We start from the raw sequence: 57671 nt of genomic DNA, 5'->3' as shown, positions 1-57671 counted from the left end.
AAGATGCTCGAGACTTGAGATTCACTGGGGTGGCCGACCGCTAAGATGCGGCCGCTAGCCGCGATAGCAAACGCACTCGTGATCGTCCAATCGCCACGAGCTAACTCGTCGAGATAGCGAAAAGTATGCTCCTCATCTCTTGCGCGCGCCACAAACGCGTTCCCGCCGGTCAGCGAGGCGAATTTATTCTCCGGACCGACGCAGCAAACAGCAATCACGCCTACGGTCCCAACAATCGTTCCGTTGCGAATAGCCAAAGCCGAGCCACGCAGTTTGGAGAGCTGCACCACTTTCCCATGTCGCCACAGCGTGGGGTGTGCGCCGTCGATGCAGTCCGTACCGGTTTGTTCGTTCGATTGACCGTTCACGGGCGGCCGGTCATCTCCAACGACATCGCCATCAGCATCGACACCGAAGGCGACGCCAGGTCCAAGTTTCTTTTTCTTTGTGCCATCCCACAGCACTGCTGTTGGCGCTCCAGTCTGAGCACACCAGCCATAGGGCGCGACATATCCGGCCGAATATCGGCCACGCATGGACGTCACGTCGCCGAATCCCAGTGGAGCGACCTTACCATCTTCGACGATGCCGGCCTCGTCCATGTCGTAAGTCGGGTCCCGGTCATGGTATTCGTAGCTAAACTGAGTAGCCTCGCGATAGTCGCCGACGACTGAATATCGCGACGGCGTCTCGACCGCGTCAACTCTCCGATTGAGCGGCCCGCCATATCGAATTGGTAGTTCCATGATTTGTTCGCGCCATGCAGCTGCGCTCCAAGAGAACACCCACTCGGCCTCGCGCGTCGTGCCGGCCCCCTCCGCTAACGTGATGAAGGGCGTTCCGTCGTCTGCCAGCCGCAGACCGGTAATGGAGAAGTCGATTTCAAGAACTCGTGGAAAAGTCAACGGCGGGATGCGTCGGATTGTAGATCGCCTGCCGTTTGCTTTGACGATGACCACGCCATAATTCAGCCCAATAGTTTCGTGAACTGTTGAGGTCGTGTGGCTCGCTAAGTTTACAATACTGCCGGTCGCGATGACCCCGTCTTCGGCACCGCACTGCGTTGCCGGACCGTGTTCGACGAAGGCGACATCGCCGTTATCTGCCATCGCGATGTCGGGCGGAGCCATCGGAGACTGCTTCAATATCCAGGCCGGAAGTGCGCAGCCGGGATCAGCGTTGACGACTGTTACGGCGTACACGCCGCCATGGTGCGTCTTATGCGGCCGAACTGACTGCGTGGGACTCTTCGAGGCTATCGGCGCCGGGGAAGTCGCCGTCGCGGTTTGGGATTGAGCGCAAGCCGCCAATGCCAAGACGAGACCGACGACACATGATGAGCTCAGCTGGCCCTGGCTCTTCACGTGCCGCGACGTGAACGATCGCTTAGGATCGCGGTCCACTCATTCATAATTAGTCCGCAGTTCAGCGCCACGACGGTCCCTTCCCGGGCTCGGCGGGCGGACGCGGATATGCACTCAGGGTTATCACGGCGGCTTTCGGGAAGAACCCGATTATGGACGAAGAAATGCCGCTTGGAGCTCCCATGAATCGACGGCGATTCGTCGTCAAAATATCCGCCACCGCGTTCGTCATGTACCTTGGCCTTCGAGCCGCAGCACGCGCCGCGCGCTCCAGCGCGAAGATTAGCGAATCCAGACCGGAGCGGTTGGTACTGCATGTGAATGGCGCCGAGCGTACGCTCGAGATAGATCCTCGCGTAACCCTGCTCGACGCTCTTCGCGACCACCTAGGACTGACGGGAACCAAAAAAGGCTGCGATCAGGGAACCTGCGGAGCGTGCACCGTGCACGTGAACGGCCGGCGGATCAACTCTTGCCTCACGCTCGCCATGATGCACGCCGGCGACGAGATCACGACCATCGAAGGCATTGCAGACCACGGCCGCTTGCATCCGATTCAAGCGGCGTTTATCAAGCACGATGGATTTCAGTGCGGCTACTGCACCTCAGGACAGATCATGTCCGCGATTGCGCTCCTCAACGAAGGGCATTCGCTCGATCGGGAGACGATTCAAGCCCAGATGAGCGGCAATCTGTGCCGATGCGGATGCTATCCGCATATCGTTGACGCGATTGCGGATGGGAGTGTCACGGAATGAGGCCGTTTCGCTTCTCTCGTATCGAAAGTGTTTCTGCTGCATTGGATGCTGCGGGCGTGGGCGGCTCGGCGAAGTATATCGCGGGTGGCACGAATATTCTAGACCTGATGAAAGATGACGTCGAAGGACCTGCATTGCTCATCGACATCAACGCACTTCCGCTACGCACAATTGAACTTCGCAGCGATCGGTTATACATCGGCGCGCTGGCTCGCATGAGCGACGTCGCCTCTCATGCCGCCGTCCGCAGTTCCTTCCCAATGATCGCAAGTTCGCTCGATCAAAGCGCCTCGCCCCAACTGCGCAATATGGCGTCGATCGGCGGCAATATCCTACAACGCACGCGATGTCCCTACTTCCGCGACGTGGCCACGCCATGCAATAAGCGCACCCCGGCAAGCGGCTGCGGCGCTATCGGCGGAATCAACCGGATGCAGGCGATTCTCGGCACGAGCGATCAGTGCATCGCGACGCATGCTTCTGACCTCGCGGTCACGTTGGTTGCGCTCGATGCGATCGTTCATGTGACCGGAAGTAAGGGAGATCGCGATGTCAGCATTCATGACTTCTATCAGCTGCCACAAGCGAACCCCAACATCGAAACGACGCTTCATCAAGACGAACTGATAACGGCGGTCTCCGTTCCACTGCTTCCGTTTGCGCACAATTCCACATATTTGAAAGTGCGCGACCGCATGGAATACGAATTTGCGCTCGCCTCGGCAGCTGTCGCCATCGAGATAAGCAATAATTCGATTGGTGATGTGCGCATCGCCCTGGGTGGCGTTGGCACGATACCGTGGCGTTCGCGCCAAGCAGAACGCACTTTGATAGGTGCGCCCGCGACTCGAGACTCATTCGAGCGTGCAGCCGAGGCCGCGCTCTTAGGCGCTCGCGGACATGGCGAAAACAACTTCAAGGTGCAACTTGCAAAGCGCACGCTGGTTCGCGCAATCGAGATTACTCTGGAGACGGCATGAGCCAGCCCATCATCGGCAAGCCATACGATCGTGTTGATGGTCCAATCAAAGTCACCGGGCGCGCTCTGTATACCGCTGACAATTCGCTCGACCGCATGGCGCACGCCGTCGTCGTCGCGAGCACGATTGCAAACGGACGGATAACGTCGATCGACGAATCGCGCGCGCGTGCTGCCGACGGTGTCATCGAAGTGTTAACGCATCGCAACGCGCCGCGCGTCAGCACGCACAAGTCAAGCGATACCGAGTCGATTTTGTTCGTGCTTCAAGACGACGTCGTCCAGTTCGACCGGCAGCCAATCGCCGTTGTGATCGCTGAGACGTTCGAGCAGGCGGTGTATGGCGCCGACCAAGTGGTCGTTACCTACGAGAAGATTCCGCCTGCGATGGACATGGAGAGCGCTTCACGCGTCACGCCCGACCAGATATTCGGCAAACCTGCCAAGCATCGGCGTGGAAACGCGGAAGGCGCGATTTCCGCCGCACCCGTTCGCCTGCATCAAACCTACACCACGCCGACCGAACATCACAACCCCATGGAAACACACGGCACAATCGCGGCATGGGATGGTGGTCGCCTGACGATCTATGACTCCACACAGTGGGTTTTCGGCGTGCAGTCGCGCATCGCGAAGATCTTCGGCATCGACGCCGGCCTAATCCACGTCGTTGCGCCCTTCGTCGGCGGCGCATTCGGAGGCAAGGGGCAGGTGTGGTCCCACGTGCCGCTTGCGGTCATGTCCGCAAAAATGGTGGGCCGGCCCGTTAAGCTATTGGCGACCAGGCAACAGATGTTCGGCTGGGTCGGCCACCGGCCCCAGACCGAACAGACTGTTTCGCTCGGTGCGGAGATCGACGGCCGGCTGATTGCCGTCATTCACGACGTTCGCAACGAGACGAGCATGGCCGATGAATTCGTCGAGCCGTCTGCAGTCTTCGCTCGTGATCTGTATGCGGTCGCTAACTTTTCAATGTCGCAAGAGCTCCGCCGGTTGAACATAAGCAAGCCCACGTATCAGCGAGGGCCCGGCGAGTCCACCGGATCTTTTGCCATCGAGTCGGCAATGGACGAGCTGTCGTATGCGCTCAAGATGGATCCTCTGGCGTTGCGAATCCGCAACTACTCGGAAAACTCCCCGGATTCCGGCAAACCGTACACGAGCAAGAAGTTGCGCGAATGTTATGAACTCGGTTCGCAGCGCTTCGGTTGGGCGCAACGGTCTCCCGCCATCGGCTCGATGCGCAACGGCCGTCTGCTTGTAGGGCTTGGCATGGCCTCTGGTTCGCGCGCGACTCATCGAAGCGGCGCGAGCGCGCGGATTCGGATGAATCACGATGGAAGCGTGGTCATCGCCTGTGGAACTATTGAGCAGGGCACCGGGTCATCTACGGTTTATGCACAACTCGCGTCCGAGATCTTAGAGATCCCCCTGCAGCGTGTTCGATTCGACTTCGGCGACACCTCACTTCCACATGCGCCGATTGCCGCTGGTTCGCAGACTGCGAGCAGTGTGGGATCGGTTGTTGCCACGGCTGCTAACCAACTACGCGAAAAGCTCGCTGCACTCAATGGAGCGGTGCCGAGTGACGGCATCGAATTGATGGTTGAAGAGAAGCCCAGCGAACAGGAAGAGCGTTTCGAGCAGCAAGCCTTTGGCGCACATTTTGCCGAGGTGCATGTGGATCCCGATCTCGGCACCGTGCGAGTCGCGCGCTTTGTCGGCGCATATGATGGCGGTCGCATATTAAACGAAAAGACGGCTCGCAGCCAGTTCTTGGGCGGCGTCGTCTGGGGCATCAGTATGGCGCTCTTTGAGAAAACGCGGTATGACGTCCGCAGCGGACGGATCATGAACGCGAACCTGAGTGACTATCTTATCCCGACGAACGCCGACATACCCGACGTGGACATCATCATTGTCGAAGACGATGACACCAACGTCAATCCGGCGCACGTACGTGGAATCGGCGAGATCGGCATATGTGGTTCGGCGGCGGCGGTGGCCAATGCGGTCTATCATGCGACCGGCATTCGTGTACGGGACCTCCCGATTTCGCCGGACAAACTTCTAATCTAGCAAACTCCCGCCCCAGGCGTTCTAAGCGCTGTGCTCCGCTGCTAGCCACCTGTTCATAGGTCGGCCGTATTTTCGCGCCATGTCGGCAACCTCCCGGGCGTATCGTCCTCCCACTTTCCCAAGTAACCGGAGGATCACCATGGACGCACCGGATGCACTTGTGAGCGCGGCCACGGGCATGCGCGCACAGGCGGCCCGTCTCGATCAGATCGCCGCCGATCTCGCCAACGCGGGAACACCAGGTTACCGCGCTTCATTGCCGGCCGCAGCCCGTTTTGCGGATCGGCTTGGCGCTGCCGCCAACGCTTCGTCTTTGCAGGGAGCGTTGCGCCTCACCGGCGTCCCCACCGACGCCGCTTTGAGCGGGCCGGGTTTCTTTGCGGTTGCAACATCCGACGGCGTTCGCTACACTCGCGATGGCCGGTTCTCTTCCGATTCAAGCGGCTCACTCGTGGATGCTCGCGGCAACCGACTTTTGGGCGCCCTTGGACCCGTGCGCTTTCCGCACCGCGCCACGATCGACAGCGAAGGACGCATAGTCTCGGGCGGCCACATCATCGATCGGCTTAGAATAGTAGATGTAGACAAATCCGTCGATCGAGGCGGCGGCTACTGCGCGGCTTTACCTGGAGCGTTGCTCAGCCGGGCGGCGGCGCAGGTTCGCGCCGGCTATCTCGAAGACTCGGGCGTCAATCCCATCGCCGAAATGACCGCGCTCGTCTCCACGCAGCGCGCGTTTGAAGCGAATCAAAAAGCTTCGCAACGCGCCGACGAGACGCTGCGGCGTGCGGTTACCGACGTTCCGGCGGTGCATCAGTGAACCGCGCGCTCGTCGCCGGAGCTGCCGGCATGGACGCACAGCAAGCCATCATCGACGCCATTTCCGCCAATCTCGCAAATGCCGACACGCCCGGTTACCGCGCCGACCGGCCGGAATTCGCCGCGCTCATCACGCCCGATGGTCGCACGCTCGGCACCGCCGATGGTGCGCAGCGAAAGCTCTTCTCGCAAGGCAAACTCGATTCCACGAACAACGACGACGACATCGCGATCGACGGCGAAGGGCTCTTCGAAGTGCACACCGCGGCTGGCCGTGCCGCGTTCACGCGCGCCGGGAATTTCACACCGGACGCCAGTGGACAACTCCGACTTCCCGGCGGCGCCGCGCTCGCGGACGTTCGCTTGCCGCACGGCACCACGCAGATGACGATCGGCGCCGATGGCATCGTTCGCTGCCGCGTCGTCGGCAAACCCGGCGCGGTGATCGCGGGCCACATCCGCCTTTGCGCGTTCGCCGACAACCCGCAACTGCGGCTTGCCGCAGACGGTCTGTTCTATCCCACGCAGGCGTCCGGCAAATGTTATCGCGGATCGCCTGGCACCGGCGGCTTCGGCGCCGTCAAACAACGCTGCTTGGAACGAGCGAACGTCAACGTAATCGGCGCCATGATGGCCATTCTCTCGGCGCAGCGCGCGTATGAGGCCAGCGCCAAGACCGTGCAGGCCGCCGATGAGCTACTGCGCCTCGCCAACAACCTCGAGCGAGGCTGACGCAGATGCCCGATGGACTCGCGCAGGCGTGCGCACAATTCGAAGCTCTGATGCTCAAACAAATGCTGACCGATGCGGGTGTCGGTCGCAGCCTGCAGAGTCGCGAGGCGCAATCCGAAGCTGACGACGGCGAGGACATCAGTGGCCAGCCTAGCGGCGGCACGGGAGACGACTTGATGGAATCCATGTTCGTGGACGCGCTGGCGCAAGCCATCGCCGGCTCAGACCGCACAGGACTCGCACACGAACTCGAAGCTTCGCTTCGGGGAGTTGCGAAATGACGCCGGCTGCAGCGGCTTTGCCCGACGCCGCGCTCGAAACCCACGCACACAACTACGCGCATTCGCGAAGCCAGCGCGACCGTTCGCTCGCGTGCGAGGCGGCGCTCACTCTCGTGCGGCGGATCGCGTCCGGCGTTTTGCGCCGTTTGCCCGCACACTTCGTGAGCGACGATCTTGTCGGTGACGGCTGCGTCGGTCTTTTGCGCGCGCTCGACACCTTCGATCCATCGTTCAAGGTTTCGTTCGAAGCGTGGTCTAGCCGCATCATCCGCGGCGCCATGTTCAACGGGCTTCGCCGCATGGACGTGGTCCCCGAACGCACGCGCCGCGATGCGCGCACGTTGGATGCAGCGCGCTGGCGGCTTGCGCAAACGTTAGGCGAAGCGCCCGACGACCGCGCGGCAGCGACCGGCGCGGGTCTTGACGATGCGAAATTGTACGCCGTCCAGTTGGCCCTTTCGCGGGCGACACCGGTGTCGCTTGATTCTCCGCTGCCGGGCACTCCGAGCGGAGCCACATTCGGTGACCGGGTGATCGCCGACCAACCCGATCCGGCCGACATGGCTCAACTTCACGAAGTGCAGCGGGTGGTCGACGCGGCCGTCGCCGCTCTACCGGCCCGCGAGCGTCTCATCATCGCGGCGTGCTACGCCGGATTCGCGACCTTTAGAGAGATCGGCGGACGGCTCGGCATCAGTAAACAGCGAGTTTCGCAGATCCACAGCCGCACGCTGACCAATTTGCGGAGCACCCTTGCTAGTCAGGCCGACGCATGACGGCGCCGCGATCCGCCGGCTCGCTTGCCACCGTCCGCGGCGCACAAGCGTCCCCGGTCGAAGCGGCCGATGCGATCGCCGCCGTTGCATCTTGGCATACACCGATTTCAAAACGCGATGCCATCACGCTCAGCGTTCGCGCCGCCGCGCTCGTGCGCGCGGGTCTAGCTGTGCGAGCCTACGTGATGGCCGGATGGGAGAACATGCGCACACTCGTTTTGCTTTCAAACGGGCGAACGCTCGTGTTCGAAAACGGCCTCTACGGTTTGTACTAGGGCAAGCTGTACTAGGGCAAGCATCGCTTGCCCCCGTTTTCTTCGCGTCGTAGCGGCCGACTTTTATGGTCGGCCCCGCTCACTCATTTTCGTCGTGTAGGAGGGCAAGCATCGCTTGCCCCACTTTCGTCGTGTAGGAGGGTGAGCATCGCTCACCCTTTATTGGGCAAGCGATTGCATGCCCTACTGCAACTGGTCTTCGGCGAGGCGCTTTAGGACCTCGTCCTTCGTCATGCGCGCAACCGCGAAGGACTTGTGCCGCGATGTCGCGCCGCGAACGAGCGTGACCGCGCTCTGAGGAACGCGCAGCGCGGCCGCAACAGCACGGCGCGCCGCTTCAGTGGCTCGCCCTTCGACCGCGGGTTCGCGCACGCGAACGGTCACCGTCTCGCCTGAGATCACGATGCCGGGCGCTTTCGAACCGGGTTTCACGGCAACGACGAGGAGAGCGCTTACCACTTGGCCTGGGAATTCAAACTGGATACCGCCTGGGCAAGCGATGCTTGCCCTCCTACAGAACTGGGGCAAGCGATGCTTGCCCTCGTACAGAACTGGGGCAAGCGATTCTTGCCCTAGTACGGCTGCACTCCTACTTTTGAAGATGGGAGGGGGCGGAGTTCTGCTGGCCGTTGAGATCTTCGACGAGCGTGAGATGTCTCGTGAGAAACGATCGCAGGTCGTGTTTAACGGTGGTCATCTGGTCCTGCATGCGCGCGAGTTCGGCTTTGGCGTCGTCGATCTTGCGGCGCATGTCCTGCAGCTCGTGACTCACTTCCAGCTTGGCTTGTTCTTTGATGAGATCGGTCTCTTTGTGCGCCGCCGCCTTCATCTCATCGGCGTTGCGCTGCGCGAAGACGAGCGTGTTCTGCAGGGTCTCCTTGATGGCATCGAAATGTGCGACGCGCTCGCGCATATCGCCTAACTCGGATTCGAGTTTGCTGCGCTCGGCGATCATCTCCTCGAACGATTCCGCGACCTCATCGAGGTATTGATCTACCTCTTCGCGCGCATAGCCCTGCAGCGATTTCTTGAATTCTTTGTGCTCGATGTCGAGCGGCGTGATCTTCACGCGATCGCTCCCGATCAGTACGCGTCGTACGCGCTGCCCATCGCGTGCTCCGCGTCTTTTGCGTTGATGTGGACGTTGCTCGGCACGAAGAGGTAGATGCTTTCCGAAAGCCGCTGCATCTTGCCGTCCATCGTGTAGACGACGCCGCTCAAGAAATCCACGACGCGCTGCTGCAGCGTGCGATCGGCGCCGACAAGATTCACGACGACGTGATGACGCGCGCGCAACGAGTCGGCGATGTCGGTGACATCGTCGTACCGCTTCGGCTGGTAGACCGAAACGACCGTGCGCCGAGACGACTTGGCGTCTCGCAGCGAGATGATCGCCGGCCTTCCCTCGTCGTCGAGCAACTCGTCCTCGAAATCCTCATCCTCGGCCTGGCCGAAGAACTGCTTGAAGTTGGTCCACACGCCTGCTGAAAGCATCCTTGCCTATCCTTCCCCGCCGTCCGGCGCGGAAACTTGTTTGGCTGGCCGCTCGCCGAAGAGCGCGGTTCCAAGTCTCACCATCGTGGAGCCCGCCGCGACCGCCGCTTCGAGATCGCCGGACATGCCGAGCGACAACACCGGCCCGCCTGTGATACCCTGGCGCAACTCTCCGAACGTCATGCGTGCCTGTGCGAACGCGTCGCGAACGAGGGCGGCATCGGCTGGTCCCACCGCCATCACGCCGCGCAGCCGCAGATTTGGGAGCGCTCGCATCGCGTCGGCGAATGCCGCCGCTTCGCCCGGCGCGACTCCTGCGCGATCGTCCGAAGCGATGTTGATCTGCACGAGCACGTCGAGCTTCTTGCCGATCTCTCGCGCGGATTGGTCGAGGGCTTTGGCGATGGATAAGTCGTCAACGGATTGGACGACGTCGAACAAATCGGCGACTCGTTTACATTTGTTGCGTTGCAGCCTGCCGATGAAGTGGCGCCGGGCAGAAGCCGCGGCGAGCGGTTCGAGGGCCGCAAATTTGGCCGCCGCTTCCTGAAGGTAGTTTTCGCCGACATCGGTCAGGCCCGCTGCGATCGCCGCCGTAACCGCCTCCGGTCCGAACCCCTTGGTCACCGCCAGCACCGCGACGGTCTCGGGACTTCGCCCTGCCGACGCACACGCGCGGGCTATCCGTTCGCGCACGGCCCGAAGGTTGTCCGCGACGCGGCGCTCGAACGCCGGGGTTTCACAATCGCTCAAGCGTTCGATACGTTCCAACCTGCGGGCCACTTATCCTCCGGAAAGGCCTGCGATGCGCTCGGCGCGGTACTCGGCGAAGCGGCCCGCGAGAATCGACTGGCGTGCCTCGGCCGCGAACCGAACGAGAAAAGAGACATTGTGAATGCTCGTGAGCCGTGCGCCCAGCAACTCGCCGGAACGGAACAAATGCGCTATATATGCCCGCGTGAACCCGCTGCACGCAGTGCACGCGCATTCAGGGTCGAGCGGCGTGAAATCGTCGGCGAATTTGGCGTTGCGTAAGTTGAGCCGTCCGCGCGATGTGAGGGCGAGGGCGTGCCGCGCACAACGGGTCGGGTAGACGCAGTCGAACATGTCGACGCCGGCTGCGATGCCGTCCAATAGATCTTCGGGCGTCCCCACTCCCATCAGATAGCGCGGCTTATGAGCCGGCAACTCCTCGCACGTCGCACGAGTCATCGCAACGCTCTCTTCCTTACTCTCGCCCACCCACAAACCGCCGATGGCATAGCCGGGAAAATCGAGCTCGACCAGCTCGCGCGCGTTGGCGCGCCGGAGATCGTCAAACGTCGAGCCTTGCACGATCGCAAACGTAAGCTGATCTTCGCGCTTCTTCACGGCACGCGCGCGCTGAGCCCACACCAGCGTGCGCCGCGCGGCATCCGCAGCTCGATCGCGATCCACGCCGGCGGGCGCCACGTCATCGAGGAGCATCGCGACGTCCGATCCCAGCCTTTCTTGCAGTGCGACCACGGATTCGGGCGTGAACGTGTGACGCGAACCGTCGAGATGCGAAGCGAAGTGATAGCCGTCGTCGTCCACGCGCGACAACTTGCTCAACGAGAAAACTTGAAAGCCGCCGCTGTCGGTGAGAATGGCTCCGCTCCACGCCATGAATCCATGCAGGCCGCCCGCGCGCTCGATGATCTCGGCCCCGGGCCGCAAATAACAATGGTAGGCGTTCGCCAAGATGATGCGCGCGCCGCACGCGTGCAGTTCGTCCGGCGAGAGACCTTTGACCGCCGCCTGCGTTCCGACCGGCATGAAGACCGGCGTCGGCACATCGCCGTGCGTGGTGTGCAGCAGGCCGGCGCGAGCGACGTCGTCGGTCCGCTGCAGCGTGAAGTGGGATTGCGTCATGCCGGCGTGCCGGCGCGCAAGCGATCCACGAGCACTGCAAAATCGTCGGGCCATGGGGCGGTGAACGACATCGCCTTTCCGGTGATCGGATGGACAAAGCGCAACCGCGCGGCGTGCAGCGCTTGGCGCGGCATGCCAAGCGCCGGCCGGCCGCCTCCGTATGCGCGATCGCCGACGATCGGATGCCCGATCGCCGCGCAATGAACGCGGATCTGATGCGTGCGGCCCGTCTCGAGCTTGAGTTGCGCGAGTGTCAGCACGTCCGGCGGCACAGCGATCCGGCGATGTTCGGCGGGCCGCAACGTGAAAGTCTCCGCCGCGCGATACTGCGTGACGGCGCGCCTGCCGCCGTCGCGCACCGCGAACTTCGTCCGATCGCCTGGATCGCGGCCGAGCGGCGCGTCGATGACGCCGCGTTCTTGCGCGAACCGGCCCCACACAACCGCGTCGTATTCGCGTTCGATCTTTCGCTCGGCCATGTCGCGTGAAAGTCCGCGCATTCCCTGTTCGCTCACCGCGACCACGAGCAGCCCGCTCGTGTCCTTGTCCAGCCGATGGACGATGCCCGGCCGCAACGTACCGTTGATCGCCGGCAGCGGACCCAGCGCGGCGAGCAACGCGTTCACAAGCGTGCCGCGCGGGCTGCCCGGAGCAGGATGCGTCGCCATGCCGGCGGGTTTGTCGACAACGCACAGATCGGCATCGCGATAGACGATGTGAATGGGGATCGCCTCGGGCTTTGCGTCTGGTTCGGACGGCGCGGGAACGTCGACGACCACGCGGTCGCCCTCGGCCAATGCATATGAAGCTTTTTCCGCGGTGCCGTTAACGCGCACGCGATGGGCGCGGATTAGCGACGCACACACCGTGCGCGATCGATCCACCCGGCGTGAGACAGCGACGTCGAGACGCACGCCGGCGTCTTCCGCCGTCGCGTCAAACGTCACCGCCCGCGTCATTGCGCCGGCAGTGCTTTCTTGTCGTGGATGAGCATGCGGATGAGCAGCAGGACGACGCCGATGGAGATGGCCGAATCGGCGACGTTGAACACCGGCCACCAGCGGAAGTCGATGAAGTCCACGACATACGAGAGCCGCATCCGGTCGGCGATGTTCCCGATGGCTCCGCCGAGGATCAAGCCGAACGCGATGTGCGTGGTCATGCCGGCGCTGCCGGTGCTGCGGTACCACAGGAAAAACCCGATGAGCACCGCCGATGCGAACGCAGCCAGCAGCAGCGGATGAGAGCCGAACAACCCGAACGCGCCGTGGGTATTCTGCACGTACGTCAGATAGACGACGTGTGGAATGACGATGCGGCTCTCCTCGGGTAAGAATGTGGTGGCGATGACATGTTTGGTGTATTGATCGGCGGCCACGATGATCGCGGCGATGATCACAAAAACAATCGACAGCGGCTTATTCCTTCACTTCTTGACGTCGTACGCCGCGACCAGGCTTTCGATGCTCTGGCCGGTGAGGTACGAGATGTAGACGGGGACGAGCGGCAGCACGCACGGCGAGATGAACGACACGATGCCTGCCACGAAGACCGCGCCGACCGAGATCACGTCGCCGGATGCTTCAGGCCCGGTGCCGATGTTGGCAAGTGCGGGAAATTTCTCGTAGATCATCGCCGTGATTCGCAAGAACCCGTTGGTGACGAGCACGAGGCCCATTCCGATGACGAGCACGCCCGCTATCACTTCGATGACGGGCAAAAACCGCTTGATGCGATTGAGGAACGGCAAGACGTATTGCAGGCCGATGGCGGTGGCGAGCAGCGGCACGCCAAGTCCCATCGAGTACACGAAGAGCAACCACACGGCTTGGCCCACCGTCTGCGTGGCGCTCGCCATGGCCAAGACCGCCGCGAGTATGGGACCGATGCACGGCGACCAGCCCGCAGCAAATCCTATGCCGACGAGCACGTCGCCGACGTACGACACGCCACCCTTGCGGATCTGCAACCGCTTGTCCATTGCGAGAAACGGCAAGCGGAACAGGCCCACCATATTGAGGCCGAGAAAGATGACCACGACGCCGAGCACGCGCGTTATCAGCGTGCGGTATTCTTCAAATATGCTGCCGAGCGCGCTCGCAGACGCACCCGCCGCGATGAAAACGAGCGTGAAGCCGAGGATGAAGAACAGGGAATGAATCACGACGTCGCGCCTGCCGGCGAAAGGCGCCGCCGGCGCGCGAACGGTTTCGGAACTGGAACTCATCTTTAAGTAACGCCTGTCGCATTATGGGCAAGCGATGCTTGCCCTCCTACAAGAAGGAGAATCTGTTTGATCGCCGCGCTGGCAACGGTCCCACACTGGTTTACGTATCCCAATATCGATCCGGTCGCATTCCACCTCGGCATCTTTTCCGTACGCTGGTACGGGTTGACTTACCTTATCGGCGCCTTGCTCGTGTACCTCCAGTTGCAGAGCAGACGAAGCCGCGCGAGAACCGGCATGAGCGTGGATCAGGCGCAGGAATTCGTCGTCTACGCCATGATCGGCGTCGTGTTGGGCGGACGACTGTTCTTCTTGCTGGCGGATGTGCTCACGCCGATTACGGCGGGTGGGCACACCGTTTCATACTATCTTCAGAACCCGCTCGAAATTATCGCCATCTGGCATGGCGGCATGGCGTTCCACGGTGGATTGATCGGCGCACTGATCGGCATCTGGCTCTTCTTGCGCCGCAACAAGCTTCCGTTTTATCCGGTCGCCGATGAGACCGCACTTTGGATACCCGTCGCGATCGCGCTGACGCGCTGCGCGAATTTCATCAACGGTGAGCTGCCGGGCCGCGTCACCAATTCGCCGGTCGGATTTGTGTTTCCAGGCTTTGCCGGATACCGATATCCGTCGCAGTTGTTTGAAGCAGTCGGTATGCTCGTGATCGTGCTCCCTCTGCTCTGGTGGCTGCATGGCGGCGTGCGCCGGCGCGAAGGTCAAGTGTTTTGGACATTCATCGCGGGTTACGGTCTCGTGCGCACCATCGTGGAGTTCTATCGCGAGCCGGGCATCGTGTTGCTTGGTTTGACCGGCGCGCAATATTTGACCATCGCGATGTTCGTCCTCGGCGTCGTCATGTTTTGGCGAATCTCGAACGCGACCGCGCGGCAACCCGTACCGCGGTAGGAGGGTGAGCATCCCGTACTAGGGTGAGCATCCCGTACTAGGGTGAGCATCCCGTACTAGGGTGAGCATCGCTCACCCACGTTTACTTAATTCGCTTAGCGTTTAGCCTGCCTGGGTTTCAGAACAGACCGTAATCTTTTTAGTCCATCCATGAAGTTCTTGCGCTAGTTCGATTGCGTCGTTGGTTTTGCCGTAGATACCAATCTTGCGATCCCGGAATTCCCATCCATCGCAAAACGGGCAGACGAATACGCTCCGTCCCCAAAAGTCGGTCAGGTTCTCGATATCCGGCAACTTGTCTCGGACGCCGTTTGCAAGCAACAGCCGCTTCCCCACAAACCGTTTGCCCGATTCCAGCGTCACCGAGAAGCCGATTTTGGTGTGCTGCGCTTTCTCGACCTTGTCTTTGATGAGTTCGACGCTTGGATAGCTTTTTAGTTCTTTTCGAGCTTTCACGAGTAGCTTCGAAGGCGACGTGCCATCTCGCGAAATGAATCCATGCATTTTCTCGGCGACGTCATTGCGCGGGTGGCCGTCATCGCCTATCAGAACGCGACGGCGAGCCCGCCCCAGGATAAGCGCTGCATTAAGCCCGGCGGCTCCTCCGCCTACCACAATCACATCGCGTTGATTCGTTGCCTTCACTTCAAGACGATCTCTAGAAGAGCAGTGCTGGCTGAAGGCACTGCTCTTCGTTCGAATACGACTCAGCTCGAGGCTCTGTCAAGCCTTAGACGGGGACGCCGTATACGTTGTTTTTCCCGCCGTACTTCGCGAGGATCTCAAACGCACCGGTCTCGCTGAGGTCGTGGGACGGAACACGCAACGCTAGTAGCGCGCCCCCGTTCTTCACGGTTTCCTGATAGCTCGAAACAGCATCTGCGGGCACGCCCTGGTCCGCAAGATATCCGGTCATCCCACCTGCGATCGCGCCAGCGGCCGTTGTTCCAGCAGCAGCTGCCGCCGCAGTAGCAAGCGCTCCAGCCCCGATCACGATGCCCACGCCGGGAACCAGGATTGAAATCAATCCGGCGGCCACACCAACCGCAAGTCCGACGCCCGCGCCTTTGGCCGCACCCGAAGCCGCATCCGAACCTGTCGTCACGGTGACGCCTTGCTTCGCCGCGGCATCGATGGAACCGCCCTCCGGACGCTGAGTCCCATTCTCGCTCAAACTGTACTTCTCGTTGGCGACAAGGTCGATGTCGTCTTTCAGCGCGCCGTGATCCAAAAGCGCGCCGACGGCTCGCTTCGCATCGTTCCAGTCCGCGAAGGACGAAAAGATTGTGTTCATTCTGGTGCCTTTCCAATCATGGTGATCAACGTCACCCAAAACTGATCGAGTGGTAGTCCTGTTACCCCGCCATCGAGTCCCTGAACCACGACAATGCCTCAGCCCATGCGAGCGAGTGCACGCCGAGCGATCCGCCCACGATAAATGCCGCACGTGTATATTTCGTCCGCGAGTGCCCTGGCTCGTCCGCACGCCGTTTCTTGGTAGCCATTCGCAATGCACCTCACGTAACTAGGAAACTCGGGAACGGTGAAACTCCCCGCCAAATCGGAGGTGGCGACGACTTCATAGAGAATCGTGTCGGACCGTGAGAGAGCAACTTTGCGAATGTTCGGGCTGTAAGTCCGGCACGCACAAGCAGACGCGAGACGCTGTGCCAGCGGAATGTTTGGCCCGTCGGAGCGATGCGCCGATGCTTTGGGAGAACGGTGTCTGCCCGCAGTGCTTGACATACGTCGGTTTAGACATGCGCGCCGAGTAGGCTACAGCCGCCAAGGAGACCATTTTGAGCGAGTTCGACGACTTCATCAAAGTCCTGTTGGCGAACGAAGAGTCCACAGGTGCGCAGAGATCCGACGATGTCAGCGATGAGTTAAGCCACAAAGATAAGGCCGTCAGCGCCTGCCGTGAGGCCATCGTCGAAGCATTTAAAAATGTGCGTTTTGGCCACTACTTCAAGATCCACGACCATCCGGCAAGCGAAACACCTGGCGACAACTTCGACCTTTCCATGGCGGGAAAGGACGTGATGCTTTTCTTTTCCGGCAAAGTGTTCGAGTCGGACGACTCGCCCAATGGCCTTGCCGCGGCGGTCACCCTCAAGGCCGCCCGTCGACTTTCGCTCACGATGACGAGCTCCGAACACGATGTCCAGTGCGATTTCAAACAAGACGGCGAATGTGTACCCGAAGAATTATTTGAAACTGTCACTGCCGCCGTCCGCGAGCTGTTCGAGCCCTTAGCCTAAAGACCGGTGTAGGGTGAGCGACCCGTACTAGGGTGAGCAATTCGTACTAGGGTGAGCAACCCGTACTAGGGTGAGCAACGCTCACCCAAATGGGCCCGCGATGCGTGCCCTATTACATTTCTATATTCAAGGACCGACGAGTCGGTGCCGTGCACGCCGTACGCGCGCCGCACGCCCACGCGCTACGATGCTGTCAGTGAGACTTTCATTGAAAGGGTCATCATCATGCCAGCTCGATCAACACGCGTCATGCTCCGCAACAAAACCTCATTCACACTGACTTTGACCGGCTCGTCGCTTGACCACGGCGACTGGACGCCGCCGTCATGGAATCCGCCGGCGTCGATCGCGCCGGGCGCGTCGGTAGGCTGGCAGTCGGAAAGCGATGGCGTTGCGACCGGCACCGAAGGCACCGTGACGTACGCGGTCGGCAATACCGGGCAAACGCTTTCGATTCATTGGGACAATCCATACGTTGGTTTGAACAGCTATCAGCAATCCATCGGACCCGGGTTTGGTCTATCGTTTTCGGGCGGGAAAGGCAACAACGCGGAAGCCGATTACATCTTGCAAGCCGACATGCCGGTCGTCGTTCCCGGTTTTCTTCCGAGCCTGTACGGTTTTCCGTTCGAGAATTCGTGGCCAGGTCAGGCAGATACGTACATCGAGCTTCCCCCATTCACGTGGTGGGGAAACGGTATCAAGATCGGCGACGCCTCGAACGGGATGTGCGGCGGAATGTCGTTCGCCGCGCGCGACTATTACGTTGCAAACTTATGGCCTGCACAAACCAAACCGTCCGGCGTTGGCGACCCCGTATACGACTACATCGTCCGCAGGCTGTTCGACAGTTTTAACTCACCGTTGTTCGGCTCGTGCGATCCGGGCGTGTGCGGCGGGTGGAATGTGCTCGCCGACGCCGCCGACTTCCAAACGCAGATGGACCCGGTGTATCCCGATTCCGACAACTACATCACCGACGGAACGATCGGCGATGGACGCGCGTGGATAATGGCTCACGAAGCGTGGCCGCAGATCCAAGCCGATATCGACAGCGGCGTGCCGTGCCCGCTCGGTCTTGTCTTGATCAAGTCGCTTCTGCCCACCGATCTCGGCAAGAATCATCAGGTGTTGATCTACGGCTATCAACTCAGCCAACAGTATCTGACGTTGTACGTCTGCGACCCGAATTCGCCCGGCGAGGATGACAGACGCATTTCGCTCGACATCTCCAATACCGGCGAGCCGATCGCGGTGACGCACAACTTCAGCACGTCGCGCCCGATCTATTCATTCTTCGCGCTTCGATATGACACGCACAGTCCTGTGGGAGGCTTCTCCGAGTCGGTCATCGACACGCAACGCCGTCTCGGCCAAGGATCGATCGGCGCAATAGCCCGGACGCCTGCCCACCTCGATGTGTTTTGGACTTCTCCTAGCGGTGCGATCTTGTCGACATGGCGGGATGATGCGGCGGGTATGGATTGGGGCGATCATCAGCCATTTGCGATTACTCCGCCCGGCTTTGCGCTCCCCGGCACGCCGGTGACGGCGGTCGCGCGGACAAGAGGACATCAGGATGTTTTTTGGGTGAACGCCGATGGGTCGGTGTGGACGATGTGGTGGGATGAGGCACCGGGGATGGGCTGGGGCGATCACCAGCCCTTTTGGATCGCGCCCCCAGGCGCGGCCAAGCCGCGTTCTGCGATCGCTGCGGTCGCGCGGACAACCGATCATCTCGATGTATTTTGGATCGGCCCCGACAACTGCATCGGATCGACGTTTTACGATTCGGCTCCGGGCATGAACTGGGGCGATCACGCCGCATTCCAAATCGCGCCACCCGGATCCGCGCAGGATGGATCGGGTCTCATAGCCGTCGCGCGCAATCCGAAACATCTCGATGTCTTTTGGGTGGGAAGGGACGGCGCGATCGGATCAACGTGGTACGATTCTGCTCCCGGCTCAAGTTGGGGCGATCATGCGCCATTTGCGATCACGCCCCCCGGCGCTGCGCGCGCGGGGTCTGCCGTCGCCGCGGTGGCGCGCACGCCGGATCATCTCGATGTCTTTTGGATAGGACCCGATAACGCGATCGCATCCACGTGGTTCGATATGGCGCCCGGCATGGGTTGGGGCGATCATGCGCCATTTGCGATTTCACCGCCCGGTTTCGCGGGCAGAGCATCGAGCCTATGCGCCGTGTCGCGCGTCTCGAATCATACCGACGTGTTTTGGATCGGGCCCGACGGCGCCGTCGTTTCGACGTGGTACGATTCGGCTCCAGGCATGAATTGGGGCGATCACGCGCCGTTCGCGATCTCGCCGCCTAATGGCGCGCAGGCCGGCTCGTCGATCGCCGCAGTGGGTCGCGCTCCGAATCATCTCGACGTGTTTTGGATCGGGCCCGATGGCGCCGTCGGATCGACGTTTTACGATTCGGCTCCGGGATTGAACTGGGGCGATCACGCGCCGTTCGCAATTTCGGCGCCCGACGTTGCGCAGCGTCCGAGCGAACAAGCACCGTCGTCCGCATCGTTTAGTGTCGCCCGTACCGTCAATCATCTCGATGTCTTTTGGACAACGCCGACCGGCGCGATCGGATCGATGTGGTGGGACTCAGCGCCGAAGGCCGGTTGGGGCGACCATCCACCCTTCCTTGCGACGGGACCGCTTTCTGCGCCGGCGGGAGCGCCGGTGACGAGCGTCGCGCGCATGCCGGATCAACTTGACGTGTTCTGGATCAATGCCGACGGTTCAGTCTGGTCGACCTGGTGGAACGGTATGCCGGGCTCGGGCTGGGGCGATCACACGCCATTCCCGATCGCGCCGCCTCGTTCGGCGCAACCGGGAACGCGAGTCGCCGCGGTTGGCAGAACAGCGAACCATCTGGATGTGTTTTGGCTCGGACAAGACGGCGCGATCGGATCGACGTGGTGGGATGCGGCACCGGGCGCGAGTTGGGGCGACCATAAACCATTTGCGATCACGCCGCCCAAAGCAGCACAGCCGGGTTCCGGCCTTGCGGTCGTAGCACGCTCGCCTATGCATATGGATGTTTTTTGGATTGGCCCCGACGGCGCTGTCGGTTCGACGTGGTGGGATATGGCTCCGGGCTCAAGCTGGGGCGATCACGCGGCGTTCCCGATCACGAAGCCGGGCGCTGCGCGGGCACTGTCGCCGGTCACCGCGCTCGGCCGGACGCCGTCTCATCTCGACGTTTTCTGGATCGGTCCGGACGGCTCGATCGGCTCGACGTGGTGGGATGCCGCACCGAAATCGAGCTGGCCGGATCACGGTGCGTTTGTCGTCACGGCACCGAATGCGGCAGCCGCGGGCTCCGACTTGACCGCGGTCGCGCGCAGCGAGCAACACATGGATGTGTTCTGGATCGGCCCCGACGGCGCAATCGGATCCACGTGGTACGATATGGCTCCGGGCTCAAGCTGGGGCGATCACGCGGCGTTCCCCATAACACCGCCAAATGCAGCGCACCCGCGCTCCTCGATCGCGGCCGTCGGACGGACGAGGGATCACCTCGACGTGTTTTGGGTGGGCCCTGACTTGGCGGTCGCATCGACGTGGTTTGATGAGTTACCGGGATTGGGCTGGGGAGATCACGCGCCGTTTGCCATCACGCCGCCGGGCGCAACGAAGATTATCTGAGGATGTGTGCGCTCCCCGAGTTCACTTAATTTCACGCCGGATGCACTAGGAGATAAATTATGAGTGCCACCATTAAAGCAAGGACAAATCCGATAAAGCGATAGTAGGCTGTCATAAATCCAGAGCGCAACAGTCCGGGAAACGGATAACGACTATTCCAGTCATTCGTCCACGCCTGAAACTTTTCGGGATAGAAAAGTAAGACAACGGCGGCGCCTACCATGGCCAGAAACAATATGGCCGCCGCAACGGGTAAGCGATGCTTGCCCTAGTACAGTTCGACGGGGCAAGCGATGCTTGCCCTAGTACGGTTCGACGGGGCAAGCGATGCTTGCCCTAGTACGAGATGACCCCTAGGTCATCCAGTGGTCAGGCGCGGCTGACCGTGACCGCGAAATCGCCGCGCGACAACGTCCAGGATGTGGCGAGCGTCTGCTGTTTGATGTAGTCTTTCCATTCCGTGGCCGCTGAATGCGCTTCGCCTTCTGCGACGACGCTCAACGCGATGCGATCGCTGACGTCCAGACCGGCGGCTTTACGCGCGTCTTGAACGGCGCGCACGATTTCGCGAGCCCAGCCCTCGAGTTCGAGGGCTTCGTCGAGACGGGTGTCCAGCGCGACTAACATGCCATCGCTTTCCGCGAATGCGAAGCCTTGCGCGGACTTGCTGTCCACGAGCACATCGTCGGGTTCGAGCGTAAATGTCTTGCCATCGGTGGAGACCTCAAAGGTCTTGCCGCCCGCCGCTGCCACCGCGACGGCACGCGGATCGGCCGCTGCGATGGCTTTTCGCAGGACTCCAAGATCCTTGCCGAAGCGCGGGCCGAGGCGCGGCAGATTTGGCCGAAGCGCGTACTCGATGAACGACGCGTCGATGCCGACCACTTGCACGTCCTTGACGTTGAGTTCGTCCAGAACCAGCGAGCGGAAGCGGTGCAGCGCCGCATCGCTGTACTGCGAGCTGGCTCTGATATAAGCGCTGCTCAGCGGTTGGCGCATCTTGATCTTCGACGAGGCCCGCGCCTGACGGCCAAGTTCGACTGCTCGCCGGACGATGTCCATTTGCGCGACGATCTCATCGTCGATCGCTCCGGATTTCGGCCACGACGCGAGGTGCACGCTTGCCGGCGCCGCGGGATCCATGGGCGCGACGAGATGCGCGTAGAGCGACTCCGCGAGAAACGGCATGAATGGCGCCAAAAGCGTGGTGACGCCGCTGAGACATTCATACAGTGTGCGGAACGCCGCTTTCGCATCCGGGCTTTCGGTCGAGCCCCAGAAGCGGTCGCGCGAAAGGCGGACGTACCAATTCGAGAGCCCGTCCACAAATGCGTCGATCTCTCGTCCGGCCGCTTGCGCGTTGTATTGCTCCAGCAGCGACGTCACGTTCTTGATCGTGGAGCTCAGGCTTGAAAGCACCCAGCGATCCATGTCCGACCGTTGCGCGAGCGGCACATCTTCGGGAACGCCCACGGTTTCGGCGTTGGCATACATCGTGAAAAACTTGGCGGTGTTCCACAACGTGTTGATGAAGCCGCGCGCGCCGTCGGCGACCAATGCGGGCGAGACGCGTTTGACCGCGCCCGGCGCGCTGCCGGTGAAGAAATACCAGCGCAGCGCGTCGGCGCCGAGCGTGTCGAAGATGGAGTAAGGGTCGAGGATGTTCCCCTTGCTCTTGCTCATCTTCTCGCCGTTCTCATCGACGACATGGCCGAGGCATATCACGTTCTTGAAAGCCGGCGAGTCGAACAGCATCGTCGCGATCGCGTGCAACGAATAGAACCACCCGCGCGTTTGATCGACCGCCTCGCAGATGTAGTCGGCGGGAAAACTCTCTTCGAATTCCTTGCGGTGCTCGAACGGATAATGCCACTGCGCGTAGGGCATCGAACCCGAATCGAACCACGCGTCGATCACTTCCGGCACGCGGGTGTAATCGCGGCCGTCGATGGTGAACGTCACGGCGTCGATCGTGGGGCGATGCAAGTCCATGGCGCTGAGATCGCGACCCGCCAGTTTTGAGAGCTCGGAGATCGAACCGACGCAGACGTAGTTCTCGCCGTCGGTCCATATCGGCAAAGGAGTGCCCCAGAAACGCTCGCGCGAGAGCGCCCAGTCGACGTTGTTCTCCAGCCAATTGCCGAAGCGGCCGTACTTGACGTTCTCCGGCACCCAATTGATTTGATCGTTGAGATCGAGCAATTGCTGCTTGAACACGGTCGTGCGGATGAACCACGCGGTCTTTGCGATGTAGAGCAGCGGGTCGCCCGTGCGCCAGCCGAACGGGTACGTGTGGCGATAGGTCTCCTGCCGGAACATCAGGCCCCGCGCTTTGAGGTCGGCAGAGATCGGCTTATCGGCGTCTTTGAAGAACAAGCCGGCGGCGATGGTGACGTCGGCCACCACGTGCCCGGTGAGATCCACGCTATAGTAGATAGGAAGATCTCGCGCCTTGCCGATGACGAGGTCTTCGGGACCGTACGCGGGCGCGATATGCACAACGCCCGTGCCGTCTTCTGTGGTCACGAAGTCCTCGGCCACCACGTAGTAGCGGTCGCGCTCGTCGCGGCAATATTCGTACAACGGCAGGTAGCGCGTGCCCGCGAATTCGGCGCCGAGCGTACGCCGCTCCACGGTCACTTCCTCGTCGCGGAAAACCTTGGCCAGCAACGGCTCCGCCACGATGAGCCGTTCCCCGTCGCGCGCGACGGTGCAGTAGGTGACGGCGGGATGGACGGCCAGCGCCATGTTGGCGGGCAACGTCCATGGTGTGGTGGTCCAGGCGAGAAACGAGGTCTTCGGATCGTCTTTCAAACGGAAGCGCACGAACACCGACGGGTCGTCGACTTCCCGATAGCCTTGCGCCACTTCGTGATCGGATAGCGTGGCGCCGATGCGCGGATCGTAAGGCACGGACTTGTAATCCTGTTGGATCAGGCTCTTATCCCATAGCTGCTTGAGCAACGACCAGACGCTTTCGATGTAGTCGTTGGTGAGCGTGAAGTACGCATCGTCGAGATCAACCCAGTAGCCCATGCGTTCGGTCATGCGATTCCAGTCGCCGACGTACTGATGCACGCTGTCGCGGCACAACTGGGTGAATTTCTCGATGCCGACCTCGGTCACGATGCGGCTCTTGTCCAAGATGCCGAGCTTGCGTTCTACCTCATGCTCGACCGGAAGGCCGTGCGTATCCCAGCCGGCTTTCCGCAGAACGCGTTTGCCCCGCATGGTCCAAAAGCGCGGGAACAAATCCTTAAATGAGCGCGCGAGGACGTGATGCACGCCGGGCTTGCCATTGGCGGTGGGCGGGCCTTCGAAGAAAGAATAGCGTTCGCCGTCCTTCGTCTGCTCGAGCGAGCGCGCGAAAATATTCTCGCGCTTCCAAAACTCGAGAATCGCCAGTTCCCGCTTTGGCGAATCGGGCTGGTCGGGCATAGCCGGAAAAACCCGGCCCGCGCCGGGCGCCTTAGTCACGATGCCTAGATCCTTTCCTTCGCGCGCAGCGCTGCGAAGATCGTGTCGTGCGTGATGACGCCCGTCAGCGCGCCGTTGTCGAACACCGGCAGCTCGCGAACCGCGTGCAGCTCCAACTGCGCGAGCCCCTCGCACGCGGCGACGTCGGCAGCCAAGCCCGGCACACGGTGCGACGGCGTCATGACAGCGCTCACCGGCGTGTGCTCCCAGAGGTTATGCGGCACGCCGCCCGTGTCGCGCACTGCAAGCAGTCCGACGAACTTGCCGTCATTCACCACGGCGTAGCCGGCGGACGGATCGCCCACGGCTAGTTGCGACACGAATGACGCGACGGAAGTGTCGGCCGGCACCGAGATGAGCTTGTGCGCGAAGCAATCGGTGATCGGCATGCGCTCGAGCGCGAGGTTGATGCGCGCCTGACGCGCGCTCGCCAGCGCCGCCTGCAAGAGGAATCCGCCGATGATGACCGGCCACAGAAAGAACGACCAATCGGGATCGAGGCGGTATTCGGTGATCGCATAGAACAGACCAGCCAGCATCAGCAGGCCTGCGATGCACGCGCTTACCATCGCGGCGATGCCGGTGCCGCGCGCCTGACTCCCGGTCGCCTTCCATAGCAAGGCGCGCAAGATGCGTCCGCCGTCGCTCGGAAAAGCCGGCAGCATATTGAAGATGGCCAGCATGCAATTGGAGAGCGCCAGCAGCGCCGCAAAGGCCGTGCCCCAAACGAATCCTGCCGCGGTGCACAGCAGCCAGACGATTCCGAAGAATACCGCCAAGCCCACGCTCGCGAGCGGGCCGGCCCCGGCCATTCGGACCTCGTCCATCGGCGTGCCCGGCTCGCGTAGAATCGTGGCGACACCGCCGAAGAGGAAGAGCGTGATGTTGCCGATCGGAATGCCTTGGCGCCGCGCCACGAACGCGTGCGAAAACTCGTGCACGATGACACTCGCGAAGAGCACGAGACTCACGGCCAAACCTAGTGCGATGCGCTGCGTCAGGGGCAAGTCGAAACCCAGCAGCGACGAGCGTTCGGCGGCCACATACGCGAAGAGGGCGAACACCAGCAGCCAACTGGGATGTACGCCGACATCGATGCCGGCGATGCTGCCGAGACGCCAGGTCCAACGCAGTCGCATGACCCGTCTTTTCCATTTCACCACGGGGGTTTCCGCTACGCGCGACTTATGTTGGAGGGCGACTGTACTAGGGCAAGCATCGCTTGCCCATTTTTGTAGGAGGGCAAGCATCGCTTGCCCATTTCTTAGGGCGAGCGATACTCGCCCTATTACAGGTTAGGAAGAAACTGCGGTGACGCGCTCCACGAGCTCTTCGAGCCAATCGAATGCCAACAGCGCGCGCGTCGCGAGCGGCGGCACGGCCGCCAAAAGCTGCGCGGAAAGACGGGCGCGATGTTGCCAGAAATCGTCGACCAGTTCATCCACCTTCGAACCCGGCAGAAGCGCCGGTTGCGGATAATCGAGATTCTGCGTCAACGCCACGACTTTCGGATCGTACGGCAGGGCGATGAACGGCACGCCCAGTGTGGCGGCCACGATCAGCGCGTGCAGGCGCATGGAAACGACGGCGGCGCAACGACCGAGGATCGCCGCCATCTCCGGCAGATCGTATCCGCCCGACATCAGGACCGGCGCGCTCTTGCAGCGTCGGATGACCTGCGTGGCGGCGTCGGCATCGTCGGGCACCTGCAGCGGCAGGAGCACGACTTGCGCGCCGTGCCGCATCGACAAGCGGTCGACGAGGGCCGCGATCTGCGGAACGATCCGGTCGAAAAACGACGCGTGCCGTACGACCACCGCCACCAGCTCGCCGCGTAGATCGCGCAGTCCTTCGCGAGCCAGCATCGCCTCGCTCGCGATCGACGGAACCGGCTTGGCCAGAAATACCGGATCGGCGGTTAGCCGAACGGTCACCCTCGGCAGGATCGAACGAAGGAGCGTCGCGCTGGATTCGTCGCGGACGCACGCCAATTTGACATCGAAGCAGGTCCGGCGAACGATTTGTTTGCCGATGAAGTCGAGCGGACCGATACCCTGCGCGAATATCGCGGCCGCGCGGTTCGCGGTCTGCGCTTCGCGGATGACGCCCACGTAGTACATCAGGCTGCGCAAACTCGTCGCCGTTTGAAGCAGACCGCCGCCGCCGCTCACGACCACATCCGATGAGCGTATCGCGCCCGATACTACCCGCCAATCAGCGCGAGGCAACGCCGGCACGCCGTATTCAATCGTTGTCGCTTGCGGAACCGCAGATAGTACCGTGAGCGTATCGTCGGGCCGCCGTCGGCGCCACTCGTCGACCATGACGCGAAGTATTGCTTCATCGCCGAAATTGCCGAAGCCCCAATAGCCCGAGAGGAGCAGTCGGGCCGGACGGCTTTTCATCTCGCCGCTGGCGCGGCGGTGGAGCTTCGCATGGCGATGCGGCGATAGATTATCTGCAAGATCGCGCCGATGACGAAACCGAGGACCACGCCGTTGAGCGTTCGGAGCAGACCGACGTGCAGCGGCGTGTGGATGTGCGAAAACGTGTCGAGCACATCGGCCAAGCCGATGCCGGCGCACAGAACGATGAGCCAGCCGATCAGGCGGCGCGCTTGGCCCGTGAGCGCCGGGAGCAAGACGATCAGCGGATAGCCGATCGCGAATTCCTTGAAGCGCGGCCGCGCGCCGAGTAATTGCGCGAGAAGTCCTCGCAGTTGCGTCTCGAAACCAGAGACACCGATGTCGGGTTGGTTGCCGGATCGCATCACGAGCAGCACCGCGGCGACTGCGAGCACGAACAGCGCGGCCAGTTGCCACGCTTTGACCGGCGCGATCACGGCCTCTCCCGCTTTGATGCGCGCGCCGAACATCGTGGTGAAGGCGTAGAGCAAGAGTAGTGCGAGCGGCGGCACCACGAGCAGTGTCTTGACGCCTGCGAACTGGTTGATCTCGAGCATGAACGTCGCTTGCGCGAGCAGCGCGGTGACGTATGCCGCGCCGATGCACGCGACGGCCACACTGGTCACGAGTGCGATGCCGCCGTCGGCGAGAGTGCGCGCGAGTGGGCGAGCGATGCTCGCCCTAGTACTCAAATCGTCGGGGCGAGCGATGCTCGCCCTGGTACTCAAATCGTCGGGGCGAGCGATGCTCGCCCTAGTACTCAAATCCGCCCTAGTACTCAAATCCGCCTGAGTACTAAGATCGTCGTCGTCGGGGCGAGCGAACCAGCGGGCGAGCGTGGTCCCGGCGAGCACCGCAAAGGTCAACGCGGCACCCAGCGCACCTGCTTTGCGCACGAACTCGTCGTGATGGACGGCGAACGCTCCCCAGTACGCCACGGCCGTCAACGCGTACAATGCCCAAGGCAACCAATTTCGAGTCCAGCCGAACAGATCGAGAAACAATACGAACGCGGCGGCAGCGCCGAGAAGCACCAAAAACCATAGCACCGGAAGTTTGCCGCCTTTGAAATCGACGAAGCCCTCGGCGCGCCCTTCGTGGAATCCGTTCGCTTCGAGACGATCGCGCAATTCGCGAAGCATCACGAGATTCGTCTGCTCGGCCGAAAGCGTCGTCTGCCCACTGTCCGGACCGGGCGTCTGAATGACATGCGGAAACGTGCGAAGATAGATCACGCGGATGTTGCGCTCGCGGACACCGAGGACGTAGGTCGCGACGACGTCATCGAGCTGCATCTTCTGCAGCAGCGGTTGCGCGATGGCTTGCACGCGGACGGTCTGGCTCGGCACGTCGGTGCCGAGCGATTGCGTGCCTTTTTGGATTTGATCGTCGGAGTAGGCCTCGACGTCGCCGAAGTTGACATGCGTGCGCCTGAGCGCGTCTGCCGTCGCGTCGAGTTGGAACGGATAGCCGAGCACTTCGTTGCGCTGGCCGAAGTAGATGACCGTGCCGATCTCACCGCCCTGCAAGATCTGATCGAAGATGCTGTCGATCTGGGGTGGTCCGAGGCGCTCGTTGTTCTGCACCCTCGGATCCACGAGCAGGCCCAGATGGCGAACGCGATCCGCGAAATCTTGCGGAATGCCGAGCCCGACTGAATTGAAGAAGTCGATTTGCGTCTTCACGGCGATCAACGCGGGCATGCGCGTCCGCAAAATGTGCACGGTCGACGGTTCGAACTGGGTCTTGAACGCGGTGAGATAGCGGGTGAGGGTCGCCGGATCGTACACCAATATGTAGACGCTTGCCGGATCGATCGTCCGCTCGCGCACCATGTTCGCGAGAAGCGGATCCACCAACGTCGAGTCGCGCGCGGCGTTGACGATCTGCTCGCCGGACTGCACGAAAGCCCGGCCGCCGTCGTTGATCCGCTGACCCAATTCTTCGTACACCGCAACGGACGTGAGACCGGCGCGGCGCATCTCGCGCAAGAGCTCGTCCAGGTCGTAGCCGTAGGCGTGCGCGAAGTCGCTAAGATCCTGTTGATCCATCGTGACTTCGACGGTCTTGTTCTGCGCTTCGTAGCGCCAGCGATCGTATGCGACCAGCAGCGAGGCGATGAGACCTAGGGCGATGAGCGCTACGGCAACGCGCCGCAGCATGGACATGCGCATAGGCCCGAGGCTTTGCGCTCGGGCCTACCGTTGCCTGTAACCGCGCTTATGTCAGGTCGAACTGTTCTTCTTGAGCATCTCGGCGAATTCGCGCAATTTTTCCGCCGCGATATCGAGCGCGCTTGCCGCGGCGTCAACCGAGATGCGCGCGACGTGCTCGCCCTTTTCCGCAGCCATCTTCGCGATGTCATCGACGTGCTCGTTGATGCGTCCCTTGCGAAAGGCGTCGGCAACGCGGTCGCCGGGCCACTGCCACGTCGAACCGTTTGCCGAGCCTGAGGCGAGCGCATGCGCGCAGAACTCCGGCGTGCCGAGCGTGGCGAGATGAACGCGCACGATCTCAGGATCGATGCTCTGTTTGCCGGCTGCGGCTGCGGCGGCCGAACACGCGGCCACTATGTCTTGATGGAGCTTGTCGGCCGCTGCCATGCGTGCCGACGGCGCGAGCGGCAGTGCCGCTCGGACCTTATCGACATAGTCGTTGATGGCGATCGTGGCGTCGGGCGTGAATTGCATTGTCATAGGTACATTCCCACATGGGCGGATGGTGCCGGAGCTGGCCGGCTGTTGGTGCTACTGGGAGCTTCTCCAGCTTGTTTCAGCGGCTCGAGCACGATGACCGCTGTTTGTCCCGGGACGAGCGTGCCGAGGATGACCGACCGGCCAGCATCGGTGGTCACCGCGGTGGTTCCCTGAGCCTGGCTCACTCGCATCGCGTTTTTCATGTCCAGCGTGAGGCCGGTCATGCCGTCGGGCGAAGTGACGCGCACGGTTTCCGTGTCGCCGGCGAAGCTGGTTGCGAGCGCCACTCTGGCGCGCCGCAGCCAGAACTGCCCGAATGCGTCGACGCCGCCGACCCAAAATCGATTCTTGACGTACGCGTAGAGCGCCAATTCCGTGGGGAGTTTGTCTGCCACAACGTCGGGATGTATGAGCACCAAGCAGACGCCGTGGAAAACCGACTCGTCGTCGAGCACCTGCTCGAAAGCCGGCACGAGCGGGAGCATCGGAAGGTGCGCATCGGTGATAAGGATCGGGAACTCGGTTATCGTCGATTCCTTGGTGTACGACCGGTCGTCCATCTCGCGAAACGGAAATCCGCTGAGGACGTCGTTGGCCGTGAATGACGAGTCATACCGGTAGCCCGTCTGCATCAGCCCCTCGAATTGGCGCGGATTGATATAGAGGTAGCCGGAGCGGAACGCATCGACGTGAATCCCGGGCACCGCGGCTTCGAGCATGACCTTGCTCACGATCATTTCGCCAAGCATCGTTGCCCCGATCGTCTTGCCCACCACGACGTCCTTGCCGCCGGCCACGACCTTGGGGTGATAGTTCGCCGGCGTCTCGAGGCCGGTGCCGTAGGCGAACGTCCGCCAGTCGCGGGCGTGCGCGACGGTATGGCTCGCGATCTCACCGCCCAGCTTGGCAACCTCCACGGTGTTCTTCTTGCCGGTAGCGTCGAAGAACGCGGAGTCCGCTTGATCGTTCACGTTTTTGGTCTCGATGAAAAACGTACCGTAGAACCCGTGCGCATGCTCGGCGCGCGCATATGCCAACATGTTGATGATCGACAGCGAGTAGTCGACGTCGTGCGTGAAGATGAGCGAGCCGGTCTTGCCGTCGGGCGCCGGATCTAAGGCGATGGCGCCGCGCACGTAAGTCATGTACCAATCGCGGATCACGAATTGCGGAGAGTCCGCGCTCGGTTCGAAATGGTTGTCATACCAGCGCTCGCTATCCGGGTCGTGATTGTTTTGCGGCACCACCACGAGATCGAACAACGATGCGCCCCATGCATACACGCGGCCGCGTCCGATATCGTGCACGGTGATGGCCCCGGTCCCGTCGTCGAACTTCGCGATGACGCGAGCCCCGGATCCCGGCACGGGAGTGAGACTTTGCGTGACGTCCGCCGAATTCTCTTTCGGATTGCCTATGACGATCGTCTGAGATTGCCACGCGCGAAGATGCGCGAAGCCCGGATCGCCCGACGCCACGTCGAATTTCATTTGGTAGCGTTTTTGCGACGCGACGGTGGGTTTGATTCCGGCGAGCTGCTGCGCGCCGGTGGACTCCGGGTCGTTGATGACCAGCGTGCCGCCGGCCTCCACATACGCGTGCATGCGCGCCTGGATCGCGGGTGACATCTCGTCCCCGCTCAACGCTCCGGAAAGTATGACCATGGGTTGGCGGAGTGCGACGGTCGGGTCGTGCGTGACGAACAGCGGCAGACCCATCGTCGCGGCGATGTGACGATCGCCGAACGCCGATTCTGTTGGATCCATCGCAAGCGATGCGATGGCCCGCGGATCCGGCGCCGCGGAGGCTGCGATGGCGGCTGGAGTCAGGGTGGTTAAGAAGAAGGTTACGGCGAGTGACGTATACCTATTGATTTCGCGCCTCAGATCCGTACCGCGAAGTTGAGCTGCAACGTGTTCGCGGAGTATGGAATGACGAGGTTGCTCCTGCTTCCGGAATAACGAACGGTCGTCTCGTCGACGGAGAATGTCATCCGAGACTTGCTAAGCGAGAGATATGGTTCGAACTGAAATGTAGACGTGGGCCCGGCCAAGCCGTAAAATGTGCGCGTGTTCTCGCCGCCGGACGTGACTTGTACGCCGCCGCTGAATTGATCGTTGAACTGTTGTGAAATCGTGAGCCCGTAGGATAGATCGTGCTGGCCCAAGTAATCGAAGTATCCGTGGGAGTGACTGACGATGTTGAACGGCGGGTTCGGGTTTGTGGTCCAGTAGGACCAGGTCTGCGCGAAACCCGCATTGCGAAGGTTCACGTCTGCGACCACCGACGCGACGGAGTTGAGCTGCATGGTCCTGTTCACGTCAAGCGTCCACTCGTAGTATGAATTGCCGTCGTTGTAGGACGCGTGCGCCAGGCCGAAGCCGGCCATCGTATTGCCGAAGCGGTGATCGGCGTTGAATGCAAGCGTCGTCAACCTTATGATCGCGGACTGGCCGTTGACCACCGGCACTCCGCCGTTCGCCTGAATGCTTCCGTCCACGCCGCCCCTTACGAAGCTGGCGCTGTAGTCGTTGTATCCGCGCGTGCCGGAGAAGCTGAGCGCGACATCGGTGGTGGCCGCCTGACCGGTGAACTTCGAAGAGTATGCGCGAAGATCGTAGCTCGCCGCCGCGTTCGGTGAATAGCCTGCAACTATTCCAAGGCGGCCGGCGGTAGTCGACGTTCCGTTGCCGCCGATCTCATAGCGCGCCGTGTAGAGGCCGAAATATGTGGAGGGGTTCGGGTAAAAACGTTGGATGAACTGGCGATCGGTCTGCAGGCCGTCGCTGCCGGTGGTGGTGACGCTCGTGAAATCGGCGAGCGGTGACACGCGCACGTTTATCTCCCGCAAGAGATCGCGGACATCGCCGTCATCCGGCGCCAACGTGACGGCGTGCTTGGCGATGGCGCGCGCGGTGGTGAGATCGCCTTGCCAATACGCGACATTGGCGAGACCGACGAGCGCGTCGACATTGGCCGGCTGAGCGATCAGCACTTTGTCGTAGTCGGAGCGAGCGGCGCCCAAGCGATTGGTGTACGACTCGACGGCCGCCAACCCAACCAGCGCATCGCTGTTCTTGGGATCTTTTGCAAGCACGAGCCGGTAGAGCTTCTCAGCGTCGGGATACTTGGACTCGAATGTGTACGTGTCGCCGAGGCCGATCTGCGCGTCGGAATCGTCGGGATCCATCTTCAGCTCCGCGGCGAACTGCGATTCGGCGCCTGCGTAGTCGTGGTTGTACGCGTACGCTCTCCCGAGAATCACTCGCGCTTCGCCGTCGGTTGGATCCTTCGCGAGCACCGCATCCAGTAGCTCGATGGCCGGTCCTTGCTTGCCGATAAACGAATACGCTTGCGCGAGCGCCACCGTGACATCGCGATTGGACGGGTCGGTCTGATGATCGGGCGCGAGCAGAGCGACCGCGAGCGTCGACTTTCCCGAATCCATGAGGAACTTCGCCGCGGTGACGTCGGCCGCCAAGTCGCGCATGCCGCTGGGAGCGGGCGACGGCAATGGGGCAGCAATCGCATTGGAATGTAGAGATGCGCAGGCTAGCCACATCGAGACGAAGGCGAAGGCGGATCCCCTGGTCAAAGCGACCCTCATCGATTAGGGGCAAGAGGCAACAGCGAAATCGTCGAAAACCGCCCCGTGATTGCCTTGCACCGGTCCAATTCCCGCGTACCACGACGTTCGAAGGCGAGGCGTAATGCGCCTCTCTACGGATGACCGTCAACGTCACATGTACGGCTTGCAACGGGGCGCCGCCGTGCGGCGCGTGCGTTGCGGCCGCGCAGTCGATTGCCGCGGCGGGCTTCACCGTGCACCATTCTTCGCGGTACGCGGCGTTGCGGGCCGCTGCCTCAGGCACATACGGATTCGACGCGTGCATCGTGCCGATAGGACAGAGCGAGCGTGCCGTTGCGGACGCTGCGGCCATCGTTCTCGCAACGAAGCGAGTGGCGCTCGTACTCGACGATGGCGCTGCAAGACCGGACGGTATCCCGGCCCACTTCGCGATCATTGAGCGGAGCGAGTATGAGCGCGGCTCGCTGCCTATTGATTGGCTCACCGACCGTGGGCCAGCTCGCGCGACGGATGACACCGCGACGCGATCAATCGAAGGACCGCTGTCGGTTGCAAGCGACGATCAGCTCCGCGCGACGCGGCGCGTGAAGACGCTTGCGAATGTACAGCGCGAGCGTCTCGCCGCGATCGGCGGCACGCCGGCGGCATTGGATATGATGGCCATGCTGAGCGACGAGGTTGGATGGGCGCGCGCGAGCGGACTCGGATTTGGACTCGTGCTGATGCACTTAGGCGGGCTCACGGAACGCTCCGCAGATGGCACTTCCGATTCGGCGACGCGCGCGGCGATCGCCGCCCTGCGAAGCGGTGCGCGACGAGGCGATGCGATCGCATATAAGAACGATGACTTCGTCGTGCTGCTTCCCGAGGCCGACGTGGAAGGGGCGATGATCGCAGCGCGTCGCGCCGCAAGGATCTTGGCCGCGGGTGTGCCTGGTCTCCCCGCTCGCCCGCGCAAGGCAAAAGGTCTTGCCGCTTGGAGCGCCGGCGTGGCCGCATGTCCGGCCGACGGCTACTCCCGAGAGGCGCTCATCGCGCGCGCGACTGCCGAGCTGCGCCCGCTCGATCGATGGATGAGAGACGCATGAGCGAGGCAGCCGAAGACATCGATGGGGCGTACGACCGCGGCGAGTTGACGTTTTCCAGGTTCAACGATTCGTGCGCCGCGTGCGTGCATTCTCGCCCGTCCGGCGCTTCGTACCTCTGCGCGTTCAAGCAAATGCGAGTGTTCGCCGACTCTACGTGTTCGGCATTCACGCCGCGCGACGTAGAACATCCGTTTGTGACCGTCGACATACGGCGAGCGTTGTATCGCGCGAATCTTCGCGTCGAACTCGCGGTCGATCAGCATATGGAGATGCGCGCGCGCATCGCCGCGGCGAACGCCGGCCGCATCGGCTAAACGTTCTCTAAGAAACCTCACCTCCGGTTCATCGCTTGTTCATGCGCCGCCGTGGCTTCGAGCGCATACTAATATCCATGCAGTGGCCGCGCATTAGCGCGGCATTCCGAATTGAGAGGATATCTCCATATCATGCGCACTAAATTCGCAGGCGCTATCACAGCCGCTCTTCTTTTAGCAGGCTGCGGCTCGGGCGGCGGCGGCGCTTCCGGCACGCTGCCCGGCGCAGGCGGCGGCGTCCTTACCCAATCACGATCCACCACGCAAGCCGAAGCGCAATCTGCCATGGATCCGGTCCAAGAGGACAGTCTATCCTCCACGTTGTTCGACGGATCCGCGGGAACGACGCTCGACCAGGCTAAGCGTAACGCCGGACCTTCGTCGGCCGGCTGCAAGAACGGCATCGAGCGAACCGTCACGCACGTCAGCCAGACAGAGACCATCTACGAGACGAAGTTCTTCTATGATCAAGCGTGCGCGCAGTTGGCCAAGGATGTCGTCGCCGATGTCATTCAGGCCGACCCTTCGAACGAGACCATCAATCGCACGTCCAAATGGTTCAACCACGCCGACCTGCAGCTCGGACAGCGCAAGACCGAATTCGCCGTGACCGGCGCGCCCGGCAACTTCTCAGCGGTCATCACGAGCGACTTCTTCGTCGGCTCGTCGACGTCACCGGAATCGCAGCGCGGCAATCAGATCACCGTCTCGCCGCAGAGCCAAACTGTGTTCAACGTGGCCGGCAATGGCGGCCGGGTATACAACGACGGCTCGCCGTCGATCAACGAATCGTTCGGTGGTCAGGGTGAGTCGCAAAACGTGACCGCGACCGTAGACGGCCTTGGTGATGTGACGTTTGCCGGTTCTCGCTTGGAGACGATTTCGAAAGGTCCGCTCGGCAGCATCACGCTTTCGAGTTCGCCTCCGTTCACCGTCACCGGCGGCACCGTGCTCGGCAATCGCACAGCCACCGGATCGATCGAATTCGACGGCAATGGTGACTTGGTTGCGATGAGCTTGAATATCTCGCTCATCAATGGCGGGAGTGCCGTTCTCTCGAGCACCGGTACGCCGCCTACGGTCAGCGTCAACGGCACGATCACAAATGCCGGCGGCACAGTTCTTGCAACCTTCACGGTTGATGAATACGGCGATGGCATCATCACCTACGCCGACGGCCAGCAGGGCGTGATCCTCGACTGGCACGTGATCAGCTAGCTGGGAATAGGGTTCCCGTACTAGGGCAAGCATCGCTTGCCCTAATTTTTTTTATTGATATTGATATTGAACTTTGTAGGAGGGCAAGCATCGCTTGCCCATTCTTTACGATCTCTGTACTAGGGCAAGCATCGCTTGCCCATTTTTCTCGCGAGCTCATGGTGGGCGAAGAGGGGCTCGAACCCCCGACAGCCGCCTTGTAAGGGCGGTGCTCTACCAACTGAGCTATTCGCCCGCGATGTCTAAGCTTCTCGGATAACTCGGCGCGACCCTAGCCTGCGGCTCACCATCGTAGACCTCGCGAGTCGTCGCGTGCTATAATCCGCGCGAAATGGCATTCATCCGAGAAATTGTTTTGCCGGAAGCAAAGCCGGCGCTGGAGTGGGTCAACGGCAGGGCTCTCCAAAAGGTGAGTCCCCAGCGAAAGCATGCGATGGCGCAAGGGCGATTCTATGGCGCGTTGGACGCATGGGCGCGCGAACGCGGCAGCGGTGAGGTTGGAACGGAATGGGAATTTCGCATCGCTCCGCCAGGCGAAGCGCGCAGGCCGCTCGTCCCGGACGTCGCTTACCTCTCGTACGATCGCGTGCCGTTCGAAAACGAAAAGGCGGCGGACATCCCGCATCTCGCACCAGACGTAGTTGTTGAAGTGCTGTCACCGCGTGATCTTCAGCGGGATGTCGAAGAAAAGATCCGTGTATATTTGGCAACCGGAACAAGCGTAATATTCGTCGTCGACACAAAGGACGAAATGGTAACGGCACGCGACCCCCGCGGACGTAAGAACTTCGTCGCTGTCGACGTTTTAACGCATGCGGCATTGCCCGGCTTCGCGCTGCGAGTCCCATTTCTATTTGAGCGCTCAAGACCAAAACAAAGCGAACCCTAACGCCAGACATTTTGTTCACTCACGAACGCGGACGCGATCCTCGTAAGTATGGGTCATCCGCATTTCCTTATCGGTAGCTTCGACGATTGGATCGAATTCTTGCAACACGTCGCCGACGATCCACAGTTTTTTGTCCGGCCCAGCAGCAAAAAGCATTTCGACTCTCCCGATCGTAGATAACCTTGAAATCTAGGAGAGAGCTTGCCGGTATCTGCGGCGCCTTCGCCGCCGAGCGACAGTAAATCGCTCGGCCCGCCCGCGAAGTAAGCCAGATCGGAACGCGCGGCGAGAGTTGCAGTTTGTTCGAGCGGTCGGTAGGCGATTTACGACCGGATATTCCCGCGGGAACCGGTGGATTTCGATGGTTCAAATTATCAGATCGGTTCGGATACGTGGAACGCAGTGCGACCAGCAGAGTTCGAGCGAATAATCGCTTCGCCGCAACCGTCGAGCCACGATCCGTCTATTCATTTGTAGCTCGCTTACGGCCCGGCATGTCCGTATCGCTCTCGCTTGAAGCATGATAGGCGACCGCGATACCCGCATCGAATCGGGCGAGGTTATCATCCGGTCAGCATCGATCGTGCTTGTCACATGGAGGCATACGACATGCGTAAAACAACCCGATTCGCGATGTCGCTGTGCGCGGTCGTCGCACTTGCAACAGGATGCGGCGGCAGTCAGGCTCCCGGTGCATTTCCTCACGGCGCGAGCCAAGTTGTGCATCGCAAGGCGACGATTACACTTCCAACGTACGTCATCGTCATGGTGCAGGAGAACCGTTCCGTCGACAATCTTTTCCAGACGCAGCCGGGCGTCGACACGCAAAACTTCGGAATCGATTCGCATAATAACCGCGTGCCGCTGACGAAGATAGACCTAGGCGCACCGTTCGATTGCGATCACTCGCACTCAGGATTCGTCGCAGACGTCACGCAAGGCTTCGACTTAGAGCATTGCGGCACTACGGCGCCACCCGATTTTTCGTTCTCGTACGTCAATCCCGCGCAGATCACGCAGTATACCGCGCTTGCCACCCAATATGCCTTCGCCGATGAGGTGCTTCAAAGCAATGAGGGTCCGACTTTTCCGGCGCACCTGTACTTGATCGCGGCGACCTCGGGATCACCAGGCTCGCAATTCAACATCTCGGAAAATGACGGCCACCATATCGACATCGCGAGGAAAAGTCATCCGTCTGGATGTGATGCGCCGGCGGGCAAATCGGACACGTCGATCAATATGAATACCGCGTTTCCGGGCCGGGAGGGCCATCGTATCTATCCGTGCATTAACCCGGTGACCATTTTCAACGAGCTTGATAGCACGCACATCTCGTGGAAGTACTACACGTCAGATCTCGCCAGCATAGGGAACGCGCCCTACGCAATCCAGTCGTTATACCAAAACGACAAAGCTAACGTCGTCGTTCCCGAAACTACCGTTCTGTCAGATATCCAAAACGGCCAACTGGCACACGTAAGCTACGTCATGCCGAGCGGTCGCAACTCCGACCATCCGGGCCCTGGCAACACCGGAGGTCCTACATGGGTGGCGTCTGTCGTCAACGCGCTGGGCGCGTCGCAATACTGGAACCAATGCTCGATCATCGTCGTCTGGGACGATTGGGGGGGCTGGTTCGACCATGTAGGCTATCGTCATCCCCTCAGTAACCCGGTCGACCCCTACGAGTACGGCTTGCGGGTCCCTCTCCTGGCGATCGGCCCATTCGCAAAATCGAATTGGGTTGACCACCAGCAGCGCGACTTTTCGGCGATCCCGCATTTCATCGAAGACGTTTACGGATTGCCGTCGCTCGGCCGGCTGGACTCGCAAACGGACGACCTGTTTTCACTTTTCAATTTTGGACAAAATCCAAGGAAGTTCAAGCCGATTCCCACCGGCAGCGTGACAATCAAAGGCCTCATCAACCGTCCTCCCGATTTGACCCCGATCGACTCCGAGTAATTTTATGGCAATAGGAGAGTCCAAAATGCGCATTCTCACTCCAATCCAAGCGCTGGGCGCGGCGGCTGCGTTAGCGTTGATTAGTGGCTGCGCCGAGGGATCTGTGATTGCGCCGAAGCCGCCCACCTCGCAGGAGCACGAGCGTTCACTGATGGATCGCATTCCTGCCACCTTGAGCCCGCTCGGCATGCTCAAAGTCAACATGCACACCGGCAATCACTTCGTAACCTTCGATACGTGCCCCGCAACAGGCAACATCGAATACATCTCAGACTTCAACAACAGCGTCATCAGCATCTATAAAGGCAACTTCGCAGGGCAGACCCCATGCGGCCAACTCACCGCAGGATTGGTAAACCCGCAGGGCATGTTCATAAGAGGTTCGTCTCACGAACTCTACGTAGCCAACACGGGCGGCGAAGACGTATTGGTGTTCCGCCGAGGCGCGACGTCGCCGGTCAAAACGTACTCTGATCCAAGTGGTCAATTCCCGGCCGATGTCACGATTGCCAAAGACGGAACCGTCATCGCATCCAACATCTTCTCGGACAGTGGAGGGAGAGGTTCGATCTCGACGTGGCATCTTAACGGGACTTTCGTCGGAAACTTCAAGATGGTGAATGACCTACAGGGCGTGTCTGTGACCGTCCAAAAAAATGGTACCCTCTACTTCGACGACGTTGACTCCGGTACTCGCCAAGGTCTTCTGTGGACCGGCAGCTGCCCGCTCGGCGCTTGCGGCAAGTTCACCTCGACGGGCGCGAAAACCGCATTCCCCGGTGGTCTTCGTTCGGCAAACGGCGAAGAAGTCGTCCAGGTTGACCAAGGAACCGACGCCTTCACCGGCACCTTGATCACGTACCAATCGTTTCCTAAGGGCGTGTCGTGCCTCATCGTTGGCGCCTCCGATCCGGTCTCCATCGACATCAAGAAGGAAGAAAAAGACGTCTTCTACGCCGACGCCGACTTGAACGTCGGTGGCGAGATCGCGTATCCGTCATGCGCGGCCGTCGGCACCGTTCCCGGTAACCCAAATGGTCTACCGATCGGGGCCGCCGCTGATCCGCCCGATCCACTCTAAGAATGCGCGACGTGATGCGAAACGAGAGAAGAGCCGAAAGCATATTTTAAATCGGCTCTTCCTCTTGTATAGTGAGGTTTTACCCCCAGGGGAATTCGAATCCCCGTCGCCGCCGTGAAAGGGCGGTGTCCTAGGCCTCTAGACGATGGGGGCGCGCATTGATCATTGGGCCCGGCAGGACTTGAACCTGCGACCAACCGGTTATGAGCCGGCCGCTCTAACCAACTGAGCTACAGGCCCACATCGCGGCGCATCCGTGCCGACGGTGTTTCGATGAGGTGGGCGGCGAACCTTGGTGTTGAGTTTGGGGCAAGCGATGCTTGCCCTAGTACGGGAACGCCCCAATACAAATTAATTCCCTCTGGCCGACCATAAAGGTCGGCCCCACAGGGAGCTCTAGACGTCAACCATTCTTGAAGGCGGAGGCGCCGGGGTAAATGGCGGTTGCGCCTAGTGCGAGCTCGATGGCCATCAGCCGGTTGTATTTCTCGACGCGGTCGCTGCGTGACAACGACCCGGTCTTGATCTGGCCAGCGTTGAGCGCAACCGCGATGTCGGCGATGGTCGTATCGCCGGTCTCGCCGGAACGATGCGAAATGACCGCCCGGAAGCCAGCCTCTTGAGCCGTGCGCACGCACTCCATGGTTTCCGACAATGTTCCGATCTGATTGACCTTCACCAAGATCGCATTGCCGACGCCTTCGGCGATGCCGCGCTTCAAAAACTTCACATTGGTGACGAAAATATCGTCGCCGACGAGCTGCACGCGATCGCCGAGCCGGGTCGTCAGTTCTTTCCAACCCGACCAATCGTCTTCACCTAAGCCATCCTCGATGCTGACGATGGGAAAATCTTGTATGAGCGATTCGTAGAGATCGATCATTTTCGCCGACGACAGCGGCTTCTTGCCGCGCACCGCGAGATAGGCGCCCTTCTCGCTGAACTCGCTCGCAGCCGGATCGAGCGCGATAGCCACATCCTTACCAGGTTTATAGCCGGCGGCCGAGATCGCGTTGCAGATCAGTTCCATCGCTTCGTTGATGTGCGTAAGCGGTGGTGCGTAGCCGCCTTCGTCGCCGACCGTCGTCGAGAAGCCCTTCTTCTTCAGAAGCTTGCCGAGATGGTGAAACACCTCGGAGCCGTAGCGCACTGCTTCGGCAAGCGATTTGGCGCCGACCGGCACGATCATGCACTCTTGGAATTGGAGCGCGCCTTCGGCATGTTTGCCGCCGTTGATGACGTTCATCATCGGCACCGGCATGACGCAAGCCTGCGATCCCCCGAGGTATCGATACAACGGCAGGCCGAGATTGCTCGCTGCGGCGTGCGCGCACGCCAGCGACGCCCCGAGCATCGCGTTGGCGCCGAGTTTGCCCTTATTGGCCGTGCCGTCGAGCGCGATCAACGCGCGATCGATCTCACCCTGATCGGTGACGTTCATGCCGCACAAGCGATCGTTGATCGGACCGTTGACGTTTTTGACCGCCTTGAGCACGCCTTTGCCGAGATAACGCTTGGCGTCGCCGTCGCGCAATTCCACGGCTTCGTGCGTTCCGGTGGAGGCGCCCGATGGCACCATCGCTTCAGCCATCACGCCGTCGGACGTGGTCACGCGCACAGCAACCGTGGGGTTGCCGCGAGAATCGAGCACTTCGCGACCGCGGATCTCCGCCACCGCCGGAGCGGTCAAATCGGCCATGTCACTACTCCGTGATCCAACGTTGCGCCGCGCGCTTGTATGCGACAAGTTCCGACGCCCTGAAGAATAGCTTCACTTCGCGCTTGGCACTCTTGACGCTATCCGAACCGTGCACGAGATTGCGGCCCACTTGGATGGCGAAATCTCCGCGGATGGAGCCAGGCGTCGCCGCAACGGGGTTGGTCGCACCGATTGTGGCGCGGCAGACCTCGACCGCGTTCGGCCCTTCGACCACCATCGCGACCACCGGCGTGCTCGTGATGTATTGCACCAGCGGTTTGAAAAACGGTTTGCCGACATGTTCGCGATAATGTTCTTTTGCAAGCGCCGTTGAGACGGCCATCAACTTGAGACCCACGAATTGCAGGCCCCGGCGCTCGAACCGGCCGATGATATCGCCGACGAGGCCGCGCTGGACCGCATCGGGTTTGGCGAGAAGCAGAGTTCGTTCCACTACGATTCCTTTCGCAAACGAGCGGCAGGCACGCTATCGCGCCAGCCGCACGTACTCGATCTTTCGTTCGAGGATGTCGATGGCGTGGTCCCATGTGAAACGCGCGGCCGTCTCGATGCCTCTCGCCCGTATCTTTTTCTCGGCCTCCGGCATGTCCTGGAGCCTCGCGAGGTAGGCTGCGAGTTCCGCACCATCGTCGGTGTCCACACTCAGCGCGTTGTCGAACGGCACGGCGTAGTCTTCGCCGGTCGTGCCGGTGACGGCGACGCCGCCGACCGCCATCACCTCAAGCCCGACCAAACCGAACGGCTCGCGGCCGCTATTGGCAAGCACCGCGTCGGCCGCGGCGTACAGCGCGTCGCGATCTTCGTCGGAGACGAAGAACTGCAACTCTATCACGTCACTATGCGAACCGGCGATCGAATTTGCAAGACCGCCGGGCGCGCTGCGAAGCGCGTCGTATGACAGACCTAGTGCGTAAATGCGCGCCCGCACCTCATCGCCGTGCGGTTCCACGCCGGCGCGCATGACAAGTTTGGGTTTGCGTCCGAGCCTCTTGAGCTCTGCGACGGCATCGATAGCCATCAACCATCGCTTGTCACGATCGAAGCGGCCGAATTTCACGAGGCTGAGGCCGCCGCCGAAGGCTGCTTTGAGTTCGCGAACATGCGCGGCAGCCGGTCGTAGCGCGAGCCGCGCCACCGGGATGCCGTTTGGAATGATGAGCGGTTCTAACCCGACGGACGCCATCATATGTTTCATCCAACGGCTGACCGTGGTGATGGTCGCGGCGCGCTCGAGAGAAGGCCAATCGATGCGATCGAATCCGTAGACGTTGTTGGCATTCCACAAGATGTCCAACACGCCGCCGCTGCCGTCGCGATCGGCGAGACTGCGCAACGTGATGCATGCTTCCGTCGTCTGCCACTCCTCGGCGAGCACCACCAGACTATCGCCTCGCATGTAGCCTGGTTTGAGATGCGCGTGTAAGATGTGCAACGGCAGGCTGCGACGATAGTCTTCGACCTTGCCCCACTCGCCATCGTAGACGCCGCCGGGATGATAGTGGGAAACCCACTGGCACCATCGGTGCCACGTCAGGTTGGCCTGCGGCTTTTCCACTGCCGGCAGCGATGGATCGCCGACGAAGTAGAGATGCGTCTCATTTCCACGCGCGGCCAGCGCCTGCGAAAGCTCGGCTGCGCGCACGCCGAGGCCACCGGCTCTGCTATAGACGTCGGGGCCTTCGAATGAAAGGATGACATACGTGGTGGCCATGGTGGGGAGGTACGCTATGCGAAGGGGCCGACCTCTCGGCCGACCCCTTTGCTTTGACTACTGCTACGAGGCTCGGAAGAACACGCTTTCTCTGTGCACGAATTCGCGATGATGACGCTGCATCCGCAGCAGAATGTCGGCGTTGCCGTTCGTCGCCATCCACACGCAGACCACGATGATCGGCAGTTTCGCCGCCCACTGCGTGATGCGCGTCTCGTACGCTTCAAGGACCGACTCTTCGACGCTCGCTGGATCGATATGCGGATGACCGAGCAGCCGCAGCGATTGCCAACCTGCGCTCAGGATTCCGGTCACGCGGTCGTGGAACGCTTCGACCTGATCCTTCGCGTTCATGTTGGCCGGCGGACCGTCGTACCAAGTAAATGTGAGCTGCCGTGACTTCTCGAGCTCTGCGAGGTTGAAGCCGCTCGCTACGACGAGATGCTCCAGCGGTTCGCGATGGTCGGGATGCACGACGAGCATGACCGCTTGTTCGGCGCGCAAGGCATTGACGATGAAGTCGCGCGCGAACGCGTGATACTCGTCGAGATCTTGCACAACGAACAAGACATGACGGCCGTGCGAGACGTGCGCCCCGGCTATGCCGAGGTCGAGCGGCGCAAAACCCGTCGGTCGGGTGTCGATTTTTTCGCGGATCAAGGAGAGCGAATAGCCCTTGCTCTTCAAGCGATTGATCTCGTCGACGCGAGACACCGCTCCCTCTTCATCGAAGAGGTTGGTGCGGCCGGCGACTGAGTCGACGTCCAACAGGCCGCATTCGCCGTATTTGCGAAGCGTCGGCACTGAGACGTTGAGCCGGACGGCAAGTTCTTTAATCGTAACTTTTCGAGACAAGGCAGCGTCCTCCGGTATCCATTCCCGCTCTTCCCGAGGTTACAATCCCTTGACCGTCCGTGCGAGCTATCCGCCGATACTGCTGGATGAGGCGGCTCTAGCTGCGCTGCCCGGCCGGTTGACCCGGTTCGGACGCGTTCGGTACTCGGTGAGCGTCGATTCGACTAACGCTAAAGCGTTGGAGTCGATTCATGCATATGACGCGCTCGGCATATCATTTGTTACGGAATATCAAGGACTTGGGCGCGGCAGAGCGGGACGTTTGTGGGAGTCGCCCCCGGCGGCCGGGCTGTTGTGCTCGACGATCCTACCTTTAGAGGTGCCTCACGAGATTTTGCCCGCGATCGGTTTTTGGGCTTCGCTCGCGGCGCGATCGGCTATTCGCACGACTTCAGGTCTCGAAACTGCGCTCAAATGGCCGAATGATCTGCTTTTGGGCGCGCTCAAGTGCGCCGGAGTTTTGTGCGAGGCGCGTTCGTCGGGGGCCACGTCACGGGTAGTTGTTGGAGTCGGCATCAACGTGAACCGGCCGGCTGGGGTTCCGGAGGAGTTGGAACTCGTGGCCGGATGGCTTTCCGATGAGGCTCTCTGTGACGTGAATCGCACGTCGCTGTTGGACGCGCTCTTATCTACTTACGAACAGTCGTTCGATGATTTATTGCGCGCGCCGGAATCGGTGATCGCTAAGTGGGCGGCTGCGGCAGCGCTCGAGGGGACGCGAGTTTCGGTGAAGGCGGTTGACGGGTCGGTATTGCACGACGGTGTCGTGCTCGGCCTTGACCGCGACGGCGCATTGCTGCTGCGCACCGACGGCGGAGACGTGCGCATTTTATTGGGTGACGTGTCTGCGATCTAGTCACGCCTGCATCTAGTCGAATCCGTAGTAGGGCAAGCATCGCTTGCCCCGTTTTGATCAAAGCATCGTGGCGAATGCTTGCTCGGCGTGATACGACGACCGCACGAGCGGGCCGCTCACGACTTGGTGGAATCCCATCGGCTTTGCCTGCGCGGCGAACCACGCGAATTTATCGGGCGTCACGAATTCCACGACCTCGAGATGCTTCTTGGATGGCCGGAGGTATTGGCCGAAGGTGATGATGTCCACGCCCACGTCGCGAAGATCGCGCGCCGTCTGCAAGACATCGTCATCGGTTTCGCCGAGGCCGAGCATGATGCTCGACTTCGTGAACATATCGGCTCGTAGTTTCTTGGCGTTGCCGAGAACGGACAGCGACTGGTCGTACCCGCAGCGGCGATCGCGCACAGAGCGTGTCAACGCGCGGGTGGTCTCTATGTTGTGCGCGTACACGTCGGGTTCGGCGTCGATCACGATTTGGAGCGCCGCTTCGTCACCGCGATAGTCCGAGGTCAGCACTTCCACTTTGACGTGCGGCGCGCGCGCGCGAATCGCGCGAATCGCGTCGGCCATGGCGGTGGCGCCGCCGTCGGCAAGGTCGTCACGATCGACGCACGTGATGACGGCGTAGTTGAGGCCGAGGTCTTCGATGGATCGCGCGAGCTTGAACGCTTCCAGCGGATCGATCGGATTGGGAATGCCGGTCTTCACGTTGCAGAAGCGGCAGCCGCGCGTGCACGTGTCGCCGAGAATCATGAACGTGCCCGTACCCACGCCCCAGCACTCGGCGATATTGGGGCACATGGCTTCCTGGCAAACGGTGTGCAGACCGCGGTCTTTGACGATGCTGCGCAAGCGCTCGTAGTTGTCGCCGCTTGGAAGTTTTACTTTAAGCCACTCGGGCTTGCGAGCTATCATCTTTTACTTTTATGCGCCTTTGGCGACCATGGCTGTCGGTTCCGGGGTCGGCGATTGCGCTCCCATATCTTCGAAGCGCAGGCCGAACACATCTTCAAAGGCCGAACGGATGACCGGCTTCACGTCGGCCACGCTTATCTCCCGGTTCGCCTCGCGCGCGATGGTGGTCACGGCCACCTCGGGCATGCCGCATGGATTGATCAGCATATAATAGGATAGATCTGTGCAAACGTCGAGCGCAAAGCCGTGGTACGTGACCCCGCGCCGCACAGCCGCGCCTATGGACGCGACCTTAGCGCCGCCGACAAACACGCCCGGATGATCGCTCCGGCGCTCGCCGACGACGTCAAACGAAGCAAGCGCCCGGATGATGCTCTCCTCCATTTTGCGCACGAAGCCTTGCACTTCGCGCAGGCGGGCGAGCTTGAAAATCGGATAGCCGACCAGTTGGCCCGGGCCGTGATAGGTGAGATCGCCGCCGCGCTCGACTTCGAAATAGTCCACACCGCGCCGGCGCAACTCGTCCGCGGAGACGAGCAGGTTCTTCTGCTTGCCGGACTTGCCCATCGTGATGACCGGCGTGTGTTCGCAGAGCAGAAAGCGATCCGCGATTTTGTCGTCCACGCGCTGTTCGAGAAGCTCGCGCTGCAATTGCCACGCGGGTTCGTAGGGGATCACGCCGAGGTCTTGGATTTGGGCGATGGTCATGGTTTTTTGCCGTAGTATGGTGAGCGTCGCTCACCCAATGGGCAAGCGATGCTTGCCCTAGTACGGGTTGCCAACGATGGGCAAGCGATGCTTGCCCTAATACAAGTTTTCATCGGCTTGGCCGACCATAAAGGTCGGCCCCACAGACAAGCCCAGCTACGCAAATGGTCATGCTTTGGCCGGCGTGTTGGCGATGTGGATCGCTTTGCCGTGCAACGCTTCGGCTGCTTCCATCACAGATTCGCCGAACGTCGGGTGCGCGTGAATCGAGAGGCCGATATCTTCAACCGTCGCGCCCATCTCGATCGCGATCACCGCTTCGCCGATCAGCGCTTCCGCCATCGGCGAGAGCGCGTGGATGCCAAGCACCAGATCGGTTTTCTTATCGCCGATGATCTTCACCAGACCGTCGGTCAAGCCGATGGTGCGAGCGCGGCCGAGCGCCGCGAGCCGGAATTTCCCGACCGAGATCTCGTAGCCGGCGGCCTTGGCCTGCTCCTCTGACAGTCCGGCGGTGGCGACTTGCGGATCGGTGTATACACAGTTCGGCACGGCCATTGGATCGTACGCCGCAGCCTGGCCCGCGATGACTTCCGCCGCGACCACGCCTTCCTTCATCGCCTTGTGCGCGAGCAGAGGTCCGCCGGCGCAATCGCCGATGGCATATACGCCAGGGACGTTGGTCAAGCGTTTTTCGTCGACATTGATGAAACCGCGGTCCATCTGCAAGCCGAGCTTGTCGACGCCTTGGGGAGTGCGCGGCCTGCGGCCCACTGCCACCAAGACCTTGTCGTACTCGCGAGTCTCGTTCAAATCGCCCTCAAGTTTGGCGGCGACCTTCGCCCCCTTCACCTCGACCGACGCGCACTTGGTCTTCAAGTGGACGTTGATGCCTTGTTTCTTGAGGACGCGCAACAGCGCTTGCGAGATCTCGACGTCGGTGTCGCCAAGCGCGCGATCCATCATCTCAACGACGGTGACATCGGAACCGAGCCGCTTGTAGATGGTGGCGAACTCGAGGCCGATCACGCCCGCTCCCAATATGAGAATGCTCTTCGGCAGATCGGTGAGCGAAACGGCATCGTCCGAATTCAAAATCGTCTTGCCGTTGCGCGGCATGTTCGGCAGCGGAATGGGTTCCGATCCGGTGGCGATGATGAGTGATGAGCACGTGTATGTTTCTGTGCCGCCGTCGGTCTTGGCAACTTTCACGGTGCCCTTGTCCACGATCTCCGCCGTGCCGACCACCGACTCTACCTTATTAAGCTTGAACAGGGAGCCGATGCCGCCCACCAGATCGTCGATCATCTTGGACTTCCATTTGTTGAGCGTCGCCAGATCGAGCTTCGGCTCGCCGAACGTGACACCCATGTCTTTGAGCTCGCGCGCCTGCGTCATCACTTCGCCGACGTGCAGGAGCGCCTTGCTCGGCATGCATCCCCACACGAGGCAGACGCCTCCGAGGCGTTCTTTCTCCACGCACAGCACTTTTTTGCCGAGCTGCCCGAGCCGAATCGCTGCGGAGTAGCCACCCGGGCCGCCGCCGATGACGATCGCGTCGTAGGTGTTCGCCACTGTGTTAGATCCCCTCCATCAACAGCATTTCGGGATTGGCAAGCAGGTCGGCGATTTCGCGCAGGAAGCGCGCGGCAAGCGCCCCGTCGACCACACGATGATCGAATCCGAGCGATAGGTAGATCATGTTGCGGATGACGATCTGTCCGTCGCGGACCACCGCGCGCTCCTGAATGCTATGGGTGCCCATGATCGCCACTTCCGGATGGTTGATGACCGGAAACGTGAAGAGCCCGCCGACCGAGCCGACGTTGGTGATCGTGAACGTGCCGCCGGTTATCTCATCGTGTGAGAGCTTGCCCGTGCGCGCCTTCTCAGCGAGCGACGATATCTCGCGCGCGAGATCGAATATGGACAGCCTGTCGGCATGATGGATGACCGGTACCACCAGACCCGCGTCGGTATCCGCCGCAATGCCGACGTTGTATTCTTTCTTGAGGACGATCTCGCTTGCGGCATCGTCGAGCGACGCGTTGACGTATGGATATTTCTTCAGCGCCGCCGCCGCCGCTTTGACGAAGAACGGCAAATACGTGAGCTTGACGCCGCGCTCGGCAGCCTTCTCTTTGCTGCGCGATCGCCAGCGGACGAGCTCGGTCATGTCCGCTTCATCCACTTGCAGCGTGTGCGCCGCGGTGTGCTTGCTGTGCACCATGTGCTGCGCGATGTTGCGTCGCAGGCCGCGAAGCGGAATCCGCTCGGGTGCGGCCGAGGGCTCTTGAGTGCGAGCCTTGCCATCCGATGGTTTCGCTGCCGCCGGCTGCGCGCTCTTGGCGGCCTTGGCCACGCGCTCCACGTCCTCGCGGCCGATGCGCCCGTTCTCGCCCGAACCGCGGACTTTTATCAACTCGACGCCGAGGTCGCGCGCGAGCTTCCGCACCGCCGGAGCCGCCATCGGTTTGCCGAACGCACTGAGGGCGGCGGTCTCGCTTACCGCAGCCTGCGGCCGGCTTGGCTCCGCCGGCGGTTTTTCGGCCTTAGCTGATTGGGCTGATTCTTTTTCGCCCGCTGCCGGCACTTGCTCAGCCGTCGCATCTTTCGCTTCAGGCGCCGCCGCATCGACCTTCCCGTTAGCGACCACTTCGACTTTCGGCGTCACGTGTTCCAGCTTCGATGTATCATCGATCTTCTCGCCGGGCTCGCCGAAGATGGCGATCGGCTTGCCGATGCCGACAACCTCGCCTTCTTTGGCCACTTGTTTGAGCAAGATTCCCGCGTACGGCGATGGCACTTCAACCGTCACCTTGTCGGTCATGACCTCGACCAGAAGCTGATCCAGCTCGACGCGGTCGCCTTCGTTGACTAGCCATTTGACGATCTCGCCCTCGATAACGGATTCGGCGAGTTCGGGCATCTCGAGTTCGATTGCCATCTACAGTTCCTTTGAAGTACGACGACGTCTAGAAATTCAGTGTCTTCTTGATCGCGCGCGTGATCCGCGCGACATTGGGCATGTACGCCTTCTCGAGCGCATACGGGAACGGCGTATCCCAACCGGCAACGCGCACCATCGGGCCTTCGAGATGCTCGATGCCTTCTTCGGCGATGAATGCGGATATCTCGCCCATGAAGCCGCCGATGCGCGGTGCTTCCTGGAGCAAGACCACATGGCCGGTCTTGGCGACCGACTGCATGATCGCATCGCTGTCGTACGGCTGCAGCGTGCGCAGGTCGATCACTTCCACTTCCACACCGTCGGACTTCATCTTGTCCGCGGCCTCGAGCGCCAGCGTCACCATAGCGCCGAACGTGATGATCGAGACGTGCTTGCCTTCGCGCGCGACCGCAGCTTTGCCGAGCGGCACTTCATAGGCGCCGTTCGGGATCTCTTGCTTTTGAAAGCGGTAGATCTTCTTTGGCTCCATGAAGACGACCGGATCGTCGTCGCGAATCGACGCGATGAGCAAGCCTTTGGCGTCATAGGGATTGCTCGGCGCCACAACTTTGAGTCCGGGCGTCGCGACGAAATAAGCTTCCGGCGATTGCGAGTGATAACCGCCGCCACGCACGCCGCCGCCGTACGGCGAGCGCACGACCATCGGGCACGCGAACTGGCCGGCCGAGCGGTAACGCATCTTCGCGGCTTCCGACACGAGCATGTCGAATCCGGGGAACAAGAAGTCGATGAATTGGATCTCCGCGATGGGCCGCAGTCCGAAGACCGCCATGCCGATCGCAGCGCCGATGATGCCAAGCTCGGAGAGCGGAGTGTCGATCACCCGATCCTTGCCGAATTTGTCGATGAGGCCTTCGGTGACGAGAAACACGCCGCCGCGCGGGCCGATGTCTTCACCCAGGGTGACCACATTTGGATCGAGCGCCATCTCATCGAATAATGCCGAACGCACCGCTTGCACCATCGTGCTGAGCGTCGTTTGTTTTTCCACTGCTGTCGTTGCCATCATAACCTCTAGACGCCAAGCTCGGCGGCGAGTTCTTTGCGCTCCCACTCGAGTTGCGGCGTGTATTTGGCATACGTGTGATCAAGCACGGTCATCGGATCGGGGGCGGGACTTGCTTCGGCCTCGGCGAGCGCGGTAGCCAGTTCGGCTTTGACGTCGGCGATCAGCGCTTCTTCTTTTTTGTCGTCCCAGAGCTTTTGGTTCACGAGGAAGTTCTTGAAGCGGGTGATCGGATCGCGTTGCGTGCGCCACATCTCAAGCTCGCCCTTTGGCCGGTAGCGGGTGTCGTCGTCGGCAGACGAGTGTGGACCGTAGCGATACGTGTACGACTCGATGAGGCTTGGACCGCGATCGGCGCGCGCTTTGTCGGCGCAATGCTTGGTGACGGCGTACACCGCGAGGATGTCGTTCCCGTCCACAAGGTAGCCTTCCATACCATACGCGCGCGCCTTTTCGGCGACGGTCTTCGTGTGGGTCTGTTCTTCCAGCCGGACGCTGATCGCATACTGATTGTTCTGACAGAAAAGTATGACCGGCGAATTGTAGACGGCGGCGAAATTCATGCCGACGTGGAAGTCGCCTTCGCTTGTGGCGCCGTCGCCGAAGTAGCAGATGGTGATGCCGTCGGTCTTCTTGATGCGCTGCGCCATGGCGGTGCCGACCGCTTCGGTGATCTGATTGCCCACCGTCGACGACGGCGGCACCATGTTGAGATCGCGCCGGCCCGGACCGTGGGGCATGAGGCGGCCTTGGCTCGGATCGAGCATCCGGCCGAGCTGATGCGCGAACCACTCCGATGCTTTGAGCCCCTTGACCATGAGGCTGCCTTGCGAGCGGTGGTCTCCGTACATCCAATCCTGGGTCTTCAACGGAAGAGCGCTGCCGATCTGGCTCGCCTCTTGACCCGCGATCTGCGCGAAAAAGCCGGAACGGCCTTGGCGGACGAGGATGTAGCAGCGATCGTCGACCGCGCGCGCGAATACGAGCCAACGATACATGCGCAGGTAATCATCGCTCGAAAGGCCGAGGTCTTTGACGTCGCCCATCGGCCGGCCGTCGTACTCGAGATATTTGATCGGCGTGTCGGTGAATGGCTTGACTTGCATAGTGCTCTCCGGATGCGAAAGACGCAGTTTTTTTCAAAGGGTTCTTATTGTTACTTCCGCCATTCCCTCCGCTGTCCGGAAATACGACGAGGAACGCTTATGCGGGTCGTTGCGAAGGGCCAGGTAGCGTGTAGGGCATATCCCTCTGTCGGATTGATGTTTTCGCCTCGCGGGAGCGCGTGCACATCGTGGTAAGGAGCATCGTCATCAAACTCGCGCCGTTCAACTTCTTCAAAATCACCGTCGGCCTCTACCGCATCGTTCCGGGCCCGCCGCTGGACCCGGGCATGCAGGGCGAGCTGCTGAAAGAGCTTCACCGCGATTATCCATCGCTCACGCAGATCCAAGGCGGCGTCTTGTTCTCTGACCCGCCGAAGGGCCGCACGTTGATCATCGATCAGGCGCGCGTCGAATCGACTGAGACGAGTCCGCGCTCCGCGACCCAAGCGATAGAGCGCATCGGCGATGAATTTCAGAAGACGTTGCGGATCGTGGCATATCCGGCGCCTTATCGTGTGAAGGTCGAAGCCGACGGCACGATCGCAGCTTGGGAGGGTCTCGATCCGGTGGCAGTGCTCAAGCGGCACGCGCCGCCGCGCCCGGAATGGGATTCGCTCGGGGGAACGTGCCGTTTCGCGTGCGTGCGATATCTGTTCTCCACGCCTGACGGCGGTCAACGCGACGTGCGCATCGAGCCGCTGTTCCAAGCGCCCGACCGCTTCTACACGTCCGCCGTCTCCATGCCGGGCGCGGCCGCGAGCGACACCTTGGAGGCGGCGATGGAGCGGGCTCGCCAAGAAGCCGACACTATTGAACGATTGAGCAATAGGCTCGTCGCAGACATCGCTGGAGATAGTTAGATAAAATGAATCAAACCGTCGTCAATGTGATCCTCGGCGTTATCATTCTCGCAATCATCGTCTTTCGCGTCTCGCGCGAGCGGAAGTTCGGCATGGGGTCGCTTTGGGTTTGGCCCGCCGTCATGCTCGTGCTGGTGGTCGTCGATATCTGGGTCTCCGGCGTATCGTCGACGCTCGACATCGTGTACATGTTCATCGCGCTTGTCGCGGGAACGGCGTTCGGCTGGTTCCAAGGCATCCACAGCACGATACGCGTGGATCGGAGCGCGAACGCGGCGTTTGTCAAGTCATCGCCGATCGGCATGGGATTGTTCATCGCAGCACTGGCATTTCGGCTCGGCGCCCGCTACATGGCCGGTGCGTTCTCGACTTCGGCGTATTCGGGTGGCCACTTGTCGCCGGCGGTCGCGTTGATGAGCGCGATCACGCTCGTATTCGCAGTCGGATTGTTCACCGGGCTCCGCTTGTATGTGAAGCGTACATTCGACGACGCGCCGGCGTGAACGTTTGTTCATTCGTTGGTACTATTGTTCGTACTAGGGTGAGCAACGCTCACCCCTCGCTTAACCGCAGGATAATTGTTCGTACTAGGGTGAGCAACGCTCACCCCTCGCTTAACCGCAGGATACAAGAAAAAGTCTCTTGACGCGCGCATCCGACACCATTATTGCAGAAATTCAACTCTTGCTCAGCGTTCGCGACACTCCGCTCGCCGTTGCGTTGGACGGTCGGAGCGGCGCGGGCAAGTCCAATCTTGCGGCGGCAATCGCCGTCGCGCTCGGTGGTTCGGTGGTTGACGCCGATGATTTTTTTACGAACGGACCTGACGCCGAATGGGAAGCACGATCGACCGAAGCCAAAGTCGCCGATGCGCTTGATTGGAGGCGGCTGCGCGCGCAAGCGCTCGAGCCGCTGCTGGCGGGCCAAGTCGCGTCGTGGCATCCTTTCAATTTTCTTACCCGGATAGGGTTAGATGATCGACTCGAGACGTGCGCGCCTTCGGCGGTGATCATCCTCGATGGCGCGTACTGCTCGCGGCCGGAGCTTGCCGATCTCATAGACTTCAGCGTCTTGGTGGAAGCGCAGGACGAAGTCCGGCAGAAGCGCTTGATCGCGCGAGAGGGCGAGGACTTCATGCGCTCGTGGCACGCGATTTGGGATGCCGCGGAGGATCACTATTTCGCACACGTGCGTCCGCGTGAATCGTTCGACCTCATCGTGACGTCGGACAGCGAAGAGTAAAAAATAGGGCTAGCAATCGCTCGCCCCATTTTTATCTCGTACTAGGGCAAGCATCGCTTGCCCCCGTTTTTGCATGCCCTACAATTTCACACGATTATCACCCGTTTGTCGCCGCGGCCCAACCGATTCCATGGGCAGGCGCGGTTTTTCGACTCCGAGTGGCTTCGCGACAATTCGATAGCTGAACGCGAGCGTCGACCTTCCGTCCTGATTCTCTCGCACTGTGAATCCAGCCCGCGTTTTCTCGGTCACGTAGAGCCCGCGGCTGTCTCCTTCAGGCGTGATGAAGACGAGGTAGTTGGCATGTTGATCGACGACATTGGCGAAATCCGCGTTCATCTTCACATATGCGTGACCACCAACGAGTTGCGCTTCTCCAAAGTCGTCAATACTCGGCACGGTCTGCGTTGGAGCGTACGACGAGACCCTGTGCGTAGATCCGTCCCTTCCGATAGCGCAACCGGTCCCGCATGAACCGGATGTGTATATGTGTCCGCTGATTCTCAAGTCCCCATTGTGGTCCAGGATGAATTCAATCGAATTACTTTCTCGCGTGCACGGATTGTCGCTCACGTCCGCACACGCAAGAATCACATTCGCCGCGGACTGTCCCCCGGTAACGCTGAGCGCCGCGCCGTGAGCACCGTTTTCAAGTCCGCCCCCGACCGCGTCCAGGCCGATCCAGTTCGTCGAATCCGCCAAGACGCCGATGCCGTTCGTGGACGTGCCGGCGACCCCAAAGTTGCGGAAACCGCCATCTGTCGAATCGTCGTGCCCCCACACGCCAGAGCGGCCCGAGCGAATCGAGCTATTGTTCTGCGTGCTGCTGTTGGTGCCGTCGTTGCTGAGAGCCACCGCCTGAATGCCGTCCGACGCGCCGATGTTCTGCACAAACAACGCGGTCTGGTTTGTGGAAGTGGCCATCATGCCCAAACCATTGATCGATGTGCCTTGCACGCCGACTCCGTTTGTCGAGCTACCGAACACGCCAGAGTCAAAGGTGCCCGAAGTGGACAAGTCCTGGCCAAAAACGCCGGCCGTGCCGTTGCCTTGCGAAGTGCTTTTGAATTTGGTTGTGCCGATGGACCCGTTTCCGGCAGTCGAACTGCCTTTTACGCCGGCGCCCGAGCTCGTGTTAGATTCCGCAAGGCACGGTGAAGTGCTCGAACATGATACGTTCGGCGCGGGCGCGATGTAGTTATTGAAGCCTTCGGCCGCCAACGCGGGTAGGTGAATAGCGCTGCCGAAAGCGATCGCCCCGAGGCAAAGAAATACGACCGAGACCAATCGAAATGCCGCAATTCGATTCATGATATTCTCCTAGCAACGTGTGCAGCGCTAGCGCCGCCATCTGGTAATGGTCGCGCTCGCGGACGACCCTAACGTTCGGGTGAGGGCGGTCCGAGCCCGTCAATAAAGAGTATAGCGCAATGGGCGTCCGGCGTGCGTCCACAGACTCCAAAGGCCTACGAACTTGGCGCCGGGCACCATTTGCCTCAGAAGGTAGGGGGTAACCGTACTAGGGCAAGCACCGCTTGCCCTAGTTCTTTTGCCATCACAGGCTCCAATCGGTCGAATCCCCAAGACGGATGCGCGATGAAGCCTTGGAACATGGCTCAACCTAGCTGCAGTCGCGGCGCCGATAACGCATGGGCTGATTAGTTCGTGTCTCGCTCGACTATGGTCGTACTTATCGTCCTCGCCGCCGCTGCCGCAATGTGTGCGGCCGTGGGTGTCTGGTGGTATCACAATACATTCGGTCATGCGCCGTGCACTCGTGCCTTCATGGAGCCGGGGGCGGCGATGCAGCCGACGATACAACCGGGCGATTCTGTCTGCGCCGATACCTCGAGATATGGCAACCACGATCCATCGGACGGGGAAGTGGTGGTGTTCGAGCCGCCGGCAATTCTTGGCACTCTGCCTTTCACGAAGCGAATTGTCGCCGGGCCCGGTGACACCGTTGCCATGCGCCGAGGACGTACGTATGTAAATGGCACGCAGGTCTATGAACCTTATATCTCCACGCCGGCTTCGTACAGTCTACAAGTTCGAAACTTCGATATTTACGTCGACGAGACGCCGCTCGACCCGTCAAGAGCGCAGATCCCGCCCAAAGATTCATGGAGTCGACAGAATTGGATTCCAAAAGGCTACTATCTCGTGCTCGGTGACAACCGAAACAACTCCGATGACAGTCACTTGTGGGGATTCGTTCGGCGCGATCAGCTTATCGGAAGGGTGACGAGTATCTATTGGCCGCTGTCGCGTGTGCGGACACTGTCTCCATAACGAAGAAACGACGGCCCGGACCGGCGTCAAATTTGACGGGAAGGGCAAGCGATGCTTGCCCTCCTACGTCACAAATTGCCAATCAGAAGACTAGACGCCGAGAGGGTTGACCGCTTTCGTGCCGATGTACATCACGACGCCTTTGGTCTCGGTGTACTGATCTAAAGTCTCGAGCGCAAGTTCGCGACCGAACCCCGACTGTTTGTAACCGCCGAATGGCATGCCGGGATGGATCGAAAACGGTGTGTTGATGGCGACGCCACCGGAACGGATCGCGTGAGCGACGCGAATAGCACGGCCTGCGTTTTGCGTCCACACGGACGCAGCGAGCCCGTAAACGCTATCGTTGGCGATCCGGATCGCCTCGGCTTCGTCTTTGAATGTGGTGATCACGGCCACCGGACCGAAAATCTCTTCCTGCGCCACTCGCATTCCATTGCTCACTTTATCGAGCACCGTCGGCATGAGAAAATTGCCGCTGCTCAGCGCGCCGTCGGGCCGGTTGCCGCCGCACGCCACCACCGCGCCCTCCTGCGCGCCGATGCCGACATAGCCTTCGATCTTCTCAAGTTGCGCGCGCGAGATGATCGCGCCGATCTGCGTCTTCGGATCCATCGGATCGCCGACGCGTAAGCCTTTCGCCTTCTCGACGAATTTCGCGATGAAGGCGTCGTACGCTCCCTCGTGCACCAGCAGGCGCGATCGCGCGTCGCACGATTGACCCGCGTTATGGAAGATGCCGTACACCGCTCCGGCGACGGCCGCGTCGATGTCCGCATCGTCGAAGATGACACTAGGCGATTTGCCGCCGAGCTCGAGCGTGACCCGTTTAATCGTCGCGGACGCGAGCTCCATTATCGTCGCACCCGTGCGCGTCTCGCCTGTAAAGGCGATCTTGTCCACTCCCGGATGTTGTGCGAGATGCGCGCCGATGGTTGCGCCCGGTCCGGGCAGAACGTTCACCACGCCCGGGAGGCAGCCGGCTTCCATACAGATCTGGCCGAGCAAGAGCGCGGTGATCGGCGTGGAGCTAGCGGGTTTGAGGATGACCGTGTTGCCCGCTGCGAGCGCCGGCGCCACTTTCCACGACGCCATGAGCAGCGGATAGTTGAACGGCACGATGGCCGCGCAGACGCCGATCGATTCTTTCAACGTGTAGTTGAAGTAGTTCGGGAGCGAAGGCATGGTGCTGCCCGACATCTTCGTGACCGCGCCGCCGTAGAATTCGAACAGCTCGATGATCTGGCCGATCTCGCCTTTTGCACCAGACATCGTCTTACCGGCATTCATCACTTCGGTGCGAGCAAGGTCGTCCATGCGTTCGGAGAGCAGATTCGCGATCTTGAAGAGCACGCGTGCCCGGCGCGCCGGCGGCATCGTGGCCCATTTTCCTTCGTAGGCCGCGCGCGCCGACACGACGGCGGCGTCGGCGTCGTGAATGCCGGCGGCGGCCACTTGCGCGAGCGGTTCGTTCGTGGCCGGATTCAACACGGTCGTATAGTTGCCGGACTTTGGCTTGACGAACTCGCCGTTGAGGAACAGCTCATAGGTCTTTTGGTCGAGTGCTAATGCCATTATATACCCTTCTTCACGTGGGCAAGCGTTGCTTGCCCTCCTACAAAAACCACTAAATCCTCTCGACGATAGTTGCGATGCCTTGACCGACGCCGATGCACATCGTGGCCAGTCCGCGGCGAGCGCCGCGCGCCTGCATCGCGTGCAGCAGAGTGACGAGAATCCGCGCGCCGCTGCAGCCGAGCGGATGCCCTATCGCGATTGATCCGCCGTTGACGTTGATTATTTCCATCGGAAGTTCAAGGTCGCGCGCACAGGCAAGCGCTTGCGCCGCGAACGCTTCGTTCAGTTCGATGAGATCGAGGTCGGTGACTTTTAGTCCGGCGCGTGCTAACGCCTTGCGCGTGGACGGAATCGGACCGAGCCCCATGCAATTTGGATCGACGCCGGCCACCGCCGACGTGATGATGCGCGCGAGCGGCTTGAGCCCGCGTCTCTTGGCTTCGTCGGCGCTCATCAGGACCACGCCGGCCGAGCCGTCGTTGATGCCGCTTGAGTTGCCGGCCGTCACGCTGCCGCCTTCGCGAAATGCCGGTTTGAGTTTCGCGAGCTGCTCCATGGTGACGTCGGGCCGCGGATGCTCGTCAACGGTGACAACGGCGGGCGGCTC

54 protein-coding genes and 3 tRNA genes (1 of these 57 running past the window's edge) are annotated in these 57671 nt (G+C 61.1%); 22 read left to right on the top strand and 35 right to left on the bottom strand.

Going from position 1 to position 57671, the window contains the following annotated elements; genetic code table 11:
- On the bottom strand, positions 1 to 1130 hold the 5' portion of the coding sequence (locus VII69_11640; GenBank protein HEY5095759.1) for a hypothetical protein. The gene continues 19 nt to the left of window position 1, outside the view; 1130 of the gene's 1149 nt are visible here — the first part of the coding sequence; it begins with the start codon at positions 1128 to 1130; the stop codon falls past the left edge of the window.
- 416 nt (positions 1131 to 1546) lie between these two features.
- On the opposite strand from VII69_11640, the gene VII69_11635 reads away from it, so the two are divergent.
- From VII69_11635 to VII69_11600, 8 genes are all read left to right on the top strand, one after another.
- On the top strand, positions 1547 to 2122 hold the full coding sequence (locus tag VII69_11635) for a (2Fe-2S)-binding protein (protein ID HEY5095758.1): 576 nt from the start codon (positions 1547 to 1549) through the stop codon (positions 2120 to 2122).
- Positions 2119 to 3102, top strand: coding sequence for a xanthine dehydrogenase family protein subunit M (locus tag VII69_11630; protein HEY5095757.1), 984 nt, complete (start codon positions 2119 to 2121; stop codon positions 3100 to 3102). Before VII69_11635 ends, VII69_11630 begins: the two co-directional genes overlap by 4 nt.
- Positions 3099 to 5180, top strand: coding sequence for a xanthine dehydrogenase family protein molybdopterin-binding subunit (locus VII69_11625; protein HEY5095756.1), 2082 nt, complete (start codon positions 3099 to 3101; stop codon positions 5178 to 5180). The genes VII69_11630 and VII69_11625 overlap by 4 nt, the downstream gene beginning before the upstream one ends.
- Positions 5181 to 5319: 139 nt before the next feature.
- Complete coding sequence (locus VII69_11620) at positions 5320 to 6000, top strand: flagellar hook basal-body protein (GenBank protein ID HEY5095755.1); 681 nt, start codon at positions 5320 to 5322, stop codon at positions 5998 to 6000.
- Positions 5997 to 6731, top strand: a complete 735-nt coding sequence (locus VII69_11615; GenBank protein HEY5095754.1) for a flagellar hook-basal body protein — start codon at positions 5997 to 5999, stop codon at positions 6729 to 6731. Before VII69_11620 ends, VII69_11615 begins: the two co-directional genes overlap by 4 nt.
- 5 nt (positions 6732 to 6736) lie before the next feature.
- Positions 6737 to 7012 (top strand): hypothetical protein, encoded by a 276-nt coding sequence (locus VII69_11610; GenBank protein ID HEY5095753.1) that lies wholly within the window; start codon positions 6737 to 6739, stop codon positions 7010 to 7012.
- A complete protein-coding gene (locus tag VII69_11605; GenBank protein HEY5095752.1) occupies positions 7009 to 7788 on the top strand; it encodes a sigma-70 family RNA polymerase sigma factor in 780 nt (259 codons plus the stop codon). The genes VII69_11610 and VII69_11605 overlap by 4 nt, the downstream gene beginning before the upstream one ends.
- Complete coding sequence (locus VII69_11600; protein HEY5095751.1) at positions 7785 to 8063, top strand: hypothetical protein; 279 nt, start codon at positions 7785 to 7787, stop codon at positions 8061 to 8063. The genes VII69_11605 and VII69_11600 overlap by 4 nt, the downstream gene beginning before the upstream one ends.
- Positions 8064 to 8246: 183 nt before the next feature.
- On the opposite strand, the gene VII69_11595 is transcribed toward VII69_11600, so the two are convergent.
- The 8 genes from VII69_11595 to VII69_11560 form a co-directional block, all read right to left on the bottom strand.
- Positions 8247 to 8522 (bottom strand): DUF167 family protein, encoded by a 276-nt coding sequence (locus VII69_11595; GenBank protein ID HEY5095750.1) that lies wholly within the window; start codon positions 8520 to 8522, stop codon positions 8247 to 8249.
- A 130-nt stretch (positions 8523 to 8652) separates the two neighbouring features.
- Positions 8653 to 9132, bottom strand: a complete 480-nt coding sequence (locus VII69_11590) for a DivIVA domain-containing protein (GenBank protein ID HEY5095749.1) — start codon at positions 9130 to 9132, stop codon at positions 8653 to 8655.
- A 14-nt stretch (positions 9133 to 9146) separates the two neighbouring features.
- Positions 9147 to 9557, bottom strand: a complete 411-nt coding sequence (locus VII69_11585) for a cell division protein SepF (protein HEY5095748.1) — start codon at positions 9555 to 9557, stop codon at positions 9147 to 9149.
- A 6-nt stretch (positions 9558 to 9563) separates the two neighbouring features.
- The gene (locus VII69_11580) at positions 9564 to 10310 is read right to left on the bottom strand and encodes a YggS family pyridoxal phosphate-dependent enzyme (GenBank protein ID HEY5095747.1); all 747 of its coding nucleotides are present in this window, start codon (positions 10308 to 10310) and stop codon (positions 9564 to 9566) included.
- A gap of 30 nt (positions 10311 to 10340) precedes the next feature.
- Entirely contained in the window at positions 10341 to 11450 is a 1110-nt protein-coding gene (gene tgt / locus VII69_11575; protein HEY5095746.1) for a tRNA guanosine(34) transglycosylase Tgt, read from the bottom strand.
- Positions 11447 to 12409, bottom strand: coding sequence for an RluA family pseudouridine synthase (locus VII69_11570; protein ID HEY5095745.1), 963 nt, complete (start codon positions 12407 to 12409; stop codon positions 11447 to 11449). The genes tgt and VII69_11570 overlap by 4 nt, the downstream gene beginning before the upstream one ends.
- A complete protein-coding gene (gene lspA / locus VII69_11565) occupies positions 12406 to 12849 on the bottom strand; it encodes a signal peptidase II (protein HEY5095744.1) in 444 nt (147 codons plus the stop codon). The genes VII69_11570 and lspA overlap by 4 nt, the downstream gene beginning before the upstream one ends.
- A gap of 27 nt (positions 12850 to 12876) precedes the next feature.
- Positions 12877 to 13614 carry a cytochrome c biogenesis protein CcdA gene (locus VII69_11560; GenBank protein ID HEY5095743.1) on the bottom strand — a complete coding sequence of 246 codons (738 nt, stop codon included), beginning with the start codon at positions 13612 to 13614 and terminating at the stop codon, positions 12877 to 12879.
- A 129-nt stretch (positions 13615 to 13743) separates the two neighbouring features.
- Here VII69_11560 and lgt point away from each other — a divergent pair, with 129 nt between their 5' ends.
- Positions 13744 to 14589, top strand: coding sequence for a prolipoprotein diacylglyceryl transferase (gene lgt, locus VII69_11555; GenBank protein HEY5095742.1), 846 nt, complete (start codon positions 13744 to 13746; stop codon positions 14587 to 14589).
- Positions 14590 to 14691: 102 nt separating this feature from the next.
- Here lgt and VII69_11550 read toward each other — a convergent pair whose 3' ends face one another.
- Both VII69_11550 and VII69_11545 read right to left on the bottom strand, forming a co-directional pair.
- Entirely contained in the window at positions 14692 to 15234 is a 543-nt protein-coding gene (locus VII69_11550; GenBank protein HEY5095741.1) for an NAD(P)/FAD-dependent oxidoreductase, read from the bottom strand.
- 85 nt (positions 15235 to 15319) lie between these two features.
- Positions 15320 to 15883, bottom strand: coding sequence for a hypothetical protein (locus VII69_11545; GenBank protein HEY5095740.1), 564 nt, complete (start codon positions 15881 to 15883; stop codon positions 15320 to 15322).
- Between the two features lie 505 nt (positions 15884 to 16388).
- Here VII69_11545 and VII69_11540 point away from each other — a divergent pair.
- Together VII69_11540 and VII69_11535 are read left to right on the top strand one after the other, a co-directional pair.
- Positions 16389 to 16850 (top strand): hypothetical protein, encoded by a 462-nt coding sequence (locus tag VII69_11540; protein ID HEY5095739.1) that lies wholly within the window; start codon positions 16389 to 16391, stop codon positions 16848 to 16850.
- A gap of 249 nt (positions 16851 to 17099) precedes the next feature.
- Positions 17100 to 20516, top strand: a complete 3417-nt coding sequence (locus tag VII69_11535; protein HEY5095738.1) for a hypothetical protein — start codon at positions 17100 to 17102, stop codon at positions 20514 to 20516.
- Between the two features lie 369 nt (positions 20517 to 20885).
- Here VII69_11535 and ileS read toward each other — a convergent pair whose 3' ends face one another.
- The 7 genes from ileS to VII69_11500 form a co-directional block, all read right to left on the bottom strand.
- Positions 20886 to 23993: an isoleucine--tRNA ligase gene (gene ileS, locus VII69_11530; GenBank protein ID HEY5095737.1), complete on the bottom strand. Its 3108-nt coding sequence runs from the start codon at positions 23991 to 23993 to the stop codon at positions 20886 to 20888.
- A gap of 5 nt (positions 23994 to 23998) precedes the next feature.
- The gene (locus VII69_11525) at positions 23999 to 25132 is read right to left on the bottom strand and encodes a site-2 protease family protein (GenBank protein ID HEY5095736.1); all 1134 of its coding nucleotides are present in this window, start codon (positions 25130 to 25132) and stop codon (positions 23999 to 24001) included.
- A gap of 156 nt (positions 25133 to 25288) precedes the next feature.
- On the bottom strand, positions 25289 to 26398 hold the full coding sequence (csaB, locus tag VII69_11520) for a polysaccharide pyruvyl transferase CsaB (protein ID HEY5095735.1): 1110 nt from the start codon (positions 26396 to 26398) through the stop codon (positions 25289 to 25291).
- Positions 26395 to 28560, bottom strand: a complete 2166-nt coding sequence (locus VII69_11515; GenBank protein ID HEY5095734.1) for a DUF5693 family protein — start codon at positions 28558 to 28560, stop codon at positions 26395 to 26397. Before VII69_11515 ends, csaB begins: the two co-directional genes overlap by 4 nt.
- Positions 28561 to 28623: 63 nt before the next feature.
- On the bottom strand, positions 28624 to 29094 hold the full coding sequence (locus VII69_11510) for a hypothetical protein (protein ID HEY5095733.1): 471 nt from the start codon (positions 29092 to 29094) through the stop codon (positions 28624 to 28626).
- Entirely contained in the window at positions 29091 to 30860 is a 1770-nt protein-coding gene (locus tag VII69_11505; protein ID HEY5095732.1) for a hypothetical protein, read from the bottom strand. Before VII69_11505 ends, VII69_11510 begins: the two co-directional genes overlap by 4 nt.
- A 116-nt stretch (positions 30861 to 30976) precedes the next feature.
- Positions 30977 to 32584, bottom strand: a complete 1608-nt coding sequence (locus VII69_11500) for a tetratricopeptide repeat protein (GenBank protein HEY5095731.1) — start codon at positions 32582 to 32584, stop codon at positions 30977 to 30979.
- A gap of 236 nt (positions 32585 to 32820) precedes the next feature.
- On the opposite strand from VII69_11500, the gene VII69_11495 reads away from it, so the two are divergent.
- The 3 genes from VII69_11495 to VII69_11485 all read left to right on the top strand — a co-directional run bounded on the left by VII69_11495 (position 32821) and on the right by VII69_11485 (position 35303).
- Positions 32821 to 33771, top strand: coding sequence for a hypothetical protein (locus VII69_11495; protein ID HEY5095730.1), 951 nt, complete (start codon positions 32821 to 32823; stop codon positions 33769 to 33771).
- Positions 33768 to 34085 (top strand): hypothetical protein, encoded by a 318-nt coding sequence (locus VII69_11490; GenBank protein HEY5095729.1) that lies wholly within the window; start codon positions 33768 to 33770, stop codon positions 34083 to 34085. The genes VII69_11495 and VII69_11490 overlap by 4 nt, the downstream gene beginning before the upstream one ends.
- A 132-nt stretch (positions 34086 to 34217) precedes the next feature.
- The gene (locus tag VII69_11485) at positions 34218 to 35303 is read left to right on the top strand and encodes a hypothetical protein (protein ID HEY5095728.1); all 1086 of its coding nucleotides are present in this window, start codon (positions 34218 to 34220) and stop codon (positions 35301 to 35303) included.
- 159 nt (positions 35304 to 35462) lie between these two features.
- Here the strand turns inward: VII69_11485 and VII69_11480 are convergent.
- A tRNA-Val gene (locus VII69_11480) sits at positions 35463 to 35538 on the bottom strand.
- 96 nt (positions 35539 to 35634) lie between these two features.
- On the opposite strand from VII69_11480, the gene VII69_11475 reads away from it, so the two are divergent.
- Positions 35635 to 36192 (top strand): Uma2 family endonuclease, encoded by a 558-nt coding sequence (locus VII69_11475; protein ID HEY5095727.1) that lies wholly within the window; start codon positions 35635 to 35637, stop codon positions 36190 to 36192.
- 15 nt (positions 36193 to 36207) lie between these two features.
- Here the strand turns inward: VII69_11475 and VII69_11470 are convergent, their stop codons facing one another.
- The gene (locus tag VII69_11470; protein ID HEY5095726.1) at positions 36208 to 36348 is read right to left on the bottom strand and encodes a hypothetical protein; all 141 of its coding nucleotides are present in this window, start codon (positions 36346 to 36348) and stop codon (positions 36208 to 36210) included.
- A 453-nt stretch (positions 36349 to 36801) separates the two neighbouring features.
- Between VII69_11470 and VII69_11465 the strand changes: the two genes are divergently transcribed.
- Together VII69_11465 and VII69_11460 are read left to right on the top strand one after the other, a co-directional pair.
- Complete coding sequence (locus tag VII69_11465; protein ID HEY5095725.1) at positions 36802 to 38160, top strand: alkaline phosphatase family protein; 1359 nt, start codon at positions 36802 to 36804, stop codon at positions 38158 to 38160.
- Between the two features lie 25 nt (positions 38161 to 38185).
- Positions 38186 to 39241: a hypothetical protein gene (locus VII69_11460; protein ID HEY5095724.1), complete on the top strand. Its 1056-nt coding sequence runs from the start codon at positions 38186 to 38188 to the stop codon at positions 39239 to 39241.
- A gap of 80 nt (positions 39242 to 39321) precedes the next feature.
- Here the strand turns inward: VII69_11460 and VII69_11455 are convergent.
- The 6 genes from VII69_11455 to VII69_11430 all read right to left on the bottom strand — a co-directional run bounded on the left by VII69_11455 (position 39322) and on the right by VII69_11430 (position 43527).
- Positions 39322 to 39394: transfer RNA gene (locus VII69_11455), tRNA-Glu, on the bottom strand.
- 13 nt (positions 39395 to 39407) lie between these two features.
- A tRNA-Ile gene (locus VII69_11450) sits at positions 39408 to 39481 on the bottom strand.
- A gap of 163 nt (positions 39482 to 39644) precedes the next feature.
- Entirely contained in the window at positions 39645 to 40940 is a 1296-nt protein-coding gene (gene eno, locus VII69_11445) for a phosphopyruvate hydratase (protein ID HEY5095723.1), read from the bottom strand.
- Positions 40941 to 40944: 4 nt separating this feature from the next.
- On the bottom strand, positions 40945 to 41394 hold the full coding sequence (ndk, locus tag VII69_11440) for a nucleoside-diphosphate kinase (GenBank protein HEY5095722.1): 450 nt from the start codon (positions 41392 to 41394) through the stop codon (positions 40945 to 40947).
- Positions 41395 to 41427: 33 nt separating this feature from the next.
- Complete coding sequence (locus VII69_11435; GenBank protein ID HEY5095721.1) at positions 41428 to 42672, bottom strand: glycosyltransferase family 4 protein; 1245 nt, start codon at positions 42670 to 42672, stop codon at positions 41428 to 41430.
- Positions 42673 to 42735: 63 nt separating this feature from the next.
- Positions 42736 to 43527 (bottom strand): MEDS domain-containing protein, encoded by a 792-nt coding sequence (locus VII69_11430; GenBank protein HEY5095720.1) that lies wholly within the window; start codon positions 43525 to 43527, stop codon positions 42736 to 42738.
- 49 nt (positions 43528 to 43576) lie between these two features.
- On the opposite strand from VII69_11430, the gene VII69_11425 reads away from it, so the two are divergent.
- Positions 43577 to 44383, top strand: coding sequence for a biotin--[acetyl-CoA-carboxylase] ligase (locus VII69_11425; GenBank protein ID HEY5095719.1), 807 nt, complete (start codon positions 43577 to 43579; stop codon positions 44381 to 44383).
- A gap of 57 nt (positions 44384 to 44440) precedes the next feature.
- Here the strand turns inward: VII69_11425 and lipA are convergent, their stop codons facing one another.
- The 6 genes from lipA to VII69_11395 all read right to left on the bottom strand — a co-directional run bounded on the left by lipA (position 44441) and on the right by VII69_11395 (position 51092).
- The gene (gene lipA, locus VII69_11420) at positions 44441 to 45301 is read right to left on the bottom strand and encodes a lipoyl synthase (GenBank protein ID HEY5095718.1); all 861 of its coding nucleotides are present in this window, start codon (positions 45299 to 45301) and stop codon (positions 44441 to 44443) included.
- Positions 45302 to 45310: 9 nt separating this feature from the next.
- Positions 45311 to 46009, bottom strand: coding sequence for a lipoyl(octanoyl) transferase LipB (lipB, locus tag VII69_11415; protein HEY5095717.1), 699 nt, complete (start codon positions 46007 to 46009; stop codon positions 45311 to 45313).
- A 168-nt stretch (positions 46010 to 46177) separates the two neighbouring features.
- Positions 46178 to 47584 (bottom strand): dihydrolipoyl dehydrogenase, encoded by a 1407-nt coding sequence (gene lpdA, locus VII69_11410; protein HEY5095716.1) that lies wholly within the window; start codon positions 47582 to 47584, stop codon positions 46178 to 46180.
- 4 nt (positions 47585 to 47588) lie between these two features.
- Positions 47589 to 48956, bottom strand: coding sequence for a dihydrolipoamide acetyltransferase family protein (locus tag VII69_11405; protein HEY5095715.1), 1368 nt, complete (start codon positions 48954 to 48956; stop codon positions 47589 to 47591).
- A gap of 28 nt (positions 48957 to 48984) precedes the next feature.
- Positions 48985 to 49971: an alpha-ketoacid dehydrogenase subunit beta gene (locus VII69_11400; protein HEY5095714.1), complete on the bottom strand. Its 987-nt coding sequence runs from the start codon at positions 49969 to 49971 to the stop codon at positions 48985 to 48987.
- 23 nt (positions 49972 to 49994) lie between these two features.
- Positions 49995 to 51092 carry a thiamine pyrophosphate-dependent enzyme gene (locus tag VII69_11395; protein ID HEY5095713.1) on the bottom strand — a complete coding sequence of 366 codons (1098 nt, stop codon included), beginning with the start codon at positions 51090 to 51092 and terminating at the stop codon, positions 49995 to 49997.
- Positions 51093 to 51280: 188 nt separating this feature from the next.
- On the opposite strand from VII69_11395, the gene VII69_11390 reads away from it, so the two are divergent.
- The 3 genes from VII69_11390 to VII69_11380 all read left to right on the top strand — a co-directional run bounded on the left by VII69_11390 (position 51281) and on the right by VII69_11380 (position 53194).
- On the top strand, positions 51281 to 51952 hold the full coding sequence (locus VII69_11390; GenBank protein ID HEY5095712.1) for a hypothetical protein: 672 nt from the start codon (positions 51281 to 51283) through the stop codon (positions 51950 to 51952).
- Between the two features lie 5 nt (positions 51953 to 51957).
- On the top strand, positions 51958 to 52455 hold the full coding sequence (locus VII69_11385; GenBank protein ID HEY5095711.1) for a hypothetical protein: 498 nt from the start codon (positions 51958 to 51960) through the stop codon (positions 52453 to 52455).
- A 139-nt stretch (positions 52456 to 52594) separates the two neighbouring features.
- Positions 52595 to 53194 (top strand): hypothetical protein, encoded by a 600-nt coding sequence (locus VII69_11380; GenBank protein HEY5095710.1) that lies wholly within the window; start codon positions 52595 to 52597, stop codon positions 53192 to 53194.
- Positions 53195 to 53272: 78 nt separating this feature from the next.
- Here the strand turns inward: VII69_11380 and VII69_11375 are convergent, their stop codons facing one another.
- Positions 53273 to 54505, bottom strand: a complete 1233-nt coding sequence (locus VII69_11375) for a hypothetical protein (GenBank protein HEY5095709.1) — start codon at positions 54503 to 54505, stop codon at positions 53273 to 53275.
- A gap of 354 nt (positions 54506 to 54859) precedes the next feature.
- On the opposite strand from VII69_11375, the gene lepB reads away from it, so the two are divergent.
- Positions 54860 to 55486, top strand: a complete 627-nt coding sequence (gene lepB, locus VII69_11370; protein ID HEY5095708.1) for a signal peptidase I — start codon at positions 54860 to 54862, stop codon at positions 55484 to 55486.
- Between the two features lie 90 nt (positions 55487 to 55576).
- Here the strand turns inward: lepB and VII69_11365 are convergent, their stop codons facing one another.
- Both VII69_11365 and VII69_11360 read right to left on the bottom strand, forming a co-directional pair.
- On the bottom strand, positions 55577 to 57061 hold the full coding sequence (locus VII69_11365) for an aldehyde dehydrogenase family protein (GenBank protein HEY5095707.1): 1485 nt from the start codon (positions 57059 to 57061) through the stop codon (positions 55577 to 55579).
- A gap of 52 nt (positions 57062 to 57113) precedes the next feature.
- Positions 57114 to 57671 (bottom strand): acetyl-CoA C-acyltransferase (locus VII69_11360; protein HEY5095706.1); only part of this gene is annotated, 558 nt, incomplete at its 5' end.

The sequence above is a fragment of the Candidatus Eremiobacteraceae bacterium genome (assembly GCA_036511855.1).
In the GTDB taxonomy this organism is placed as follows: Bacteria; Vulcanimicrobiota; Vulcanimicrobiia; order Eremiobacterales; family Eremiobacteraceae; genus JABCYQ01.
The sequence above is the reverse complement of the archived record's forward strand: the minus strand, read 5'-3'. Positions and strand labels throughout refer to the sequence as shown.

Excerpts from the sequence above, each read along its gene's own strand:
- VII69_11570 (HEY5095745.1), bottom strand. The coding sequence starts at position 12,409 with ATGACGCGGGCGGTGACGTTTGACGCGACGGCGGAAGACGCCGGCGTG.
- VII69_11510 (HEY5095733.1), bottom strand. The coding sequence starts at position 29,094 with ATGACAATGCAATTCACGCCCGACGCCACGATCGCCATCAACGACTAT.
- VII69_11620 (HEY5095755.1), top strand. The coding sequence starts at position 5,320 with ATGGACGCACCGGATGCACTTGTGAGCGCGGCCACGGGCATGCGCGCA.
- VII69_11435 (HEY5095721.1), bottom strand. The coding sequence starts at position 42,672 with ATGGCCACCACGTATGTCATCCTTTCATTCGAAGGCCCCGACGTCTAT.
- VII69_11465 (HEY5095725.1), top strand. The coding sequence starts at position 36,802 with ATGCGTAAAACAACCCGATTCGCGATGTCGCTGTGCGCGGTCGTCGCA.
- VII69_11535 (HEY5095738.1), top strand. The coding sequence starts at position 17,100 with ATGCTCCGCAACAAAACCTCATTCACACTGACTTTGACCGGCTCGTCG.
- VII69_11470 (HEY5095726.1), bottom strand. The coding sequence starts at position 36,348 with ATGCTTTTTGCTGCTGGGCCGGACAAAAAACTGTGGATCGTCGGCGAC.
- eno (HEY5095723.1), bottom strand. The coding sequence starts at position 40,940 with ATGGCCGATTTGACCGCTCCGGCGGTGGCGGAGATCCGCGGTCGCGAA.
- VII69_11630 (HEY5095757.1), top strand. The coding sequence starts at position 2,119 with ATGAGGCCGTTTCGCTTCTCTCGTATCGAAAGTGTTTCTGCTGCATTG.
- VII69_11600 (HEY5095751.1), top strand. The coding sequence starts at position 7,785 with ATGACGGCGCCGCGATCCGCCGGCTCGCTTGCCACCGTCCGCGGCGCA.
- VII69_11375 (HEY5095709.1), bottom strand. The coding sequence starts at position 54,505 with ATGAATCGAATTGCGGCATTTCGATTGGTCTCGGTCGTATTTCTTTGC.
- VII69_11395 (HEY5095713.1), bottom strand. The coding sequence starts at position 51,092 with ATGCAAGTCAAGCCATTCACCGACACGCCGATCAAATATCTCGAGTAC.
- VII69_11460 (HEY5095724.1), top strand. The coding sequence starts at position 38,186 with ATGCGCATTCTCACTCCAATCCAAGCGCTGGGCGCGGCGGCTGCGTTA.
- lipB (HEY5095717.1), bottom strand. The coding sequence starts at position 46,009 with ATGACCATCGCCCAAATCCAAGACCTCGGCGTGATCCCCTACGAACCC.
- VII69_11585 (HEY5095748.1), bottom strand. The coding sequence starts at position 9,557 with ATGCTTTCAGCAGGCGTGTGGACCAACTTCAAGCAGTTCTTCGGCCAG.
- VII69_11545 (HEY5095740.1), bottom strand. The coding sequence starts at position 15,883 with ATGAACACAATCTTTTCGTCCTTCGCGGACTGGAACGATGCGAAGCGA.
- VII69_11505 (HEY5095732.1), bottom strand. The coding sequence starts at position 30,860 with ATGGATCCAACAGAATCGGCGTTCGGCGATCGTCACATCGCCGCGACG.
- VII69_11635 (HEY5095758.1), top strand. The coding sequence starts at position 1,547 with ATGAATCGACGGCGATTCGTCGTCAAAATATCCGCCACCGCGTTCGTC.
- csaB (HEY5095735.1), bottom strand. The coding sequence starts at position 26,398 with ATGAAAAGCCGTCCGGCCCGACTGCTCCTCTCGGGCTATTGGGGCTTC.
- VII69_11495 (HEY5095730.1), top strand. The coding sequence starts at position 32,821 with ATGACCGTCAACGTCACATGTACGGCTTGCAACGGGGCGCCGCCGTGC.
- tgt (HEY5095746.1), bottom strand. The coding sequence starts at position 11,450 with ATGACGCAATCCCACTTCACGCTGCAGCGGACCGACGACGTCGCTCGC.
- VII69_11365 (HEY5095707.1), bottom strand. The coding sequence starts at position 57,061 with ATGGCATTAGCACTCGACCAAAAGACCTATGAGCTGTTCCTCAACGGC.
- VII69_11485 (HEY5095728.1), top strand. The coding sequence starts at position 34,218 with ATGCGCACTAAATTCGCAGGCGCTATCACAGCCGCTCTTCTTTTAGCA.
- VII69_11405 (HEY5095715.1), bottom strand. The coding sequence starts at position 48,956 with ATGGCAATCGAACTCGAGATGCCCGAACTCGCCGAATCCGTTATCGAG.
- lipA (HEY5095718.1), bottom strand. The coding sequence starts at position 45,301 with ATGATAGCTCGCAAGCCCGAGTGGCTTAAAGTAAAACTTCCAAGCGGC.
- VII69_11610 (HEY5095753.1), top strand. The coding sequence starts at position 6,737 with ATGCCCGATGGACTCGCGCAGGCGTGCGCACAATTCGAAGCTCTGATG.
- VII69_11385 (HEY5095711.1), top strand. The coding sequence starts at position 51,958 with ATGAATCAAACCGTCGTCAATGTGATCCTCGGCGTTATCATTCTCGCA.
- VII69_11515 (HEY5095734.1), bottom strand. The coding sequence starts at position 28,560 with ATGCTGCGGCGCGTTGCCGTAGCGCTCATCGCCCTAGGTCTCATCGCC.
- VII69_11475 (HEY5095727.1), top strand. The coding sequence starts at position 35,635 with ATGGCATTCATCCGAGAAATTGTTTTGCCGGAAGCAAAGCCGGCGCTG.
- VII69_11500 (HEY5095731.1), bottom strand. The coding sequence starts at position 32,584 with ATGCGCGACTTGGCGGCCGACGTCACCGCGGCGAAGTTCCTCATGGAT.
- VII69_11625 (HEY5095756.1), top strand. The coding sequence starts at position 3,099 with ATGAGCCAGCCCATCATCGGCAAGCCATACGATCGTGTTGATGGTCCA.
- VII69_11490 (HEY5095729.1), top strand. The coding sequence starts at position 33,768 with ATGAGCGAGGCAGCCGAAGACATCGATGGGGCGTACGACCGCGGCGAG.
- VII69_11525 (HEY5095736.1), bottom strand. The coding sequence starts at position 25,132 with ATGCGACTGCGTTGGACCTGGCGTCTCGGCAGCATCGCCGGCATCGAT.
- VII69_11605 (HEY5095752.1), top strand. The coding sequence starts at position 7,009 with ATGACGCCGGCTGCAGCGGCTTTGCCCGACGCCGCGCTCGAAACCCAC.